The sequence below is a fragment of the Denitromonas ohlonensis genome (genome assembly GCF_007625205.1).
In the GTDB taxonomy this organism is placed as follows: domain Bacteria; phylum Pseudomonadota; class Gammaproteobacteria; order Burkholderiales; family Rhodocyclaceae; genus Nitrogeniibacter; species Nitrogeniibacter ohlonensis.
Genome location: NZ_VMNI01000008.1, coordinates 1 through 56,715, shown reverse-complemented (window position 1 = coordinate 56,715; position 56,715 = coordinate 1). Strand labels below are relative to the sequence as shown.

The window sequence follows — 56,715 nt, the reverse complement described above, 5'->3', positions numbered from 1 at the left end:
GTCCTTGAACTGGAACAGCGTGGTGCCGCCCGACTTGATGTCGCCGAACTTGTCGAAGGCGATCTGGCCGGTCACGCCTTCATACGAAATGCTCTGCAGCGCCGGCAGGTACTTGGCCGGTGCGGTCGAGCCGGCCACCTTCATGGCTTCGATCATCGCCATGGCGGCGTCGTAGCTGTAGGGCGCGTAGAGCTGCACGTCGGTGTTGAAGCGCTTCTTGAAGCGCGCCTTGAAGTCGGCGCCCTTGGGCATTTTCTCCATCGGGATGCCGGCTTGCGAGCAGAAGGTGTCTTCCTTCAGCGCTTCGCCGCCGAGCTTGAGCATTTCGCCGGTGCACACGCCGTCACCGCCGAGGAACTTGCCGGTGTAGCCGAGCTGGCGCATCTGGCGCAGCATCGGGGCCGCCTGGGCGTCCATGCCGCCGTAGAAGATCGCGTCCGGCTGCTGGCCCTTGATCTTGGTGAGGATGGCCATGAAGTCGGTGGCCTTGTCGTTGGTGAATTCGCGGCCCACCACTTGTACGCCGTAGCCTTTGAGCGCGTCAGAGAAGGCATCGGCCAGACCCTGGCCGTAAGCGGTGCGGTCGTCGATGATCGCGACTTTCTTGAGCTTGAGCGATTCGGCGGCGTACTGGGCCATCGCGGCGCCCTGCTGCAGGTCGTTGGCGATGACGCGGAAGGTGACCTTGTAGCCCTGGCGGGTCAGTTTGGGGTTCGTGGCCGAGGGCGTGATGACCGGAATGCCGGCCTGCTCATACACGCGCGAGGCGGGGATCGAGGCGCCGGAGGTGACGTGACCGACCACGCCGACGACTTCGGCATCGGCCAGACGCTGGGCGGCGGTGGTGGCCATGCGCGGGTCGGCCTGGTCGTCTTCGCCCATCAGCTCGAAGGTGACCTTCTTGCCGGCAATCATGACGCCGGCGGCGTTGGCGTCTTCAACCGCCAGACGGGCGCCGTTCTCGCCGTCCTTGCCAATGTGGGCGATCGGGCCGGTCAGCGGGCCGGCGTGGCCGATTTTGACGGCGTCAGCATGGGCAACACCGAGGCCGAGGCCGAACAGGGCCAGTGCGAGTACTGTTTTTTGCATTTTGCTAGCTCTCCTGGAAGCTATCGAGTGTCAAAATGGGACTAACGCTGGCCGGTGTGGTGCGAAACAAACTGCTCGCGCATCCCGCCGACATCGCGAAAACGCTGCGTCAAACCCCCGCCATTCTAGCGCCGGGGGCCGTGCGGCGCACGGATCCGCCCATTTTCGACGGAGGCCTCATGAAGAAGTTGCTGTCCCTGCTGTGTGGTGTGCTGAGCCTGTTCGGCCTCAGCGCGTGTGATCAGTTCGTCATCGACGACCTCAAGCCCGGCGTGTCGACCGGCTTCGAGGTGCGCGACAAGCTCGGCCCGCCGGGGATCGAGTGGCGCAACGAGGATGGGTCGGTGACCTGGGAGTACACCCAGCAGCCGCAGGGCACCACCTGCTATCTGATCACGGTCGATGGCCGCAATATCGTGCAGAAGGTCGAGCAGGTGCTGACCGAAGCGCAGTTCGCCCGCATCCAGCCCGGCTTGAATCAGGATCAGGTGCGCCGCCTGCTCGGCAAGCCGGCCAAGACGCAGTACTTTCAACTCAAGAACGAGACGGTCTGGGACTGGCTGATCGACAATAGCAACGGGGCCGAGCCGGTCTTCTTCAACGTTTATTTCAATCCCAAGGGCCAGGTCGTGCGCACGGGCCGAGACATCGAGTACAAGGGGCGCTGATCATGAAAATGTGGCTGGCGGTGTTGCTGGTGTTGGGTGTGTCGGCCTGCGCGACGCGGCCGCCGATCGCGCCGGGGCAGTCGGCGGTGCAGGTGCGCTCCGAGCATGGCGCGCCGACCCGGATCATCGTGCAGCCCGGTGGGGGTGAGTTGTGGCAATACGCCACCCAGCCCTTCGGCACCACGTTTGTGCAGGTGAAGTTCGATGCGACCGGTCAGGTGATCGAGACCTGGGATGGCCTCGCCGCCGACCGCCTGGCCCGCATCCGGCCGGGCATGACGGTGGTGCAGGTGATCGACCAACTCGGGCCGCAGCGCAGCGTCGAGCATTTTTCGCTGTCGGGTGAGACGGTGTATGACTGGAATATCAGCAATATCGGCAACCCCGGCACGGCCACCTATTTCAATGTGCATTTTCGCGACGAGGTGGTGCTGCGCACCTCGACCACTTACGAGTATCCGCGCGACGGCCGGTTTTTTGGCGGGTTCGGGATCGGCGGCGGAAGTGGCTCCGGGGTGGGCATCGGCATCAATATCGGGATCGGGACGCGCTAGAAGGCTGTCGGACTTGAGTGATCGTCGTGAGCCGCGTGGGAGAGTGAGGTCAGATTCGGTCGGTTTTGAGGCGCATGGTGGTGCTATACAACGAAAAATCGGCCGGATATGGACCGCTCTCCCACCGGCGCAGCAGATCAGCCTTAAGTCCGACAGGCTCCTAGGGTGTGTCGGGTGTTGATCGCAGTGCGTCGAGCGCCGTGACAGCCTCGGGGTAGTTGAAGCGGTTCACTTGCGAGACGAGGCCTTGGCCGGCCGGGCCAAAGCAGGCCTTGATCAGCGCCGCGTTGGATTGCAGCAAGGCGTTGGCGCGCATGTCGCTGGCTACCAGTAGCGGGCGCAGTTCGGCCAGCAGGCGCGCGGCCGCCTCGGGGTCGGCGGCGATCGCCGGTGGGTTCGCCGGTGCTGGCGGAGCCGTGTCGACATCGACCGGCAGCCAGCGGGCCAGCATTTCGTAAAGCTGGGCGGGTTCGACCGGTTTGGGGATGAAGTCATTCATGCCGGCGGCGCGGCAGGCCGCCTGATCCTGCGAAAACACGTTGGCGGTCATGGCCAGGATCGGGGTGGCGGCGTAGCCCGGCAGGGCGCGGATGGCGCGCGTGGCGTCGAGTCCGTCCATGACCGGCATCTGCACATCCATGAGGATCAATGCGTAGGGCTGGGCGCGGGCCATGCGCACCGCGACATCGCCATTCTCGGCGCTGTCGACATGCCAGCCCTGAGCGTCGAGCAGGGCGAGGGCGACTTCGCGATTGATCTCGCTGTCTTCGGCCAGCAGCAGGCGCAGGTTTTGCGGGCTGTCGTGGGTTACGGGCGCGGGCGGACTGGGCTGGGGCGCCGGGCGGCATCGCGCCTGGCCGCGCGGCAGGCGCACGGTGATCCAGAAGGTGCTGCCGAGGCCGGGGGTGCTGTCCACGCCGACGCGGCCATCCATCAATTCAGCCAGACGGCGGGTAATCGCCAGGCCGAGGCCGGAGCCCCCGTATTTGCGGGTGGTCGAGGCGTCGGCTTGCTCGAAGGCATTGAACAATTGCCGACGGGCCTCCGGCGTGATGCCGATGCCGGTGTCGCTGACTTCAAAGCGAAGGTTCAGGTGCGTGGGGGTCTCGCCCTCTAGCCGCGCGCGCAGTGTGATTACGCCCGCTTCGGTGAACTTGACGGCATTGCCGGCGTAGTTGAGCAAGGCCTGGCGCAAGCGGGTGGGGTCGCCGCGCACCCACAGGGGGTGACCGATACCGTCAACCTCGATGGCCAGCGACTTGTCCTGCGCCTGGGTCGCGATCAGGGAGTGGACCTGGTCGAGGACGGTGTCGATGGAGAAGTCGAGCTGCTCCAGCTGCAACTTGCCGGCCTCGATCTTGGAGAGGTCGAGAATGTCGTTGAGCAAGGTGAGCAGATGGCGGGCCGAGATTTCGACCTTGGCCAGTCGCTCGGCCTGTTTCGGGGTGGGGTGGTCGCGGCTGAGCAGGTGCGACAGGCCGACGATGGCGTTCATCGGTGTGCGGATTTCATGGCTCATGTTGGCCAGGAAGGCGCTCTTCGCTCGGTTGGCCGACTCGGCTTCGAGCTGCGCCTCGACCAGTTGGGCGGTGCGCGCTTCGACCAGCTCTTCGAGGTGGTGGCGATGGCGGGTCAGTTCGTCGGCGACGCGCTTCTTTTCGGTGATGTCTTCCTTGACCGCCAGATAGTGGGTGATGCGGCCGTCGGGTTGGCGGATCGGGCTGATGATGGCGAATTCGGTGTACTCGCTGCCATCCTTGCGCTTGTTGTATAGCTGGCCCCGCCAGACCTCGCCGCGGTCGAGCGTTGCCCACATCTCGCGATGCACCTCGGGCGGGGTTTTTCCGGAGTGCAGGATGCGCGGATTCTGGCCGAGCACTTCTTTGGCGGTGTAGCCGCTGATCTGGGTAAAGGCCTCGTTCACATACTCGATATTGGCCTCCAGATCGGTGATGACGATGCTCTCCGGACTTTGCGCGACCGCCAGCGACAGCTTGCGGATCTCGGATTCTTCGCGGTTGCGGGCAATGGCGATGGCCGCCACATGGGTGGCATGGTCGATCAGCTCAAGATGCCAGCGCGAGGGCGCGGTCGGCTGGGTGTAGTACACCGCAAAGGTGCCCAGGACGGTGTTGTCTGGCGCGAGAATCGGTGTTGACCAGCATGCGCCCAGCCCATACTGGGCCGCCAAGCCTGCGTAGTTGGCCCACAGGGGGTCGGTGGCGATGTCTTCGACAATGACTTGCGTGCCGCGAAAGGCCGCTGTGCCGCAGGAGCCGGCACTGTCGCCGATCGGGGCGCCGTCAGTGGCGGCGACGTAGTCGGGCGGCAGATTGGGCGAGGCACCATTGAACAGGCGGCCCTGCGCCGCGTCGAGGAGCAGGATGGATACCAGCATGCCGCTGCCCTGCGCTTCGATGGCGCGGGCGAGGGCGTCCAGGGTGTCGGCCAGGGGGGCGCCGGTGGCCACCAGTTCGAGTGTCTGATTCTGGGTGGCCAGGGTCTTTTCCGCGCGGTGCAGTGGCGTGATGTCACGCGAGACGCCAAACAGGCCAATGACCCGGCCGTCGGCGTCATGCAGGGGACCTTTGGTGGCCATGAACACCAGGTCGCCGTCGGTCGTGCCAAGGTGCTCCTCGAACGTGACGACGGCGTTGGACGCCATCACATGGCGGTCATTGGCCATGACCTGAGCCGCCGCTTCGGGGTCAAACACAGCGCAGTCGTTCTGGCCGATGATCGTCTCGGCCTCAGCGCCGGTGAGCCGCTCGGCTTCGCGGTTGAACAGCAGGTAGCGGCCGTCCAGGTCCTTGGCAAAAATGGCGTCTTTTGACCCCGTGACCACGGCGTCAAGCAGGCTCAGCGCCTGCAGACCTTCGGCTTGTGCGGCGTAGGCGGTCTGGGCGGATTGCGTGATCTGACGGATGAGCCGGCTGACGAGGGCGTACAGCAGCACGGTGGTGACGACGACAAAGGCGAGCCCCTTGAGGGTGTTCGCCATCGCCAGATGGGCGGGATCGCTCAGCAGATGTTCGACGATCCGGTCAGAAAAGACGATCCACAGGCCGGCGACCAGCGCGTAGATCAGCGCGATGCGCAGCACGCGCCCGCGTTGCTGTTCGGCGAGCGGCGGGGACGGTGTGTCATCCGCTGGCGGCAGGTCCAGTGCGGGCGCGGAGGGTTTATGGGGCGTCATTGTAGCGCTCGGCGATGTCGACGAAGGTGGTGTAGTTGGCCTCGAAGGCGTCCACCACGGCCGGGTCGAAGTGGCTGCCGCGGCCGGCCAGGATGATGTCGCGGGCGTCGTCGGTGGGCATGGCGGGTTTGTAGCTTCGGGCATGGACCAGCGCGTCGAAGACGTCGGCCAGTGCCATCAGTCGTGCCGAGACCGGAATCGCCTCGCCGGTCAGGCCGTCGGGGTAGCCGGAACCGTCCCAGTGCTCATGGTGGCTGCGCGCAATTTCCTTGGCCAGCGAGAGAAACGGCAGTGCTTCGCGCACATCTTGCTCGGCCTGTTCGATGGCGGCTGCGCCCAGGGCCGAGTGGGTTTTCATGACTTCCCATTCGGCCCCGTCGAGCTTGCCCGGCTTGAGCAGGATGTGGTCGGGAATGCCGACCTTGCCGATGTCGTGCAAAGGGGCCGAGCGGGCCAGCAGGTCGATGTATTGCGGGGTCAGTGTGGCGGTAAATCGCGGGTGAGTGCTCAGGCAGGTGGCCAGCCGGTGGACATAGGCCTGAGTGCGCAGCAGGTGGTTGCCGGTGTCGGTGTCGCGGATTTCGGCCAGGTGGGCGAGCGCCCGGATGCTGACCGCCTGGATGTGTTCGTTGTCGGCCATGCGCCGCGTAATCTCGGATTCGAGAAAGATGTTGTGATCGCGCAATACATCGCGCGCGCGCTTGGCTTCGAGTTGGGTGCGCACGCGGGCGAGCACCAGTGCCGGGCGGATCGGCTTGGCGATGTAGTCGACCGCGCCGAGGGCCAGTCCGTGTTCTTCGTCCTGCGTGTCGGTGAGGGCGGTGAGGAAGACGACCGGGATCTCGCGGGTGGCGGGGTTCTGGCGCAGTCGGCCGAGCACGGCATAGCCGTCCATGCCGGGCATCATGATGTCGAGCAGGATCAGGTCGGGTGCGGGCTGCGTGGCCGCAATGACCAGCGCGCGCTCGCCGCTGGTGGTGGCCTGCACGGTGTAGTCGGGCTGCAGCACGTCGCCGAGCACCGCGAGGTTCTCGGCGGTGTCGTCGACGATCAGGATGCGGGCACTGGTGTTTATCGGGGACATGCGCTCTCCACCACGCGTTACGGGTACATCGCTGTTGTGAGGGCAGTGTAGCCATCAATTGAGATAACGGCACGACCGCCTGCAGCTTGTGCGGTTTATCGCCCGCGGCTGGCGCGGCGTGTGCGGATATCCGCACGGTCAGCGCTCGGTCGGGCGATGAGTGAATTGCTAAGTGCATGATTTTTTAGAATGAATGTGGGTGTCTCAGGAACTGGCCCGACACTTGCAATAATGTGTCAGGTCGGGCGCGACCGGTGGTGAGTCTCCCTCCCTTTCTTGCCGCCGTGTCGTTTGCCCGCCGACATAACCATCCATGGAGGAGACCACCATGAAATTCATCCGTACCCTGGGGTTCGCAGCGGCAGCCCTGATCGTGTCGACCGGCGTGCAAGCCGAGCAGAAGTTCATCAACGTGCTGACCGGCGGCACCAGTGGCGTGTATTACCCGATGGGCGTGGCCCTGTCCAAGCTGTATGGCGAGGCGCTGCCGAATGCCAAGATCAGCGTGCAATCGACCAAGGCCAGCGCCGAAAACGTGAATCTGCTGCAAGCGGGCCGGGGTGAAGTGGCCTTTGCGCTGGGCGATACGGTGTCCAACGCTTACAAGGGTGTGGAAGAAGCCGGCTTCAAGAAGCCGCTGACCAAGCTGCGTGCCCTCGGCGCGATCTACCCCAACTACATCCAGATCGTGGCCTCCAAGGAATCGGGCATCAAGACGCTGGCTGACCTGAAGGGCAAGCGTATTTCCGTGGGCGCCCCCAAGTCGGGCACCGAACTCAATGCCCGCGCGCTGTTCAAGGCGGCTGGCATGAGCTACGAGGACTTCGCCAAGACCGAGTACCTGCCCTTTGGCGAGTCGGTTGAACTGATGAAGAACCGTCAGCTCGACGCAACCCTGCAGTCGGCCGGCCTGGGCGTGGCCTCGCTGCGCGACCTGTCTTCCGCGATCGAGATCGTGGTGGTGTCCATCCCGGCCGACGTGGTCGAGAAAGTCGGTGACCCGGCCTACGCCGCAGAAGCCATTCCGGCCAACACCTACACCGGCCAGACCGAAGACGTACCGACCGCTGCCGTGCGCAACATCCTCGTGACCCACGAAGATGTCGACGCTGACGCCGTGTATGCCATGACCAAGGCCATGTTCACCAATATGGACCAGATGGTGGCGGCGCATGCGTCAGCCAAGGGCATCACCCTGGAAGGCGCCGCCAAGGCCCTGCCGTTGCCGCTGCACCCGGGTGCCGAGCGTTACTACCGCGAAGCGGGCGTGCTGAAGTAAGACTGTGTGAGCGCGGCGCGCCACGGGTGCGCCGCGGCTGTCACTCAACCGGGGCGGTGCGTGTGCGCGGCCCCGGTTGCTCCCCGCTTCGCATCGCACGGGTCGGGGTTATCCAAACCAAAGGCATGCCGAGATGGCGTGTGAGGAGATCACCATGTCCGAAACTGCCGGACACACGGCGGTGCCCTACGGCTGGAGCGAGGGGGGCGTTGCCCGCACCCTGTTCCTGATCGGCGTCGCTTTTTCCGCATTCCAGATCATCACGGCCTCGCTGAGTCCGCTGTCGTCGCAGATCGTGCGCGCCCTGCATGTGGGCTTCCTGCTGCTGATGACTTTCGGTATTGCCGCCGCCGTTCGCCCGCGCCTCGACGCGCAGGGCGTGGTGTTGTGGCTGATTGGCATCATCGCCTTCGGCATGGCCTTTTATCACTGGGTCTATGAAGGCGACCTGATCCTGCGGGCGGGTGACCCGACCGATATGGATCTGATCATCGGCGCGATCACCGTGGTGATGGTCTTCGAAGCCGCCCGCCGGGTCATCGGTCTGGCGCTGCCGCTGATCTGCCTGAGTTTTCTCGCCTACGCCTTGTTCGGCCAATACCTGCCGGGCGACTGGGCCCACCGTGGCTATGCCTGGTCGCAGGTGATTGACCAGCTCGGCTTCGGCACCGAGGGCATCTACGGCATCCCGACCTATGTGTCGTCGAGCTATATCTTCCTGTTCATCCTGTTCGGCACCTTCCTCGAACAGGCCGGCATGATCCGTTTGTTCACCGACTTCGCGCTCGGCACGGTGGGTCACACCCACGGCGGTCCGGCCAAGGTGTCGGTGGTGTCCTCGGGCCTGATGGGCACCATCAGCGGCTCGGGCGTGGCCAACGTGGTCACCACCGGGCAATTCACCATTCCGCTGATGAAGCGCTTCGGTTACTCCAGCGAGTTTGCCGGCGGCGTCGAGGCGACCAGTTCCATGGGCGGGCAGATCATGCCGCCGGTGATGGGCGCGGTGGCCTTCATCATGGCCGAGACCATCGGCGTGCCCTATGTCGATATCTGCATCGCAGCGGCGATTCCGGCCGCGCTGTATTTCTTTACCGCCTTCCTGATGGTGCACCTCGAGGCCGGCCGCAAAGGCCTGGTCGGTCTGCCCAAGAGCGAATGCCCCAATGCGCTGACCGCGCTCAAGCGCGACTGGCATCTGCTGCTGCCGCTGGCGGTGCTGGTGTATCTGCTGTTTTCGGGCTTCACGCCGCTGTTCTCGGGCACGGTGGGCCTGGCGCTGACCGCGATCCTGATCTTCGGTGGCGCCATTGCGCTGCGGGTCAAGGGCACGGCGCTGCGGGTGGTGTTCTGGGTGGCGCTGGCGCTGGCCTGCTCGGCCTTCCTCAAAGTGGGTATCGAGGTCTTCTTCGGCATCATCGCCGTGCTGGTGGTCGGCTGTTTCATGGTGAAAGGCGGTCGCGACACCCTGCGCGTGGCGGTCAATGCGCTGGCCGAAGGCGCACGTCATGCGCTGCCGGTGGGCGTGGCCTGCGCATTGGTGGGCGTGATCATCGGCTGCCTGACGCTGACCGGCGCGGCCACCATGTTTGCCAACACCATCATCGACCTGGGTCGCGACAGCCTGATCCTGTCGCTGGTGCTGACCATGCTGGTGTGCCTGCTGCTGGGCATGGGCATCCCGACCATTCCCAACTACATCATCACCTCCAGCCTGGCCGCGCCGGCGCTGCTCGAACTGGGCGTGCCGCTGGTGGTCAGCCACATGTTCGTTTTCTACTTCGGCATCATGGCCGACCTGACCCCGCCGGTCGCGCTGGCCGCCTTTGCGGCCGCGCCCATTGCGCGAACATCGGGCATGAAGATTGGCATGCAGGCGCTGCGTATCGCGATCGCCGGTTTCGTCGTGCCTTACATGGCGGTGTACACCCCGGCGCTGATGCTGCAGGGTGACTGGACGGTGCTGTCGGTGCTCTACATCGTGGGCAAGGCGGTGGCGGCCATCATTCTGTGGGGCGCGGCGAGCATCGGCTATCTGGGCGCGCCGCTGGGCTGGCCGATTCGCGTGATCGCCGGTATCGGCGCCGTGTTGCTGGTCACCGCGCAACCGCTCACCGACGAGCTCGGTCTGGCCGTGGCGGCGGGCGTCATGGCCTTCGCCTGGTGGCGTCGCCGGACGGTGGTCGCCGCCTGAGTGGGTGCGCGTCATGTTGGCGGTCGGCGCGACACGCCGTAAGCTGGGGCGCTCCGACGCCGACATTGACGCCATGCCGCTGACCCGAACTGTCTATCGCTTCCTCCAGCCGCTGCTTGTGCTCGGCGCGCTGGCGGTGGTGCTCGGCGTGGGCAGTTATCACGCCTTTCTCAATCGCGAGGCGGCGCAGGTGGCCGAAGCCAGCCAGCTGCGCCTCGACTTCTACCGCCGCACGCTGGAGCAGACGCTAGAGGAATTCCGCCTGCTGCCCAACGTGCTCGGCCTCGACGGGCGGGTGCAAGATCTGCTCGCTGGCGGGCAGGGTGGCGAGCAAACCGCGGCCGTCAATCGCTATCTCGAAGCGGTCAGCCAGGACCCGGTCATCCATGTCATCTACCTGCTCGATGCGAGCGGCTCGGTGCTGGCGTCGAGCAACTGGCGCGAGCCGAACTCCTTCGTTGGCAACAACTACAGCTTCCGGCCGTATTTTCATGAAGCCATGTCAGGCGAGCCGGGGCGCTTCTTTGGCGTGGGCGTGACCACCCAGGAGGCCGGCTATTTTCTGTCGGCGCCGGTCTATGTGGATGGCACCCTCACCGGCGTGGCGGTGGTCAAGATCCGGCTCGATGCCCTCGAAGATGCCTGGCGCCGTTCGGGTGACTTGCTGCTGGTGGCCGACCGGCGGGGTGTGGTGGTGCTGGCCTCGTCACCGAGCTGGAAGTATCGCAGCCTGTTTCCGCTCTCTGGCACCGATCGCGAAGCGCTGGCGCGAACACGGCAGTATCTGAACGCCGACCTGGCACCGCTCAAGGCCACCGACGGTCAGCCCATGCTGACGCCCGATGGCCGGGGCAGACGCCTCAGCCTGGACAACGCCTCGCTGCCCTTTGTGGCCGCCGACGGTCAGGCGCAGGCGCTGCTGTCCGAGTCCATCGAACTGCCCGACTACGGCTGGCGGCTGCTCATCCTGGCCGACCTGACCGACGCCCGAAAACTCGCCACCGTGATGGCGGCCGCGCTGACCTTGGGCGTGTTGCTGCTGTTGATGGCCATCGGCCTGTGGCACATGCGTCGGCGCCGCACGCAGGAGCGCCACGCCGCGCGCGCCGCGCTCGAGCGCGTGCAGGCCGATCTCGAAGCGCGCATTGCCGAGCGCACCGGTGACTTGCTCACCGCCAACCGCACGCTGGAGGCGCGGGTTAGCTCGCTCAAGGACGCCGAGCAAATCCTGACCCGCACCCGGGACACCGCGGTGCAGGCCGGCAAGCTGGCGGTGCTCGGGCAAATGGCGGCAGGGGTGACCCACGAACTCAACCAGCCGCTGGCGGCGCTGACCACGCTGGCCGATAATGCGCGCCGCTTCATCGAGCGCGACAAGCCCGAGGCGGCCGCCGACAATCTTGAGCACATCTCGCGCGTGGCCCAGCGCATGGGCCGCATCGTCGCGCAGCTCAAAACCTTCTCGCGCAAGAGCGGCGATGCGCTCACCCCGGTGGACGTGGCCGACGCCATCGACAATGCGCTGCTGCTGGTCGAATCGAAACGCCAGAGCGCCGACGTGACGGTGTCGGTGCGCCACGGCGTGCCCGGCCTCACGGTCAAGGCCGACATCACCCGGCTGGAGCAGGTCATCGTCAATCTGGCGGTCAACGCGATTGATGCGATGGAGGGCGCGGCCGCCCGTGAGCTGTCGATTGATACCCGCATCGAGGCGGGCGAGGGCATCATCTGTCTGCGCGACACCGGCGGCGGCATCGACCCGCAAGTGTGGCCGCATCTGTTTGAGCCGTTTTTCACCACCAAGCCGATTGGCAAAGGCCTGGGCCTGGGGCTGGCGATCTCGCGGCTGATCGCCGAGAGCCTGCACGGCTCGCTCAGCGCCGCCAACGATGACGGTGGCGGGGCCTGTTTTGAACTGCGCCTGCCACTGGCGCGAGGGGAGTTGTAAGCGCATGGCCGAGCATCGACCGCATGTGATCGTGATCGAAGACGACCCGCAGGTGCGCCTTGGCATCGAGCAGGCGCTCGAGCTGGACGACCTGCCGGTGCGCGGCTTCGATGCCGCCGAGCCGGCGCTGGCGCGCATCGGGCCAGACTTTCCCGGCACCGTGGTGTGCGATGTGCGTCTGCCGGGCATGGACGGGCTCGCCCTGTTGCGCGCGGTGATGGCCATCGACCGCGAGATTCCGGTGGTGCTGATCACCGGCCACGGTGGCATCACCATGGCCGTCGCCGCCATGCGCGAAGGCGCCTACGATTTCATCGAAAAACCGTTTTCTTCCGACCGGCTGGTCGAAGTCGTGCGCCGCGCCCACGACCGCCGCGCGCTGGTCATCGAGAACCGCCGCCTCAAGGCCAGCCTGTCGGCCCGCGAAGCCGTGCCGCTGATCGGCGATGCGCCGCCCATGCAGCGGGTGCGCCACACCATCGCCGCCATCGGCCCGACCGAAGCCGACGTGCTCATCTACGGTGAAACCGGCACCGGCAAGGAAGTCGCCGCGCGCGCCATCCATGCCGCCAGCGGGCGAAGTGGCGAGTTTGTGGCGATCAACTGCGGGGCGCTGCCCGAGACGGTGTTCGAGTCCGAAATCTTCGGTCATGAGGCCGGCGCGTTTACCGGCGCGCTCAAGCGGCGCATCGGCAAGATCGAGCATGCCCGCGGCGGCACCTTGTTTCTCGACGAAATCGAAACCATGCCCGCCATCTTGCAGGTCAAGCTGCTGCGGGTGCTGCAGGAGCGAGTGGTTGAGCGCCTCGGCAGCAATGCCGCGATTCCTGTGGATTGCCGCCTCATCGCCGCCAGCAAGGCCGATCTGAAGGCCTTGTCCGACGCCGGGCAGTTCCGCAGCGATCTGTATTACCGCTTGAATGTGGTCGGCCTGGAGCTGCCGCCGCTACGCGAACGCAAGGCCGACATCCCCTTGCTGGCCGGCCACTTCCTGCGTGAAGCCGCCGCCCGCTACCGCTGCGACCCACCGATGTGGGGCGAGGACGACATGGCGGCGTGGATGGCGCAGGACTGGCCCGGCAATGTGCGCGAACTGCGCAACGCGGTCGACCGCTTCTGTCTCGGCGTGGCCGTGCGTCGACCGGCCGCCGACACCACCGGCGGTTCGCTGGCCCGGCAGGTCGAAGGCTTCGAGCGCCAGGTCATCGAATCCGCCCTGCGCCAGACCCACGGCAACGTCACCTCCGCCGCCGAGCTGCTCGACACCCCGCGCAAGACGCTCTACGACAAGCTCAACCGGCACCACCTGTTTCCCGAGGATTTTCGGGGGGAGTGAGGCCAGGATTTCGTAGGGCGGATAAGCGCAGCGCATCCGCCGATTCTCGGCGCAATCATGACCGATGGCGGATGCGCCTTCGGCTTATCCGCCCTACGAGAGGCGAGCGTGTCCGGTGGCCGTTGTGTGTCAGCGGCGTAGGGTGGGTGGCTTGCCACCCACCAAAACAGCGCCGTAGGTTGGGTTGAGCAACGCGAAGCCCAACATCCGATGTGGCAGGATGCACCAATGTTGTGTTGGGCTTCGCTACGCTCAACCCGACCTACGACAGGGTGACGGGCGGATAAGCAAAGCGCATCCGACCCGATGCCTCAGTGCCCCTTCAGCGCGTAAATCCCCGGCGCATTCCGCCAGTAGCCCTTGTAATCCATGCCGCAGCCAAACAGGAAGCGGTCGGCGATGTCCATGCCGGTGAAGTCGGCGCGCATGCCGGGGCTGGCTTTGCGGTCATGGTCTTTGTGCACCAGCACGGCGGTGTGCACGGCCACGGCGCCTTCGGCCTGCAGGTGCTCGACGATGGCGGTCAGGGTGTGGCCTTCGTCGAGGATGTCGTCGAGCACGAGCACGGTGCGGCCGCGCAGGTCCTGGGTGGGGCGGACGCGCCAGTCGAGCAGGTTGCCTTGCAGGGCGTGGCCGTAGCGGGTGGCGTGCAGGTAGGCGACTTCGAGCGGGAAGTTGAGTCGCGGCAGCAGGCGGCCGGCGAGGATCAGGCCGCCGTTCATGACCACGAAGACCAGCGGGTTGGTGTTGCGCAGCGGCTCGGTGATCTCGGCGGCCATGCGGTCCAGCGCGGTTTCGACGGCGGCGTTGTCGGCGAGGCAGTCGGCCTCTTCCATGGCGCGGCGGATTTCTTTCATATCAACAGACATGGCAATTCCAGATTCGGTGTTTAGTGGCCGGCGTAGTCGACCAGGGTAAAGAGTTCGAGGCCGGCGGCGCGCAGCAGGGCCGAGCCGCCCAGCTCGGGCAGATCGACGATGGCCGCGCCTTCGACGATGGTGGCGCCGAGGCGCTCAATGAGTTTCTTGGCGGCCATCATGGTGCCGCCGGTGGCGATCAGGTCGTCGATCAGCAGCACGCGATCGCCGGGTTTGACGGCGTCGGTATGCAGTTCGACGGTGGCCGAGCCGTATTCGAGTTCGTATTCTTCCGACACGGTCGTGAAGGGCAGTTTGCCTTTTTTGCGTACCGGCACGAAGCCGACGTTCAGCTCATGGGCGACCACCGCGCCGAGGATGAAGCCGCGCGCGTCGATGCCGGCGACCACGTCGATGTGCTGCGGCATGTAGCGCACCACCAGGGTCTGCACCATGAGCCGGAAGCTGACCGGGTCTTGCAGCACCGGGGTGATGTCGCGGAACTGAACGCCCGCCTGCGGCCAGTCGGAGACGGTGCGGATGCGCTGGCGGAGGATCTCGGCGGCGCTTTGCATGGTGTCGCTCACAGGAAGATGAACTTGACGAGGAACACGCCGGCGATGACGACCACCGCCATCGACAGATCACGCGCGCGGCCGGCCAGCAGCTTGATGACCACATAGCTGAGGAAGCCAAAGGCGATGCCGTGGGCGACCGAGAAGGTGAAGGGCATGGTGATGGCGGTGATGACCGCGGGGGCGGTTTCGGTCATGTCGTCCCAGTCGATCTCGGCCAGGCCGCGGGTCATGAGAATGGCGACATAGATGAGCGCCGGGGCGGTGGCGAAAGCGGGCACGCTGCCGGCCAGCGGGGCGAGCACCAGTGCGGCCAGAAAGCACAGCGCGACCACGACGGCGGTGAGGCCGGTGCGCCCGCCCACGGCGGTGCCGGCGGCGGATTCGATGTAGGCGGTGGTCGACGAGGTGCCCATCGCGGCGCCGGCGGCGATGGCGGTGGAGTCGGACAGCAGGGCGCGCGACAGGCGCGGCAGCTTGCCGTCCTTGTCGAGCAGGCCGGCGCGGTGCGCCACCCCAATCAGCGTGCCCGAGGCGTCGAAGAGCTCGACCAGGAAGAAGGTCATGATGACGGTGAGCAGGCCGGCATTGAGCGCGCCGGCGATGTCCATCTGCATCAGCGTGGGCATCAGCGAGGGCGGCGCGGCAAACACGCCGCCGAAGCTGCTCTGGCCGGTGAGGATGCCGGCGACGGTGACCACCAGGATGCCGATGATGATCGCGCCCGGCACCTTGCGGTGGGCCAGCGCGGCGATGATCACGAAGCCGATGGCGGCGAAGATCGGGCCTGGCGCATGCAGATCGCCGAGGGTGACCAGGGTGGCCGGGTGCCCGGTGATGATGCCGGCGTTCTTGAGGCCGATGATGGCCAGGAACAGGCCGATGCCGGCCGAGATCGACAGCTTGAGCGAGTGCGGGATGGCATTGACGATCCATTCGCGGATGCGGAACAGGCTGATGATGATGAACAGGCAGCCGGAGATGAACACCGCGCCCAGTGCGGCCTGCCAGGTGAAGCCCATGCCCTGCACGACGGCAAAGGCAAAGTAGGCATTCAGGCCCATGCCCGGCGCCAGCGCGATCGGGTAGTTGGCCCACAGGCCCATGATCAGCGAACCGAGTGCGGCGGCCAGACAGGTGGCGACAAACACCGCGTCTTTCGGCATGCCCGCGGCCGACAGGATGTCGGGGTTCACGAAGATGATGTAGGCCATGGTCAGAAAGATGGTCAGACCGGCCAGTACCTCGGTTCGCACGGTGGTGCCGTGGGCCCGGAGTTGGAAGAACTTATCGAGCATGGTGGGGGTAGCTTGCGCGAGAAAACACCGGATTCTATTGGAAGCACGACCGTTCGCCCACCGGGGGGATCAAGTCTGGGACGGACGGCGCTTGGCAGAGTAAACTAGCGCGATTTGCTGCGACGCACCCTGCGCCCGGTAGCTACTTCGATTTTGCCCGCCGCCATGTCCATTACCGAAATCTCCCATCCGCTCGTCAAGCACAAGATCGGCCTGATGCGCGAAGCCGATATCAGCACCAAGAAATTCCGCGAGCTGACCGCTGAAATTGCCCGGCTTCTGGCGTATGAGGCGTGCCAGGACTTTCCGCTCGAAACGGTGACCATCGCCGGCTGGGCCGGGCCGGTGGAGGTGGAGCAGATCAAGGGCAAGAAGGTGACGGTGGTGCCGATCCTGCGCGCCGGCCTCGGCATGCTCGATGGTGTGCTCGACATGATCCCCAGCGCCAAGGTGAGCGTGGCGGGCATCGCGCGCAACGAAGAAACCCTGCGCCCCGAGCCCTATTTCGAGAAGTTCGTCGGCCATCTGGCCGAGCGCATGGCGATCATCATCGACCCGATGCTGGCCACCGGCGGCTCGATGGCGGCGACGGTCGAGATGCTCAAGCGCAAGGGCTGCACCCATATCAAGGCGCTGGTGCTGGTCGCCGCGCCCGAGGGCATCGCGCTGATGGCCGAGCAGCATCCGGATGTGGACATCTACACCGCGAGCATCGACAGCCACCTCAACGAAGTCGGCTACATCATCCCCGGCCTCGGGGACGCTGGCGACAAGATTTTCGGGACCAAGCACGGGTAATCACCAGGCGATCCGGACGCCGTGGCGGGTGATCCCCGCAGGCGCTCCGCACACACCAGAACGCAAACAGGGGCACGACCCCGTTCAGGAGAAATGCAGCATGCGTGAGCTTCCCATCGAGGGTGCCGATCCGCTCTGGCGCCAGGCCATTGCCGGCGCACAGATTTTGTTCGTGGCCTTTGGCGCGCTGGTGCTGGTGCCGCTGCTCACCGGCCTCAACCCCAGCCTGGCGCTGCTGGGCGCGGGCGTGGGTACGCTGCTGTTTCAGGCGGTGACCGGCCGGCAGGTGCCGATTTTCCTGGGGTCCAGCTTCGCCTTCATCGCGCCGATCATCTACGCCACCCAAACCTGGGGCGTGTCGGCCACCATGGGCGCGCTGGCCTGCGTGAGCCTGGTTTACTTCGTGTTTGCCGCGCTGGTGCGCAAGCACGGTGCCGAGATCGTGCATCGCTTCATGCCGCCGGTGGTGATCGGGCCGATCATCATGATCATCGGTTTGTCGCTGGCCGCGGTGGCGGTGAACATGGCGATGGGCAAGAGCGGCGATGGCAAGATCGAGTTGGTGCCCTACGCGACGGCGATGGCGGTGGCGACGGCCTCGCTGCTGACCACGGTGGTGGTGTCGATTTTTGCGCGCGGCTTCCTGCGTCTGGTGCCGATTCTGGCGGGCGTGCTGGTCGGTTACGTGCTGAGCGTGATGCTCGGGCTGGTCGATCTGAGCAAGATCGCCGATGCGCCGTGGTTTGCCCTGCCGGCCTTTGTGACGCCGAGCTTCGAGTGGGCGGCGGTGCTGTTCATGCTCCCGGTGGCGCTGGCCCCGGCCATCGAGCATGTGGGCGACGTGGTCGCCATCGGCGGCATCACCGGCAAGGATTACACCGAGAAGCCGGGCCTGCATCGTACGCTCGCCGGCGATGGCCTGGCGGTGTTGTTTGCTGGTCTGATCGGCGGCCCGCCGGTGACCACCTATTCGGAAGTGACCGGCGCGGTCACGCTGACCCGCAACTTCAACCCGGCGGTGATGACCTGGGCCGCGGTGCTGGCCATCTTCATGGCCTTTTTTGGCAAATTCAACGCCATTTTGCAGTCGGTGCCGGTGCCGGTGATGGGTGGCATCATGATGCTGCTGTTCGGCTCGGTGGCCAGCATCGGCCTGAAGACGCTGATCGCGGCGCGGGTGAACATGGACGAGCCGCGCAATCTGGTGATCGTCTCCACCGTGCTGGTGTGCGGCATCGGCGGGCTGGCGGTGAACCTCGACGGCTTCAGCCTGCAAGGCGTGAGCCTGTGCGGTGTGGCGGCGATCGGCCTGCATCTGCTGCTGCCGGAGCGTCGCAGCGCTTGAATGAACGAGAGGGCAGCGATACTGTCATCTGTAAGCCAGGTCGCGACATGGCGCTCGCGACCCTCGACCGCTCCGGTGGCGAGACAACAAAAAAACGCCCCGCTAGGAGAGCATTGAATGACCCTTCGTTTTGTCGAAGCCTGCAAGCTGCCCAACCGTTTCGGCGTCTTTACGCTGCATGGCTTTGAGGATACCGACACCGGGATCGAGCATCTGGCCATCACCCATGGCGACATCGCCGACGGCACGCCGGTGCTGGCGCGCATCCACTCCGAGTGCCTGACCGGCGACAGCCTGTTCAGCGAGCGCTGCGACTGCGGCTATCAGCTTGAAGCGGCGATGCGCCAGATCGTGGCCGAGGGGCGGGGGGTGATTCTGTACCTGCGCCAGGAAGGCCGCGGCATTGGCCTGCTCAACAAGATTCGCGCCTACAAATTGCAGGACGAAGGCGCGGACACGGTCGAGGCCAACGAGCAACTCGGCTTCCCGGCCGACATGCGCGACTTCGGCATCTGTCAGCCGATGCTGGCGCACTTGGGCGTGAAGTCACTGCGCCTGATGACCAACAACCCGCGCAAGCTCGAGAGCATGCGTCAGCATGGCTTGATGGTGGTCGAGCGGGTGCCGCTGCAGGTTGGGCGCAATCCGCACAACACCGACTACCTCGATACCAAGGCCAACAAGCTGGGACATCTGATGAAGCCCGCCGTGGCCTACCGCGCGCCCCACCGTAAAGCAGATGGTGGGGCGTCGGCGCCCGAGCGGGAAACCGCCTGAGCGCTCAGGCGGTAGTGGAAATCAGTTCAGGCAGGGCAATTTTGTTGTCCTTGCTGAACTGGTAGTCCTTGAACACATGCTCGGCGGTGAGTAGCTGATAGCTGCCGTCGTCGTTCTGGCGCGTGGTGTCTTTCAGGCGATAGGTGTAGTGCCCGCAGGTCCAGCACTCGAAGTTGCGCATGTGGGTGCACAGACAGGTCTTGTCCATCACCTTGACGCGCTTGGCGCCGGGATGCAGCGCGACTTCGCGGTTGTAGGCTTCGATGTACTGGCAGTTGCCCTTGGCGTCGAGCAGGTAGCCGTAGGCTTCGCAGTTCGGGCGGATGCCGTCGCCGATCGCCGGGCTGCTCTTGAGCATGCGCATCGGATAGCCGGTGGGCGAGATCTGATTCACCTCGATACCGTCTTCTTCGGCCGTCAGGTAGTGCTGTTGCACGTCTTCAGGCAGGCCGCATTCATGCGTGACCGTAAAGCGTGTGGCCACCTGAACCGCGGCGGCGCCGGCTTCGAGGAAGTTCACTGCATCGGTGCCGGTGAAGATGCCGCCGGCCGGAATCACCGGGATCTCGAGCTGCTCGGTTTTCAGCCAGGCCTGGATCTCGTTGGTGATGGTGGCCAGGTCGTACTCGGCCCAGTCCATGCCAAAGCCGAGGTGACCGCCGGCCAGCGGGCCTTCGACCACCACGTAATCGGGCAGGCGACCGGTACGGGCGCTCTTCTTGAGAAACAACTGCAACGCGCGCAGCGACGACACGATGATGCCCAGATGCACATCGCGGAAGCGCGGGTGATCTTCGATCAGGGCGAAAGAGCCCAGGTGCAGACCGGCGGCCAGGGTGATGCCCTCGATGCCGGCATCCATGGCCGCTCGCAGACGAACGCGCAGGGTTTCCCTGGGCGCGTTCATGGTCAGCTTTTCCATGCAGTTGATGAAGATCAGCCCCGGGCCGCGTTTGGCCTCCATGGTGGCGCTGACGTGGCGAGCGGTCGCCTCGGCGAGCATGTCCATGTTGAACTGCACGACGGACTTGTCGGAGTTCGCGACGTTGAATTTGTACTGCTGGAGTTTGTCCTTGACGTACTTGGTCTTGAAGCGGCGGTCAGACACCGTCGGCACCATGGCATCGGAAATATGCCCGACACCGCCCAGGCGCGCGGCTTCAAGGGATAGTTCGGCGGCGGAAATATCCACCCCCATGCCACCTACCATAATGGGCACGAGCTCGTGCTTGCCCAGTCGCAGGCGGAAATCATCTACGCATTTCATTCGGTCAGTGCCCCCCATGGCTGAACCACCATTATCGCGCACTCGCCTGATTTACGCAGGTTTTTGCCGGATGAACTGAAAATGTCCGAGTGAAAATGACGTTGTCACTTGCCGGACGGCCGTGATGACCGGCCTTTCGGCGCTTGCCGGTCACAGGCTGATGTCGTAATCGACGGTCAGTGGCGCGTGGTCGCTGAAACGTTCGTCCTTGTAGACCGACGTGGCCCTGGCGGTGAGCGCGGTGCCCGGCGTGGCGATCTGGTAGTCCAGTCGCCAGCCCACGTTCTTGGCCCAGGCCTGACCGCGGTTGGACCACCACGTATAGCACGCGTCGGTCGCGTCCGGATGCAGGGTGCGATATACATCGACCCAGCCCACTTCGTCAAACAGGCGGGTCAGCCAGGCGCGCTCTTCGGGCAGGAAGCCGGAATTCTTCTTGTTGGACTTCCAGTTGGTGAGGTCGGCCTCGCGGTGGGCGATGTTCCAGTCACCGCAGATGATCACCTCGCGGCCGCTGGCGATCAGCTCGGCCATGTGCGGCATAAAGATGTCCATGAAGCGGTACTTGGCGGCCTGCCGTTCTTCCGAGCTGGAGCCAGAGGGCAGGTAGAGGGAGACCACCGACAGCGTGCCGAAGTCGGCCTGAAGGTAGCGGCCTTCGGCATCGAATTCGGCGTTGCCCAGGCCTTCGATCACCCGGTCGGGTGCGCGTCGGCTGTAGATCCCGACGCCGCTGTAGCCGCGTTTGTCGGCGCAGTGGAAAAATCCGTGGTAACCCGGCGGGGCGAGCATCTCCTCGGAGAGGTCTGGGCGCTGGGCCTTGAGCTCTTGCAGGCAGACGATGTCGGCGCTCTGATTCGACATCCAGGCAAAAAAGCCCTTACGTTCTGCCGATCGGATGCCGTTGAGGTTGATAGTGATGACGCGTAACATTCGGTGTCTTGAGAATCATTCTGATTGAGGCCAACGTGGATTTTAGCCGGGATTTCATTGCACTGGCCTGTGACAAGGGCGTGCTGCGCTTTGGCGAGTTTATGACCAAGGCGGGGCGCAAGTCGCCCTATTTCTTCAACGCCGGGTTGTTCAACGACGGCGCGTCCTTCGGCGCGCTGTGCAGTTTTTATGCGCGGGCCATACTCGCCTCAGGGCTTGACGCGACCATGCTGTTTGGCCCGGCCTACAAGGGCATCCCCCTGGTGGCCGGCACCGCCATGCGGCTGGCCGAGCAGGGCGTGAACCTGCCCTACTGCTTCAACCGCAAGGAAGCCAAGGACCATGGCGAGGGCGGCACGCTGGTGGGCGCGCCGCTGGCCGGCCGGGTGTTGATTCTTGATGACGTGATCTCCGCCGGGACTTCCGTGCGCGAGTCGGTCGAGATCATCCGCGCGCATGGCGCCACGCCTGCGGGCGTGGTGATCGCGCTCGATCGCATGGAACGCGGGCAGGGCGCTTTGTCGGCGGTGCAGGAAGTGCAGGCGCAATTCGACATGCCAGTGATCGCCGTGGCGACGCTGACCGATCTGATCGGCTATCTGGGCGACAGCCCCGATCTGGCCGCCAACCTGTCGGCCGTGCAGGCCTATCGCGACGCCTATGGCGTTGCACCGCAAGGGTAATGCTCATGATGATCCGCTGCCTGGCTGCGATCGGCCTGATGTTCGCCAGTGTGCTGAGTACGCCGGTGAGCGCGGCCGGCGCGATTTTGTGTTGTGAAAGCGCCGAAGGGCGTCGGGTGTGCGGCGATGTGCTGCCGCAGGCCTGCTACGGCCGGGCTTACCGGCGCGTGGCATCGGACGGCACCGTCATCGAGCGGATCGCCGCGCCAATGAGCGAGGCCGAGCGGATTGCGGCCGAGCGTGAATCGCGCCTGCGCGAACTCGAAGACGCGCGCCGCCGTAGCCAGCGCTTGCAGGACCGGGCACTGCTCGACACCTACCGCAGTGCCGCCGATATCGATCAGCGCGAGAGCCGCGCCATAGGTGAAATCGAACACGATCTGGCCAAGGCCAAAGAGCGCCAGGTGCAGTTGCAGCAAAGTCATGAGCGCTTGCAGGAAGAGGCCAAGCTGCACCCGACCGGTGCCGTGCCGGCCGATCTGACCCAGGCCATTCGCGACAATCAGTCAGAACTGGCTGCGCAGGAAACCGTCATCGACGCCAAGCTCAAGAACATCGAAGCCGTGCGTGCCCGTTACTCGCGCGACCGCGAACGCTACCGGTCGCTGACCAGCCCCGCCGCGCGCTGAGCGGCGCCAACACCCTTCGGGAGGCCTGATGGCATCCGAATCCCGCATCGTCCGCGCCGCCTGTCCGCATGATTGCCCCGACACCTGCGCCATGCACATCACCGTCGAAGATGGTCGCGCGGTCAAGGTGCGCGGTGCAGAAGACCATCCCTTCACTCATGGCGCCTTGTGTACCAAGGTGGCGCACTATCTCGACCGCGTCTATTCGCCCGACCGCCTGACCCACCCGATGAAGCGCGTCGGCAAAAAGGGCGAAGGCCGTTTTGAGCGCATCAGCTGGGACGAAGCCCTCGACACCATCGCCACCCGTTTTGCCGAGATCGCCGCCGACGACCCGCGCGGCATCCTGCCCTACAGCTACGCCGGCACCATGGGCCTAGTGCAGTCCTCGGGCATGGACCGTCGCTTTTTCCATCGCCTCGGCGCCTCGCTGCTCGATCGCACCATCTGCGCCTCGGCCGGCAGCGCCGGCTGGAAATCCGTCATCGGCGCCTCGGTCGGTACCGACCCCGAGTCCGTCGTCGATGCCAGGCTCATCATTATCTGGGGTGCCAACCCGGTGGTGTCCAACCTGCACGGCTGGCGCTTCATGCAGCAGGCCAAGCGCAATGGCGCCCGGCTGGTGTGCATCGACCCGTGGCGCACGCAGACGGCCGAGAAGTGCGACCTGCACCTCGCCCCGTTGCCCGGCACCGACGGCGCCATCGCGCTGGCGATGATGCAGGTGCTGATCGCTGACGACCTCATCGACCGCGACTACATCGCCCAGCACACCCTCGGCTTCGAGGCATTGGCCGAGCGGGTGCGAACCTGCACGCCCGAATGGGCTGCGCCGCTCACCGGACTGCCGGCCGAGGCGATCCGCCAGCTCGCCCGCGACTACGGCAGCATCCGGCCGAGCGTGATCCGCCTCAACTACGGCCTCAATCGCTGTGCCGGCGGTGGCACGGCGGTGCGCAACATCGCCTGCCTGCCCGCGCTGGTCGGCGCCTGGCGCGACGCGGCCGGTGGCGCGGTGTTGTCCACCTCGGGCAACTTCCCCATCGACACCGCGGCGCTCGAGCGCCCCGACCTCTACCCGAATGCCGAGCGCTTCCCGCCGCGCACCATCAACATGTCGCCGATCGGCGAGGCGCTGCTCACCGCCAGCGATCCGCCGATCCGCGCCCTTTACGTTTACAACAGCAACCCGGTCGCCGTCGCGCCCGACAGCAACCGGGTGCGCGCCGGCTTTGCCCGCGAAGACCTGTTCTGCGTGGTGCATGAGCTGTTTCAGACCGACACCGCCGACTACGCTGACATCCTCCTGCCGGCCACCAGCCAGCTCGAACATGTCGATGTGCACAAGGCCTATGGTCACCTGTACGCCGTGGCCAACACGCCGGCCATTGACCCGGTCGGTGAGTCGCTGCCCAACAGCGAAGTCTTCCGCCGCCTTGCCCTGCGTCTCGGGTTCGACGATCCGGCCTTGTTCGAAGACGACGCCACCATCGCCGCCGCGGCCTTCGTCCAGCGCGACGCGCGCAGCCTCGGGCTGAGCGAGGGCCTGGCGACGCAGGGCTGGGCCCGCCTCAACCTGCCGCGTCCCTTTGCGCCTTTTGCCAAAGGTGGTTTCCCGACGCCGTCCGGCCGTTGCGAATTCTTTTCGCAGACCTTGGCTGACCAAGGCTTCGATCCCTTGCCCGGCTGGGTGCCGCCCATCGAATCGCCGGTCAGCAACCCGACGCAGGCCGCACGCTTCCCGCTGGCCATGATCTCGCCGCCGGCGCGCAACTTTCTCAATTCCAGCTTCGCGAACCTGCCGCGCTGGCGCGATAAGGAAGGCGCGCCAACATTGGAAATCCACCCCGACGACGCCGCCACGCGCGGCATCGCCGATGGCGTGCGCTTGCGCATCTTCAATGATCGCGGCGCGTTTCACGCGCTGGCGGTGATCACCGACCGGGTGCGCCCCGGCGTCGTCGCCGCGCCCTCGGTGTGGTGGCAGAAGTTCTCCGGCGACGGCGAAAACGCCAACGCGGTCACCTCGTCGGCGCTCACCGACATCGGTGGCGGGCCGGTGTTTTACGACTGCCTGGTCGAGGTTGCGCCAGCCTGAGCGTCCTTTAACCTGCCGCTTCGCGTCAGGCCCCCCGAGGGGGGTCAAGGCCGCTTGGGGCGGCCCGGCGCGTCCTCACGTGCGCCCCCAGACCTGCCGCTTCGCGTCAGGCCCCCCGAGGGGGTCAAGGATGCTTGGGACGGCCCGGCGCGTCCTTGAGCGCGGCCGGGTTCATACACAGCGCCAGCCAGGCGGTGAGTAGCAGCATCAGCGTCATGCGTGGCATGTCGAGCAGGCTGTCGAATACGCCCACCGCCACAAAGCCCGCGAGCCCGGCCAGCACCGGCGCGGCGAACGGATGTGCACGCGCGCGGCCAAGGCCGACCCGGCCGGCCGCCGCGAGCAGCATCAGGCCAAGCATCACTAGCCCGAGCGCGCCTTGCTCGACCCACACGTGCAGGAACAGACTCTTGGCATGCCAGGGCAGGTGGTGACGGTCGGAGCTGAAGAACCAGCGATCCACGCCGGCCTGAAAATCGCCATTGGCGACCAGCGAGCGACCGGCGTTGTCGATGACCTCAATGTCGTCCACATCCACCGGGGCTCGCCCGTCCGTGGCCAGCGACAGCACGCTGGGCCGGTAGTGTTGTCCGGCGCCGGCGGTGAGGCTGCCTGCTTCCATTGTGCCCTGTACCTCGGTCCAGGTCGGGTTGTTAGCCTTGACGATGGCAATCGCGCAGGTCTGGGTGTACAGCAGGTGTTTGCGGCAGATTTCGAGATGCAGGCTGGAGCGCGCTGGTGCGCGCAGCTTCATGCGGTAGTGGAAGGGGCCGGTGGTGTCCGCGGCCACCCGCTGTGACACCCGGAACAACTCCCCGAAACCCAGCACATAGCGTGCGGCGCCGAGGCGGCTGAAGCGCTGACCGTCTTCATCGGGCAGCTCCCACGAGCCGGCATTGGCGGCCAGCGGGCCGGACCAGAAGTAAGCGTCCGGATAGCGCCCGAGGCCGAGGCCCAGCCAATGATCGGCGGGGCTGCGCAGCAAGGCGGCGCCTTCTTGCCAGTGCGCGACGCGGCCCTCCAGATCCTGGCTGACCGTCGAGAAGCGCTCGCCCATGTAATAGCTGGTGGTGCCGGTGGCCAGCGCGCCGGCCACGCCGAGGACCAATAGCGCGTGCGCCAGACCGTCGCCTGCCTGATGCCACAAGGGGCGCGGCAGCATGAGTTGCACGGCGAGGAGGAGCAGGCCGACGCCGGCGGCGGCAACAATGCCGGCTTCGCCCGCGCCTTCGCCCCAGTAGCGACCGACCACCGCCGCCGACACGGCGCAGGCACTCGTCAGCGCGAGTCCGGCGAACGCCGGAGCGGTGGACTCGGGGCGACGCAGACTGATCGCCGCAGCCGCCAGGGCCGACAGGCACAGCACGCCGAAGGCGAGATACGGGCCTTTGTCGAGCATTGGGCTGAGCAGCGTGACGGCGCCGAGCAGCACACCCGCGCCGAGCGCCAGCAGGCGTTGGCCGGGCTTGAGACGGCGGGCGACATCCCCAAACAGATAGGCCGCCAGCGCGAAGCCGATCAAGGCCGCTAGGCCGCGATAGCCGCCGCCGGCGAAGGCCGGCATGGCCGCGCCGATCAGCACTGCCGCCGCCAGCCACGCGCCGCCGGGCAAGGGGCGTGGACCGTCAGGGGCGCCGGGGGCCGCAGTCGGGCTGGCCCGTCCGGCCAGCAAGAGCAACACCAGGCTGACCCCGACCGCGGCATACAGCCCGCGCGAGAAGGTGGTCAGGATCGCGTAGCCGCCAACGGCCAGCACCGCCAGAAAAAGCAGGCGTTGCGTCAGGTCGCGACTGCGCAGAAAGCCGGCCAGCGCAAAGGGGAAGCTCAAGGCCAGCCAGGCATCGAGGGCTGCGCCGCCGACATGCATCTCCCAGAACAAGCCAGTGGTGCGGTAGTCCGCCGAGAAGTTGGTGAGGCCGGGGAAGGCGTCGCGCTCCCACACCGCCACCAGCGAGGCGGTCAGCAGGCCGAGCGTCATGCCGAGCGTGAGTCGGTCAAACGCGGCCGCACCGCGCGCGCGGCCGGCGGCGTGCAGGCAGGGCAGCAGCATCAGCAGCAGGATCGGCGCCTTGAGCAGGCGCAGGCCGTTGAGCGGGGTCTTGTAGCCGGCGAACAGGCTGGCATCGAAGGGCGGCAGCGGAATCGGCGTGCGCCAGGCCGACACGCCGTAGCTCACCAACCACAGCACGGCGATCAGCAGCGCGATCGGCGAGAGCCGGAAGGCCGGCGCGCCGCGCACCGGCACGGGCGGCGCCAGGGCTTCGCGCAGACCGACGCCGGCGACCACCGCCAGCACCAGGGCGTCGCTTTCAGTGAAGTGGATCCAGCCGGTCAGCGGGGCGAGGTCGATGATTGGCCACAGTGCCGGCAGGACGATCAGCCAGGCGGAGGGGCGCGCCAGACAGGCCATGACGGCGAGTGCTGCAATCGCGGTGGCGGCCACCCGATCAAGCGGATGATGCCAGGCCCACAGGCCGAGCGCGGCTAGGGCGACCACGGCGCTGACGGCGAACCACAGACGTGCCAGCGGTCCGGTGCGGTGCGCCTGCAGGGAGGGCATGGGTGCGTGCATGGAGGGGCATCGAGTCGGCAACGACAACATCCTAACCGAACGCCATCGCGTCGTCTGCCTCGCGCGGGGCGGCGCGCATAAAAGCCGTTATCATCGCCGCCATGTCTGCCACCACGCCGCCCCGCGCCTGGATCGCCCTGCATGCGGCGGTGTTCCTGTTTGGCAGCGCCGGCCTGTTCGCCAAAGGCTTGCCGCTGTCGGCGGAGGCACTGGTGTTCGGGCGCACCGCCATTGCGGCGGCGGCCCTGTGGCTGTGGCTGCGCTGGCGGCCGGAGGCGGGGCGCTTTCGCGGCTTGAGTCTGCTCGCCGGGCCGCTGCTGGCGGTGCACTGGCTGAGTTTTTTTGTGGCGATTCAGGTGTCGTCGGTGGCCATCGGCTTGATGGGTTACGCCAGTTATCCGCTGTTTGCGGCCCTGCTGGCGGCGCTGGGGGGCGAGCGGCCGAAGCGGGCGGACTGGGTGTGTGCCGGCGCCGTGACGCTGGGGCTGGTGGTGCTGGTGCCGCACTGGCGCTTCGGCGACAGCACGCTCATCGGTCTGGCCTGGGGCGTGCTCTCGGGCTTCAGCTTTGCGTTGCTCGCCAGTATCAACCGGCGCATCAGCCGCAGCAGCGGGCCGGTGCGTCTGGCCATGGCGCAGAACGCCATCGCAGCCTTCTGCCTGATGCCGTTTGTGGACGGCGTGATGCCCAGCGGTGCGACGCAGTGGCTGTGGCTGATCGCGCTCGGCGTGGTGTGGACGGCGCTGGCGCACACCTTGTTCATCGCCTGCCTGCGCCATGTGCCGCCGCAGACCGCGGCCGTGGTGGCCTCGCTTGAGCCGGTGTACGGCATTTCGCTGGCGGCCTTGTTGTTTGCCGAGGTGCCGGGCGTGCGCGAATGGATTGGCGGCGCCTTGATCATTGGCGTGACGGCATGGACCACGCTGCGGCGCCCTTCAGGGGCGTGACAGTTAGCCTGTGGACCGCAGGCTAACTGTGAATACGCCCTAGTGACCGGCGTATGATGACGCATCTCATTTGCGCGTCCCGCCGGTCATGTCCGACTCCGATACCCTCGCCGCCGTCACCGAATTGCTCCGTCAGGCCAAGCGCATTCTGTTCATCACGGGCGCCGGGCTGTCTGCCGATTCCGGCCTGCCGACCTACCGGGGCATTGGCGGCCTGTATGACGACAAGCTGACCGGCCATGGCATCCCGATCGAGAAGGCACTCTCCGGCCAGATGATGGCCAACCGGCCGGAGGTGAGCTGGACCTACCTCGCGCAGATCGAAGCCAACTGCCGTGGCGCCCAGCCCAACGCGGCCCACCACGCCATTGCGCGGCTGGTGGCCGATCGGCCTGGCTCGATGGTGTTTACGCAGAATGTGGATGGTTTTCACCGCGACGTGGGCACGGCCAATCTGGTCGAGATCCATGGCAATTTGCACCAGCTTGAGTGCACCGAATGCGGCCGTGGCCGCCGCGTGCCCGACTACGCCGGCCTGCAGATGCCGCCCGGCTGCCCCACCTGCGGCGGCGTGATGCGCCCCGACGTCGTGTTGTTTGGCGAAGACCTGCCGCGTGACGGCATCTTGCGACTCGAACACATGTTGGTCGAAGGCGTCGATCTGGTCATGAGCATCGGCACCTCCAGCGCCTTCCCCTACATCGCCGGCCCGGTGATGTGGGCCGCCGACGCCGGCGTGCCAACGGTCGAGATCAACCCCGGCGAGACGCGGGTGAGCGCGCAGGTGACGCACCGCCTGCAGATGGGCGCGGCGCATGCTTTGGGCGAAATTCTGACGCGCCTCGGCGTGGCGGCATGAGCGTCTTTCGGCCCGACGCCACACCAACCCCGCCCGCCGACAGCCGGGGCACCCGCGCGGCGCTGATTTTTGCGCTCACCGCCGAGCGCCTGTCGCTGTGGTACGAGCACGGCCAGTGGCCCACCGAAGCCCAGGGCGCCACCCTGCTCGCCGACTGGCTGTCGCGCACCCGACGCAAATTGCCGCTGGCCGAACGTCGGCATTTGTCGGACCTGAGCGATCAACTCGCCCGCCACCTGGCCGCCACGCTGTCGCGCGAGGCCGGACTCTTTACCACGCACGAGATGATGGAAGCGCTCGATCCGAACTACGAATCCGAACACGCGCGGGCGCTGATGGCCGAGTGCGAGCGCCTGCTCGATGGCGAGGCGGACGCGCGGTGACGCGGCCTGCGTGCACGCCTCGGGCGAGACGCGCCTGATCGATGCATTGCACCGCGCCGTCTATGAGGACTGCTTCAGGAGCGCCAGACGGATCTGCTCGATCGCGTGTGAGGGGCTGAGGCCTTTCGGACAGACTTCGGTGCAGTTCATGATCGTCCGGCATCGGTAGAGGCGGTAGACGTCGTCGAGATAGTCGAGGCGTTCGGCGGTGGCTGTGTCACGGCTGTCGGCGATGAAGCGATAGGCCTGCAGCAATCCGGCGGGGCCGATGAACTTGTCGGGGTTCCACCAGAACGACGGGCAAAAGGCGCTGCAGCAAGCGCACAGGATGCATTCGTAGAGGCCATTGAGCCGTTCGCGTTGCTCGGGCGTTTGCAGGCGTTCGCGTTCCGGGGGTGACTCGGGGTTGATCAGGTAGGGCTTGATGGAATGGTAGTGGGCAAAGAACAAGGTCATGTCCACGATCAGGTCGCGAATGACCGGGAAGCCCGGCAGTGGCCGTAGCACGACGGGTTGCTTCAGCTCATCGAGCGATTGCAGGCAGGCCAGACCGTTGCGCCCGTTGATGTTCATTGCATCCGAACCGCAGATCCCTTCCCGGCATGAACGCCGGAAGGACAGGGAGTCGTCGACGCTCTTGAGGCGGATCAGCACATCGAGCAGCTTCTTGTCGCCGGCCTCCGGCGTGATGTCGTAGTCCTGCATGCGCGGTTGCGCATCGGTGTCGGGATTGAATCGATAGATGCGCAGCTGCATGGTGGTCTCCTACGTGGCGCCGTGGGTCGCGAGGACGAGGACCACGCGGATCAGCGTCGCGGCGAGGACCAGAAGGATCGCGCCCAGCAGAGCCAGGCGCAGCCCGCGGGGCTGAACGTAGTCGAGCACGATGTCGCGCGCGCCAACCCAGCCGTGAACCGCGAGCATGACGAAGATCAGCACGGTCAGTACGGCACCAACAGGCGTGGTCAGCAGGGCGTACCAGCGGGTGTAGTCGAGTGGCTCGCCGAGCAGCAGCCACATGAGGCCGGCGAGCACGGCGGCCAGCAGCATCACGGCAGTGAAACGTTGTGCGACCCAGGCGCGCTGGCCGGAGAAGAGCCTCACCATAGCCCCCTGACAAGGATATAGAGCGCGATGATTGGTGCCGCAATGAGTGCCGCCCGTGCGCTACGGCGCGCCTGTGCCAGGCCGCTGCCGATGCCGACATCCATGAGCAGGTGGCGAATGCCGGCCAGCACGTGGTGGGCGAGCGCCCACGTGGCCAGTGCCAGAATCAGTGTGCCCGATGCTGACGTGGCGGCGGCCCGCAGGGCGTCGAACTCGGCCGGGCTTTGCAGCGAGCGCGCCAGCACGCTGGCGAGCAACGGCAGCGCGATGAGCAACAGCACGCCGGAGACGCGGTGCGCGATCGACGCAATGGCGCCGATCGGAAAGCGTATCTGCCACAGATTGAGGAACTTCACCGGAGCGCTCGATGGCGTGCGCATGATCATTGCTCCTGCTCAGGATATTGGTCCGGCGCGAGTTCGCAGCCGCAGTGGGCTTCGGCGGCGATGGCCGCATGCAGTTGTCTGAAACGGCTGTCCATGAGTGCACCAAACAGCGGGTCCTGGGTTGTCTCGCTGGCGGCGTCAATGTGCTGCCAGTCGGCATCTTCAAGGACGCGCAGCGCGGTCGGGAAGAGGATCAACTCTTCAACCGCCATGTTGTGGCGGAGGCGTTCGGCATACAGCCGGAGGTTGGGTGAGACGATCTCCCACGACAGCGTTTCGCCGCGCGCTGCTGACTCGAGATCGCGCATCAGGGCGTCGCCCTGATGGGCCAGCGTAACGTGCTGTGCCTCGATCTCGTCGGCGATTCCGGCCGGCAATACCTGACGCCTGCGCAGTTGCTCGACGATGCGATCTTCCAGTGGGTGGTGTGATACGTCGGGGAAGTGCGTGAGGTAGTACAAGGTGTCGACAAGCACGGCGAGATCGCCAAAGGGCGGCGTTGCCGTTACCGAGGCGTGGTCGTCAAGGAGCCGTACCAGCAGCGTCAGATTGGCGTGTTCGGCGTGCAGTCGGGCGAGCGTCGGGGTCATGGCCTGCGCCGGCTCAGCGTTGCGCCTTGTCCATGGTGTCGATGGCGAGGGCCGAATGCGCATAAGCGGCCCCGGCGCGCATCTCTGACGCTACCCAGATGGCCTCCATGATTTCTTCTTCGCTCGCGCCGTGCTTCAGCGCCGAAGCGGTGTGGCCATGGATGCAATAGGGGCATTGCGTGATGTGCGCGGCAGCGACTGCAATCAGTTCCTTGGTTTTCCGATCCAGCGCTCCGGGGGCGAACACTTGTTCGCTGAAGGCCTTGAAGGCTTCGAGCGGCCCGGGGGCCAATGCCTTACGTTTGCGGGCGATGGCGCCGCTGGACGGTGGATAGAGCGATTCGGTCACGGTCATCTCCGGGTTGGCAGAATCATCCTCAACCGACAGGCGTTGCGCCAACAGAATCGAAACGCCTGTCGAGCCGGCGTGCGAACAGTGCTGCATTTGAAATCGCTTTTAAACATAGCATCAAATGACATGTAATTCGTGGAAAGCGAATCCTTGGGCGATGGCCGGCGTGACACTGAGGGCCGGATCGACGTGCCGCTTCTCTGATGCGGTGCGCACCGGGGCAGGTTCGGGACGTTGAGTGATGTATTTTGATGCATCGAGGCCGGGTCGCCGCGACGCACGCTGCGTGTCTGTCGGTTGGCGGACGCCGCGTCGTGCTGCAGCATGCCCCGGCGTGCCCGTCGCGAAAGCCACGCTTCAAATCCCCCCGCCATCCTCCGACACCAACACCCGCCGCACCGGTGTGTCCGTCGCCCGTACGACCGTGTTTCGGCCGCGGTTCTTGGCCTGATACAGCGCCCGGTCGGCGCGGTTGATGAGGGCGTGGGCGTTTTCGTGGTGGTTCCAGGTGGCGACGCCGAAGCTGGCGCTGACGGTGCCGACAACCTCGAAGGGCACGTCGGCGATCTTGGCGCGCAAGGCTTCGGCCACGGCCATGGCGGCGTCGATGGGCGTTTCGCGTAGCAAGATCATGAACTCCTCGCCGCCGAAGCGGGCGGCGCAATCGGAGCTGCGCAGCAACTCGCGCACACGCACGGCGGTGTGCTTGAGCACGTGGTCGCCGCTGTCGTGGCCGAAGGTGTCGTTGATGCGCTTGAAGAAGTCGAGGTCGAACATCACCACCGACAGGCTGGTGTTGTGCACGCGGGCCTCGGCCATTTCGGAGGCCAGCCGTTCGAAGAAGCGGCGGCGGTTGACCAGATCGGTGAGAAAGTCGGTGGTGGCGAGTTCTTCGAGCCGACGGTTGAGCCGCGCCATGGGTTCGATGACCATGGTCGACAGCGCCAGGTTGAGGCCGAGAAACATCAGTCCGAAGATGACGACCAGCGACACCATGAAGCTGTTGAAGGTGGTGCGCGCTTTTTCGAGCGGGTAGAGCATGGGCACCTGCACGATCTGCATGCCAATGGTCTGCCCCAGCTTCCATCCGTAACCGCCTTCCTTGCCGTAGACCTTGACCATGCTCTCGGGTGCCAGCGCGGGGTTGCCGTGGCAGCTCAGGCAGCTCGGGTCGGTGAGGGTGATGGGGCGGGCGACGTAGAGCGTTCGGGCAATGCCGCTGCCGTGGACGCCGGACAGCTCGACCGCATCGCGGGGCGACTTCTTGTGCGCCGCGGCGAGTTGTTCGATCAGGTCGGCTTCCCAGGCGTTGGCGCGGTCGCGCGGGTTGGTGGCGTCGAGCGCGGCTTCGCGGTATTCATAGCCGGGGTAGCGGTTGGACAGGCGGCGCAGGGTTTCGACCGCCGCGAAGGCGGGCACCGTTTGCGGCAAAAACTGGTCGGCGTTGAGCGGGTCGAGGTGTGGCTTGATATGGTCGGTGGTGTAAGCGCGGATGGCCAGCGCGGTCTCCATCATCACCTGCGAGTCGTAGTGCACCTCGTCGAAGGCGCTTTGCTCGAGGAAGCGATAGTAATAAACGCCCGCGCCGACGAGGCTGATCACAAAAATGGCGATCAGGACAAGGTTGAACTTGAGCCGCAGCAGCGCGCTGCGGGCGGTGTGGGGGTGTGGCATGTGGGGTCTCTCTGTCTGACGCACCGTCTGTGCGGTGTCTGTCAGCCGGGGGGTGCCCGGTAAAAAAGTGTGTCGCATTGTCGCACGCGACATGGCCAACGCCAACGTCGTAAGTGTTTTGCATGGCACGGGTTCGCGGCGCTGGTGCGGACAGATTGTCGAGCATTGGATTCGCTGCGTCTCTGGGCGCCGGGGTGCATCGTCCGTCATCATGGCGGCATCGGTCTTTTCGAGCCTGTCCATGTCACGCACCACCACCGCGCCCAACGCCGACGAAGAAAACGCCATCGCCCGGCGCAATGCGATGCTGTACGCCGCCTGCCAGGCCTTTGGCGGCTCGGCGGGGCCGATCAACATCGCGCTGGGCGGCCTCGCCGGCAGCTTTCTGCTCGGCCCCGACAAATCACTCGCCACCGCCCCGGTCACCGCCTACACCCTCGGCGTGGCGCTCGGCGCCTTGCCGGCGGCGATGCTGATGCGCGCCGTCGGGCGCAAACGCGGTTTCATGGCCGGCGCGCTGATTGGCATGGCCGGCTTGGGCTTTGCGGCGTGGGCGCTGGTGGCACACTCGTTCTGGCTGTTTTGCCTCGCGCTGCTGATCAACGGCCTGTCCGGCGCCTTCGTGCAGCAATATCGTTTCGCCGCGGCCGACCGCGGCATGGCCGACTTCAAGGCCAAAGCGATTTCCTGGGTGCTGGTCGGCGGCATCGCGGCGGCCGTGCTCGGCCCGCAAGCGGTCATCCTGACCAAGGACTGGCTGCTGCCCGTGCCCTTCGCCGGCGCCTTCCTGAGCGGCATCGCGCTGTTGGGCGCGTCGCTGCTGGTGATGCTGTTTCTGGCGCCTTCGGTGCCGGTGCCGCCCGTGGCCGGCGTGGCGGCCGACACCGGGCGGCCGCTCGGCGAGATCATCCGCCAGCCGCGCTTCGGCGTCGCCGTGCTGTGCGGCACGGCCGCCTACGCGCTGATGAGCCTGGTCATGACCGCCGCGCCGCTGGCGATGATCGGCTGCGGCTTCACCGCCGACGAATCGACCCTCGGCATCCAGTGGCATGTGCTGGCCATGTTCGGCCCCAGCTTCTTCACCGGCAGCCTGATCGCCCGCTTCGGCAAACCGCGCATCGTCGCCACCGGCTTGCTCATCCTCATCGCCTGCGCCGTGGTCGCCCTGATGGGTGTCGAACTCGCGCACTTCTGGGGCGCACTGATTCTGCTCGGTATCGGCTGGAACTTCGGTTTCATCGGCGCCACCGCCATGGTCACTGAAACCTACCGGCCCGAAGAAAAGGGCAAAGCCCAGGGCGCCAACGACTTCATCCTCTTCGGCACCGTCGCCTTCGCCTCCTTCGCCTCCGGGCAACTGCTCAACGCCTGGGGTTGGGGCACGGTGAACGCGATCGTCTTTCCGGTGGTGCTGATCAGCCTTGGGGCGCTGGTGTGGTTGGCGCGGCTTGAGCGGATGAACGCGATGGCGGGTGAGGTCGTCGGTCGGTGAGTCGGGTGCTTGGCGGAGCTACATCACTGGCGCGTCGTGAAGCAGGCCGAGCCCGCCGTTCTCATTGAAGTCCATCCTGATGCGCCGGTCGGCCATGGCGGCGCGGCCGTCGGAGCCGCGGGTGGCTCTATCCGATTCGAGTTTGGTTGGCTGGGGTGTATTCAGTGGGGATCTGGGATGTGCTCCGACGCCAGTGGGCAGCGAGATATTCACCCTATGGCACAGCCGGAGCAGCCGGCGGCGCGGCGCAACAGGTGTTGGCTGTCTCTTGGCTGGAGCCGACATCCATGGCTCGGTTCTACGGCGTTTTCGTGGCAGTGTTGCTTACCCGATATCAATGCGCCAGAAATTCTTTCTTGATACTCTTGCGCACCATTTGAATATCAGGAAAGGATTCACTAGATCATGCGCTTTCTACAACTCAACGGGCTCGGCGCAATCGTTCTCGTCGCCGGTCTGCTGCAAGGGTGTGCAACCCAGCTTCCGATCACATTTGCCGTTGACGTGGATACGCCAGAGCCGTCGCAGCACGCGTACGTCTCTGCTGACCAGGACCAGCCCAGGTCGCTTGCGTTCAGCCACCAGATTCCGGCCGGGCAGGTGCAGGCCAACGGGCCCGTTCTGGCCTACAAGTTCCAGCAGGAAAAGAAAGACATCGACACACCGAAGTTCTTTACGGATGCGCTGAGCCGTGAGCTCAAGGCCCGCGAGTTGCCGGTCGACCTTAACGGAACGGCCGATGATCAGATTCAATTGCTGAGCTATGAATCGATATCTCACCGAAACAACGGGTTCTCCCCCCTGGTGATGATCGCCATGGTCAAGCTCAACCTGATCGAAAACGGAACGAATCACCGCATCGCCGCGATGATCAAGCGTGCGAAGGTACCCGTCTGGACGGTGGTCGAGTCCCGTTTGGTCGAGGCGACAATCAACCAGCCGCAGGAGCTGCTCGTCAAGGAAGTGGCTGCGAAGGTCAATCTGGCGCTATTCAAGAACCGTCTTGCCGACGAGCAGGTGGATGCGCTGATCGATAGCGTGCGCGGCAATGCGGGCAATGCGGGCGACGAGGATCTGGCATACCAGCAGGTCTACGAGTTGGGCTTCTCCAACAACCCCAGGGCCCTGGCCGCGTTGCGCGAGTTCAGCGCGTCAGAGGCTGAATACATTCGTTTGGCAGCGATTTCCGGCATGGGCATGCTCGGTGGCGAGGTTGTGCTGGATGAGCTGAAGGCACTGTATCAGTCCGGCAAACTGTGGCAGGACAGGGCCGTCGCCCTGAAGGCCATTGGCGACATCAACTCACCGGACGCACTGGTATTCCTCAAGCAGGAACAGCAAAAGTGGCAGGGCCAGACCAGCCAGGAGGCTGTCTGGAACAGCAAGCTGATCGCACTGTATCTGGACTGACGGTTCTGGATGCCTCGAAGCGAGGGGGCATCCCCTCGCCATGTGAATCCCGAACCACTGACACGACCGGGGACGGGGGTTTCTCACCTTACCGTCCCTGGCACCAGGGTGCCGCCTGATGGCTGTTGCCACCATCTGGTCTTGACGGCACATCGCAGATTTCCCGCCTACCTCATTCCGCGCTAAGGCGCTGCGGTGTGGTGTCCCGCACCAGTCGGAAGCCGATCAACACATGCTTCATTCCCGCCGGCCGGTGTGGCGGTCCATGCGTAGCGCGGGCCGGCGGCTTTTTCCGATTCGAGTTCGGTCGGCAGCGCGGCAGTGGGGCCTTGGGATGCGCTCCGAAGCTGATGGGCTGCGGGCTGGCCACCCTACGGCAGGATGGCCCAAAGACACGCCACGTAGGGTGGCTTGCCGCCCACCATCGCCCGCTGACCGTTCACTCCGCAGGAGCGATCCGCAGCCATCCGGGGGTGATCGGCCCAACGACGAGGGCGACCGTGTCGGTGCGGCCGGCGGTGTTGAGTTCGGCGATGAGGGCGGCGTGGAGTGCGTTGCCGGCGGCTTCGTCGGTGGCGGCGACGGTGAGTGTCCAGTCGGTCGGCGGCAGGGCTGTCAGGCGTGCGGCGAGCGCCGTGGGGGTGATGTCGAGCGGCGCGTCGATCGGCTCGACGGCGGCGTCGGCCGCGATGGCTTCGTCAGCTTCGGCACGCATGGGGGCGCCAATGGCGGGGGCGCTGCGCAGGGCTTTGGCCATCATTGGCGGTGCGCCGGCCGGGGGTGGCGGGGCGAGCGCCGGCGAGGGCGGGGCGGCTTCTTGGATAGGTTCAGCGCGGGGCGGCGAACTGGCAGCCGGTGCGGCTTCCATGGCGCGGGCGCGGGGTGCGGCTTTCATGGCCATGGCAGGCGGCGCGGACGCGGCCGGTGCGGCGTCGGCCATCATCGCTGCGGGGGCGGCGGGCCGGGGGGCGGTGCGTTTGGCTTCGCGTTCCAGCGTGTCTTTTTGGCGGGCACGGGCGATCCTGGCGGGGGCGGCTTCGGCCTTGCCGAGGCGCTCGGCGAGCTGCGGTTTGGGCGCGAAGGCGAGGCTGTCGTTGGCGGCGCCGGTGGCGCTGGCCATGGGTTCGGCGGCCAGCTCGGCCGATGCCTCGGCGCGTGATTCGACGGGTGCGGGGGCGTGTATCTGCGCCGGCATCGGCGGCGGCGCGGCGGGCTCTTGCACCATGCGCAGGGCGACGCTGACGGCGAGCGCGGCGGTGAGGGCGGTGCTGATGCCGGCGAGCCAGGGCCAGCGTCGGCGGTGCGTGCGTGGCGCGGCGACCGGCGTGGGGTGTTGCCGGGCGAGCCAGGCGGCGGTGGCGGGGCTGACTTCGGCGCCGAGGGCGTCACTCGCCTTTTTGCCGGCGGCGAGTTCGGCGAGCAGGGCGTCGCGGCGGGGGGCCTGGGCGGTATCGATGCGCTCGGCTTCGGCCATGATGGCGTCGAACAGCGCGGCGGGTGGCTCGAAGCCGGCCTGGGCGGGCGGCGCGTCCAGCGCGGCGAGGATGTGCTCGAGCAGGCGCGGTGGCGCTTCGAACACGGGCTGCGCGCGGATCAGCGCGGCGAGCGGGCCGTCGCCGGCGATGAAGCGGTCTTCGGCGCGGCTCATGGGGCGCGCTCCAGCTCGGTGCGCAGATGGCGGAAGGCGTAGCGCAGGCGGCTCTTGATGGTCTCGAAACCGACGCCGACGGTGGCGGCGATGTCGTCCACGCTCATGTCGGCAAAAAAGCGCAGGGCGACGGCTTCGCGTTGCTGGGCGGGCAGGGTGAGCAGGGCGGTGTGCACCCGCTGGCTGTCTTGCTGCAGGGCGAGGACGGTGTCGGGCGAGAGGTCGCCGTCGTCGCTGGCTTCGGGGGCGGCGTCTTCGGGTGCGCTGTGGCGCTGCCAGGCGCTGCCGCGCGCGTCGAGCCAGAGGTTGCGGGCGATCTGGAACAGAAAGGTGCGAAAGGCCGCCGTCGGGGTGTAGTCGCCACAGCGCGAAAGCACCCGGATCCAGGTGCTTTGCGCGATGTCTTCGGCTTCGCCAAGATTGCCTTGTGCCAGCCAGGCGAGGTAGTTGAACAAGGCGCGGTTGTGGCGGTTGAACAACTCCGCCGCCGGCTCGCGCACGATGCCGCGGGCGACCAATAGCATCAGGTCTTCATCGGGCAAGGTGGCGAGCGGCGGCGTGTCGGTCATTCGAGCGGGGCGGTGGCTTGGGGCGGCTGAGGGCTGAGCGCGGCGGCCAGGTCCATCAGCCGCAGCGCTTCGCCACGATACCCGAATTGATCGGTGCCGAGGGCGCCCGCCGCGAGGGCGCGGGCATCGGCGATGGACCACTGGCCGGTGTAGCTGCCGCCACGCAGGATCTGGCCAAAGCCGGCGATGGCGCTGGCGAAGCGGAAGTTGTCGCTGGTGGTGGCGATGGGGCGGGCGGCTTCGCGGCGCACCGGGTGCTCGATGAGCTGGCTGGTGCTGGCGTGGGGTTGCTTGTAGCGCAGGCGCACATGGGCGAGTTCGGCGCTGCGGGCGACGGTGGCGGTGGCCGGGCGCGGGTCGCTGCCATAGCGCAGCGGGTCGATCAGGCCGCGCTGGCCGACCGGGGTGAGTTCATACAGCGCGGTCACCGAGTGGCCGGCGCCGATCTCGCCGGCGTCGATCTTATCGTTGTTGAAGTCTTCGCGGCGGAGCATGCGGTTTTCGTAGCCGATCAGGCGGTATTCGCTGACCGCCGCCGGGTTGAACTCGACCTGGATTTTCACGTCCTTGGCGATGGTGGCGAGCGTGCTGCTCATCTCGTTGACCAGCACCTTGTGGCCTTCCATCAGCGTGTCGATATAGGCGTAGGCGCCGTTGCCGGCGTCGGCCATCTGCTCCATGAGTTGCTCGTTGTAGTTGCCGGTGCCGAAGCCGAGCGTGGTGAGTTGTACGCCAGTGGCGCGCAGTTGCTCGACGCGCGCCTTGAGCTGTTCGAAGTTGGTCTGGCCGACGTTGAAGTCGCCATCGGTGGCGAGCAGGATGCGGTTGATGCCGCCTGGCACGAAGCCAGCCTGCGCGGTCTGGTAGGCCAGCTCGATGCCGCTGGCACCGGCCGTGCTGCCGCCGGCATTGAGCGCATCGATGGCGGCGAGGATGGTGGCCTTGTCACTGCCCGACGTGGCCGGCAGGGCGAGGCCCGAGGCGCCGGCGTAGGTCACCAGCGAGATGCGGTCCTGCGGGCGCAACTGCTGCACCAGCAGCTTGAGCGAGCTCTTGAGCAGCGGCAGCTTGTTGGCCGAGCGCATCGAGCCGGAGACGTCGACGAGGAAGACGAGGTTGGCTGGCGGCAGGGTCTGCTTGGCGACATCCTGCCCCTTGAGGGCGACGCGCATCAGCAGGCGCTCGGGGTTCCATGGCGATTGGGCCAGCTCGGTATGCACGGCGAAGGGCGTGTTGCCGGTGGGCGGGGCGTCGTCGTAGGGAAAGTAGTTGATGCACTCCTCGACGCGCACGGCGTCGCTCGGCGGCAGGCGGCCTTCGTTGAGAAAACGGCGCAGGTTCGACCAGCTGCCGGTGTCCACATCGATGCTGAAGGTCGACACCGGGGCGGTCGCCACCTGATGCACGGGGTTGGTGGCTATGTCTTGATAGCGCTCGCGGTCGACCGGCTGCGGCGGGGCGATGCTCGGCAGGGGGTGGGGCATGGCGTGCATCCGCTTGGCCTCGCCTTTCATGGCCAGCGATTCCATGGCGCGCTCGCGCGGGGCGGCGGCCACAGCGGGGGCACTGACCATGGGGGCGTCGTGTTCGGGGTGAAGCTCATTGATGGCATCGACGCTGCGGCCGACTTTGGCGGGGGCCTCGGGGGCGGCTGGCGGCACGGCCTGGCCGGTGGCGTCGGCCATGGGCGCGCGGCCATTGGGGGCGCAGGCGCTCAGGATGAGGCAGAGGATGAGGGGGGTGGCAGTGCGTTGCATGGTCGGTGTCCTGTTGGGCGGGGTGATGTCCATGAAACGAAGCCGTCGGCGTTTTGGGGTTAAACCGGGTGGTAAGCAAATGTGTCGGCAAGACCCGGCGGAACTTGGCGGCGCCGATGGCCTCTGAGTGAGTGTGCCGCGCGATGTCTGGCGCGACCTTGGGAGGACACGATGATCCGATGCGACACCGCAAGGTTCTGGATGGCCCTGCGCCACATGTTGATGATGCTGGCGCTGTTTGGCGTGATGTCGGCGCAGGCCGCGACGGTGCGCGTGCTGCAGGTCGACGGCGTGATCGGCCCGGCCTCGGCGGACTTCATCCTGCAAGGTCTGGCGGATGTGGGCGAGGTGGAGGCGGTGGTCATCGCCCTCGACACCCCCGGCGGGCTGGACACCTCGATGCGCCAGATCATCAAGGCGATTCTCGCCTCGCCGGTGCCTGTCATCACCTATGTGAGCCCCGAGGGCGCGCGCGCCGCCAGTGCCGGCACCTTCATTCTCTACGCCAGCCATCTCGCCGCGATGACGCCCGCCACCAACCTGGGCGCCGCCTCGCCGGTGGCGGTGGGCATGCCGGGGGGCACCAAACCGACGCCCAAACCCGGCGACGCCGCCACCGATCCGGCCGAGCCGGCGGGCAAAGCCGACGGCCTCACCCCCTCGCTGGGCGCTGACACCCTGGCCCGCAAGGCCACCAACGACGCCACCGCCTACATCCGCAGCCTGGCCGAGTTGCGTGGGCGCAATGTGGAGTTCGCCGAAAAGGCGGTGCGCGAGGCGGCCAGCCTGTCGGCCGAGGCGGCGCTGCGCGAGGGGGTGATCGATGTGATCGCTGCCGATGTGCCCGATCTGCTCAAACAGATCGACGGCCGCGAGGTGACGCTGCCGAGCGGCAAGCGCGCGCTGCAAACCGCTGGCGCCGCCATCGACACCCAAGTGCCGGACTGGCGCCACCAGGCGCTGGCCGTGCTGGCCAACCCGCAGCTCGCGCTGGTGCTGATGATGATCGGCTTCTACGGTTTGTTTGTGGAATTCACCAGCCCCGGCTTTGGCGTGCCCGGCGTGGCCGGCGCGATCTGCCTGCTGCTGGCCATGTATGCCTTCCAGATGCTGCCCATCAACTGGGCGGGCGTCGGGCTGGTGGCCTTGGGACTGGTGTTGATGACGGCGGAAGTGTTTCTGCCCAGCTTTGGCGTGCTCGGCATTGGCGGCATTGCGGCGATGGTGCTCGGTGGGCTGTTCCTGATCGACAAGGAAGCGCCGGGCTTTGCCGTGTCGCTGCCCTTTATTGTGGGCACGGCAGTGGCTGCTGCCGGGCTGATCTTTCTGGCCGGCACGCTGTTTCTCAAGAGCCGCGGCCGGCCGCTCGCCAGCGGTGCCGGGCAGTTGCTTGGCCGGGTCGGTGAAGTCACGGCCATCGACGGCGCCGAGGCCTGGGCGCATGTCGATGGCGAGCAGTGGCAGGTCCGCAGCGGCCAGCCCCTGAGCGCCGGTCAGCGCATTCGTATTACCGCCATTGACGGGCTGGTGCTGTCCGTCGAACCTATCGATTCAGGGAGTCCCTCATGAGCTTCGATACCTTCACCGGCATCGCGCCGGTCCTCATCCTGCTCGTCGCCCTGCTGGCGGCGTCGATCAAGATCCTGCGCGAGTACGAGCGCGGCGTGGTGTTCACGCTCGGGCGCTTCACCAGTGTGAAAGGGCCGGGCCTGATCATCCTGATCCCCGGCATCCAGCAAATGGTGCGGGTGGACCTGCGAGTGGTGACCATGGATGTGCCCAGCCAGGACGTGATCTCGCGTGACAACGTGTCGGTCAAGGTCAACGCGGTGGTCTATTTCCGGGTGGTCGATCCGCAAAAGGCGATCATCGCGGTCGAGAATTTCCTGATGGCCACCGGCCAGCTGGCGCAGACGACCTTGCGCGCGGTGCTCGGCAAGCATGAGCTCGACGAGATGCTCACCGAGCGCGACCGCCTCAACCTCGATGTGCAGAAGATTCTCGATGCGCAGACCGACGCCTGGGGCATCAAGGTGGCCAACGTCGAGATCAAGCATGTGGACATCGATGAATCAATGATCCGCGCCATCGCCCGCCAGGCCGAAGCCGAGCGCGAACGCCGCGCCAAGGTGATCCATGCCGAAGGCGAAAAGCAGGCCGCGGTCGCTTTGCTCGAAGCCGCCCAGATGCTCGCTATCGAACCGGCCGCCATGCAGCTACGCTACCTGCAGACGCTCACCCAGGTGGCCGGGGATCGCACCTCGACGGTGATCTTCCCGGTGCCGGGCGATCTGCTCAACGGGCTGTTCAAGCAGGCCATGGCCAAGCCGCCCACCCCGTAGGGCGGATAAGCGAAGCGCATCCGCCGACCAACGCCCCGAAGCGGCACCGATGGCGGATGCGCCTGTGGCTTATCCGCCCTACCGGGCGGCAGTTCCGTCGGAGGGTGGGCAGCTCGCTGCCCACCATAGGTGTCGGACGCGGCAACAAACGGGCAAGCGGGCGTAGGTTGGGTTGAGCAACGCGAAGCCCAACGCAACAACGCGGCGCCTTGGGGCCTTACCTGTTGGGCTTCGCTACGCTCAACCCAACCTACTCGACTGCCCACCGTCGGTGCCGGACACGTCGGCAGACGGGCACGAAGGTATCGGCCGGATTTGGTGGGCGGCAAGCCGCCCACCCTACGGGAATCAGCCTCAATCGCCGACCGGGGTGTCCCGCTGACGTGCTACGCCGCGCCCGCGATGACGCGAGATACGGCTGTTCTCATCCGGGCTGGCATGTCGGCCAAGGCGGCGTCCTGCGTGGTTCGGGCTGTAGGGTGGGCAGCGAGCTGCTCACCATCGGTGCCGGATGCGGCAACAAACGGGCAAGCGGGCGTAGGTTGGGTTGAGCAACGCGAAGCCCAACGCAACAACGCGGCGCCCTGGGGCCTTACCTGTTGGGCTCGCTACGCTCAACCCAACCTACTCGACTGCCCACCGTCGGTGCCGGACACGTCGGCAGACGGGCACGAAGGTGTCGGCCGGATCGGGTGGGCGGCAAGCCGCCCACCCTACGGGAATCAGCCTCAATCGCCGGCCGGGGTGTCCCGCTGACGTGCTACGCCGCGCCCGCGATGACGCGAGATACGGCTGTTCTCGTCCGGGCTGGCATGTCGGCGGGCGGCCATGTCGGCCAGGGCGGCGGCGACTTTGTAGTTGATGCTGTTGCGCGGCATGGCGCCTTTGCTGTCGGGGGCGCCGGCGGCCAGGCCGGTGAGGATCTGCATGGCCTGGTCGACGGTGGTCACCGCGTGCACATGGAAGCGCCCTTCGCGGGCGGCGGCCACCACGTCTTCGCGCAGCATCAGGTGGCGCACGTTGGGTGCGGGGATCACCACGCCTTGATCGCCGGTCAGGCCCTGCGCGAGGCACAGGTCAAAATAGCCTTCGATCTTTTCGTTCACCCCGCCAATCGCCTGCACCTCGCCAAACTGGTTCACCGAGCCGGTGACCGCGAGATTCTGCCGGATGGGCACCTGCGCCAGCGCCGACAGCAGCGCGCAAAGTTCGCCCAGCGAGGCCGAGTCGCCCTCCACCGGGGCGTAGGACTGCTCGAACACCAGGCTGGCGGTGAGTGACAGCGGCTGGTGGCGAGCGTAGCGCGCGGCCAGAAAGGCGGTGAGGATCAGCACGCCCTTGGAGTGGATCGCGCCGCCCAGATCGGTTTCGCGTTCGATGTCGACCACGTCGCCTTCGCCGACGCGGGCGGTGGCGGTGATGCGCACCGGATGGCCGAAGTGCTGGCCGGCCAGCGATACCACCACCAGGCCATTGACCTGGCCGGCGCGCTCGCCGGAGGTGGAGATCAGCGTGGTGCCCTCGATGATCGACTGGCGCACCTGCTCGGGGTAGCGCGCCATGCGTCGGGCGCTGGCGGCGAGTGCGGTGTCGATGTGCGCCCTGCCAATCGCCGGCGCCGTCTCGCCGCGGGCAAAGTGGTCGGCCTCGCGCATGATGTCGGAGATCAGGCGGGTGTGCAGGGTCAGGCGGTCGGCGGCTTCGGCCAGCCGGGCACCTTCCTCCACCAGCCGTGCCATGGCGCCGCGGTCCAGCGGTAGCAGCTGGGCGTTGCGTGCCAGGGTGGTGAGCAGGCGGGCGTAGCGTTGTTCGTTGTCGGGCGTGCGCGGCAGGTCGTCGTCAAAATCGGCGGCCACCTTGAACAGCTCGCCAAACTCGGGGTCGTGGTCGGTGAGCAGGTAGAAGGTGTCGCGGTCGCCGATCATCACCACCTTGAGCGCACAGGGCGCGGGCTCGGGCTCCAGGCTCAGCGTGCCCGACCAGCTCTGCGCCTCGGCGGGCGGCTCGATGCGGATCTCGCCGCTGCGTAGCGCGCGCTTGAGGCCTTCCCAGGCATAGGGCTGGGCGAACATGCGGTCGGCGTCGAGGATCAGATAACCGCCGCTGGCGCGGTGCAGGGCACCGGCGCGGATCAGGTTGTAATGGGTGACCACGTTGCCCATCTGGGTCACATGCTCGATGCGGCCGATGAGGTTGCCGAAGCCGGCGTTGGTTTCGTGCACCACCGGCGCGCCTTCGGTGGCGGTGTGGTCGACCAGCAATTTGATCTGGTAGCGGTGGAAGCGGCTGCCGTCTTCGGCGGGGGTGTCTTCTTCTTCCTCGCCGGGGCTGATCCAGTTGGCGCCGGAGTCGAGCAGGTCCTTGCGGATGGCGTCGAAGAAGGCCAGCACCTGCGGCAGGTCGGCGTATTTCTCGCGCAGCGGGCGCAGCAGCAGCGCCACGGCGGGGCCGAGCACTTCGCGTTCGGCGCGGTCGATGGCGTCGCGCAGCTCCTGACGCCAGCTGGGGAAGTCGTCGAGCAGGTCGGCCAGGCGGTCGCTCCAGTCGCCGACCTTCTTTTCGACGGCGGCCTGTGCGTCCTTGGGTTGGGCTTCGAATATCTCCGGCGTCATCGGTTCGCCATCGACCGTCGGTGCAAACACGAAGCCCTCGGCGGTGCGCAAAAAAGCCAGCCCGTCGGCATGGCATTGCTCGCCCAGTTCGCGTAGCGCGCCTTCCTCGCGCGCCTTGTGCGCTTCTTGCAGGGCCGACACGCGGCCTTCATGCGTCTCGCTGTCGAGCGCGTCGTCAATCGCCGGGCCGAGTTCGCGGATCAGGGTCTGCATGTCGGTGCGCAGCTGCGCGCCGCGTCCGGCCGGCAGGCTGAGTAGCTGCGGGCGCTGCGGATCGTCGAAGTTGTGCAGGTAGCACAGGTCGGGCGGCACGGCGCGGGTGGCGGCGTGCTCCTTGAGCAGGCGGTTGACGATGGCGTGGCGGCCGCTGCCGTGCGCGCCGAGCACAAACACGTGGTAGCCGGGCTGGTGCATGGCCAGCGCAAAGCGCAGCGCCTCTTCGGCCCGGCCCTGGCCGAGCGACACGGTGGCGTCGGGCAGGCCGGTGAGTTGCTCGGTGGTGTCGAAAGGAAAGCTGGCGGGGTCGCAGAGGGTGCGCAGGCGGTGGTCGGGCAGGGCGGGCGAACCGGCCATGGGAGCGTGCTCCGGAGAAGAGGGGATGCGCAATGTTAACCGAAGCCGGACCGGGCGGGTCGATGCTGCCAATGCGGAAGACGACGATGGCATCACGTACTTCACGAGCCCGGCGGCAGGTGCCATCAATGGCGCGCAGCGTGCCGAGGTGAGTGCGGTCGAACAGGGCCGGCGCGGTGTCGTTGATGGCGCGGATCTGGCCGCTCAGTGGCCGTGATGAAACGCCCGCTGCGCCAGACGCAGCTTGGCGGCGCGTTCCAGCTGGTCAACAAAGTCCGGAAAATCGAGCTGACAGCGGTCCTGCCATTGCAGCGCCAGTTTGCGCAGCCGGCGCCAGTCGGGGCGAAAGGCCCGATCGTTGAACGCGAACAGCAGGTGGTTGCCGTCGTCGCGAATCGGAAGAAGGATCACGCGGTCATCGAAGACGTCGAGCGCCGTGCCGATCAGCCCACCGTAGAGCGATGGCTCGCCGGCCAGGTTGATGACCAGCATGCCGCGCGCCGAGAGCTTCTCCGCCGCGTTTTCAAAGAACACCCGGTTGCCTAGCGTGGGCGCGTAGCCCGTGGCGTTGAAGGCATCGACCAGCAGCACGTCGATGCCTGCCTCGGCATGTGCCAGGTAGTCGGCGCCGTCGGTCTGAAGGATCTGCAGATGCGCATCGTCTGGCGGCACCCGGAAGGTGTCGCGCAGGGCGATCACGTCGGGGTCGAGCTCGATGGCGGTGAAGTGCGTCGTGGGCAGGTGCTGGCGGCAGAACTTGACGATCGAGCCGCCGCCCAGGCCAATCAGCGCCATGCGTTGCGGCCGCGGCATGAACACCATGAACAGCATCATCTGCTGGGTGTAACGCAGGGCCAGGGCGTTGGGCGAGCGCGTACGCATCGCGCTCTGGATCAGGCGCAGCGTGAAATACAGGGTGAGGTGCTCGCCGTCATCGACGACGAAGGGCCGGGGGTAGCGGTCGTCGAGCAGCTGGGCGCTGAGCGCGACGGGATCGGCAGTCGGGGGTTCGAGCAGCAGCACACGGCCCGGCTCGGTCATGAAGGGGCTGGGGATCTCGAACAGCGACGGCTTGGGCGGCATCAGCGCGAAAACAGCAGAAACGGGAGGCGTCGATTCTAGCGTGTTGCCGGCATGGGCTGGGCGTCGCCTGAGCTAAAGTCGCGGCGCGACGAGGACGTTGTCACTACAGGTGTCACGGAAACCGCCGTGTGTTTGAGGTAGCTTGTTTCCCATGGTCCTGGCAAAACTGAGTCTTCGAGTGCTGTTGTGCGCGGTGTTGGCCGTGGTGCTGATGCCGATCGCGGCGCGCGCCGAGGGGGGCAGCCTTTTCCCCGAGGAGGCGCCGGTTGTTGCTCGCCTGCTGGACGACGGCATTGCCGCCGAAGCGGTTGGCTTCGCCGCCGGTGCCGAAGCCCGCTATTGCTGGGCGGCGCGGCTCGGCAGCGTCGAGGGGCAATATCGCCTCGGCCGCTTCTATCAGACCCATCCGCGGCCAGGGGTGGGCCCCACGGTAGCGACCACCTTGCTCTCGTTTGCCGCGCAGCGCGGCCATCTGGCGGCGCAAAAGCGGCTGGCCGGGCGCGCGCCCGGTCGCATCGACACCCCGGCCTGCTTCGAGCAAGTGCTCGATCTCGCGGTCATCAAGACGCTCGGCCGTGTCATTTCGCGTCAGGAAGTCCAGCGCTATGTCGCCGCGCTGCCGGTCGGTCGGCGTTCGCATGCGCAGATGGTGCAGCGCCTCGCGCCGCGCTTTGGTGTCGATCCGCGTTTTGCGCTCGCCATCGTGCGCAACGAGTCCGGCTTTGATCCCAAGGCGCACTCGCCCAAGAACGCCATGGGCCTGATGCAGCTCATTCCCGAAACCGCCAGACGCTTCGATGTCGCCGATGCCTTCAACCCGGAACAGAACGTGCGCGGTGGGCTGGCCTACCTGCGCTGGTTGCTCGACAAATTCGACGGCGATATCGCCCGCACCGCGGCCGCTTACAACGCGGGCGAAGGCGCGGTGGTGCGCTACGACGGTGTGCCGCCCTACCCGGAAACCCGTGAGTATGTGGCGCGGGTGCTGGGTTTCTATCGCGCCAGTCAGCATGTGGCGCCGGGCTGAGGGGCCGGGGGCGCCGGCTTCAGCGTGTGTTGGAATGCAAGGTCTGACCCGATGTCGACTTGTGGTGGCGCCGTGGCACACCTTGGTGGGTGGCGCATGGTCGGCCTCGTCTTCCTGACGTGTCACAATGTCGTGCTGCGCCATCCCGGCGCAATGGATAAATCTAGCGAATAACAGGCGACGGTATGACCGATCAGGCGATGGACAGCGTGCGCACGGAGATCGCCCAGATCATCGATGCGCTCGAGACGGGCAAGTACAAGCGGGTGCGCAAGCGCCTGCGGCACATGCATCCGGCCAAGATCGCCAGCCTGATCGAAACCCTGGATGACGCGCTGCGGTTGTCAGTATGGCAGCAGGTCGACGCCGCGCATGAGGGGCGGATTCTCGCGCACCTGACGCCAGAGCTGGCGCGCCAACTGCATAGCGAATCCGGCGAGTCGATATCCACCGAAGAGGAAGCGGCTGCAGCCAGCGAAGCGCATCACGCCAGCACCCAGATGCGCGAAGTGCGTGAAGCGCTGGCACTGGGCAAGCTCAAGCGGGTCGGCAAGATCCTGCACGCCATGCACCCGGCCAAGGTCGCCGGGCTGCTTGAATCCTTGCCGCCCAAAGAGCGGGTGGACGCCTGGAGCATGGTCGAGACCGACCGCGCCGGGAAGGTGCTGAGCTATCTGCACGACGAGAGCTGCGCGGCGCTGGCGATGGAGATGGACCCCGAGGATCTGGTCGTCGCGGTGCGCCGGCTCGATCTCGATGACCTGGTCGACTTGATCCAGGCGCTGCCCGAAGAGGTCGGCCACCAGTTGCTGCAGGCCACCGACGAGCGCCACCGCGAAAAACTCGTGTCGATGCTCTCCTACCCGGAGGACTCTGCCGGCGGCTTGATGAACACCGACCACATCTCCGTGCGCCCCGACGTCAAGGTGCAAACGGTGCTTGGCTATCTGCGCCTGCTCAAGACCCTGCCGGTGCAGACTGACAAACTGATGGTGGCCGACCGCAAAGGCGTCTATCAGGGCGCGCTGCGCCTCAGCACCTTGGTGACGGTGCAGCCCGAGCGGCGGGTGGCCGATATCATGGACACCGAGATCCCGGCCATTCCGGTCGACATGCCCGACGACGAAGTCGCCCGCCTGTTCCAGGATCTCGACCTGCTCTCCGCCCCGGTGGTGGACGAACACAACAATCTGATCGGCCGGATCACCGTCGATGACGTGGTCGACCAGATCCGCGAAAGCTCCGAGCGCGCGATGATGAACATGGCCGGTCTCGACCAAGAAGCCGACATCTTCGCCCCCGTGCTCACCAGTTCGCGGCGCCGTGCCGTGTGGCTGGGCATCAACCTCGTCACCGCCTTTCTCGCCGCCTGGGTGATCGGTCTGTTTCAGACCACGCTGGAGCGCGTTGTTGCGCTCGCTGTGCTCATGCCCATCGTTGCCAGCATGGGCGGCATCGCCGGCAGCCAGACGCTCACCCTGGTGATCCGTGGCATGGCGCTCGGCCAGGTGGCCGGCGGCAATGCGCGCGCCTTGTTGAGCAAGGAGATGGGCATCGCTGCGCTCAATGGTGTGGTGTGGGCGGTGGTGGTCGCCGGGCTGGCGGTGGTGTGGTTTGGCGACTGGCAGATTGGCGGCGTCATCGGCGCCGCCATCCTCATCAACCTGCTGTTCGCCGCCCTGGCCGGTCTCATCGTGCCCCTGGTGCTCGACCGCATGGGCATCGACCCCGCGCTGGCCGGCGGGGTGATTCTCACCACCGTCACCGATGTGATCGGTTTCTTTGCCTTTCTCGGGCTGGCGACGGTGGTGCTGTAGGCGCGCGCGATCTGGCCGGATGAATCCGGCCCTACGACCGCGCGCGTGTCGATGGCCTTTGTAGGGCCGGATTCATCCGGCCTGGGCCGCGCCCCGCCTCACGCCATCTCCCCGCACAGCGGCCGGCCGATTTGCGCGCGCACGGCCGCCGCGTCGCCGCCCTCGGCGAGCAGCACATGCAGCTTGGCAAAGGCGGCCTCGGGCGTCATGTCGCCGCCCGGCACCACGCCGATGCGGTTGAGCACCGCGCCGGTGGCGTAGGCGCCCTGGGCTACCGGGCCGACCGGGCACTGGCTGGTGTTGAGCACCACCACGCCGCGGTCCACGGCGCGCGCCAGCGTGTCGATCAGCGCGGCGTCGCCGTCGGGCACGTTGCCCACGCCGTAGCTGGCGAGGATCAGGCCGCGCACGGCGGGGGGTTGGAGCAGGGCGTCGACCACCCGCGCCGGCAGCCCCGGCCAGATCGGCAGCACCGCCACCGCCTCGGGATCGAAGTCCGGCAGCGTGAAGCGCCTTTCGGTCGGCGCCAGCAGGCGCTCGGGGTGGACGGTGATGTCGATGCCGATGTCCGCCAGCGGCAGACAGTTGGGTGAGTCGAAGGCGTCGAAGGCGACGCTTTTCAGCTTGCGGCTGCGGTTGCCGCGCAGCAGGCGCTGGCCGAACAGCAGGCCGACTTCGCGCACCGTGCCGCCGGCGGCGATCTCCAGCGCGGCGCGCAGGTTGCCGTCGGCGTCGCTGCGCGGCAGCAGCAGCGGGATCTGCGCGCCGGTGAAGATCACCGGCTTGTCGGTGCCGCGCAGCAGGAAGGACAGCGCCGAGGCGCTCCAGGCCATGGTGTCGGTGCCGTGCAGCACCACGAAGCCGGCGTAGTCCGCCCAGCGGCTGACCAGCGCCTCGGCAATGCGGCGCCAGTGCGCCGGTTGCAGATTGGCGCTGTCGATCAGCGGGGCCAGCTCGATGATGTCGCAGGCCGGCGCGCTCGCCGCCTGCAACCGTGCGCCGAGCGCCTCGCCGAAGCCGGCCATCGGCCGCAGGCCGTCGGGCGAGCCGGTCATGCCGATGGTGCCGCCGGTGTGGAGGACCAGCACGCGGGCGTTCATCAGGCGGCGCGCTGCGGCGCGAGCATCGATTGCGGGCTGAGCAGCAGGTCGAGCTGCGCGGCGCTGAGCAGACCTTCGCCGATCACCAGCTCGCGCACCGTGGCACCGCTGTGGAGCGCCTGCGCGGCGATGCGCGAGGCGTTGGCGTAGCCGATGTGCGGCACCAGCGCGGTGATCACGCCGATGCTGCGGTCCACATGCGCCTGGCACTGTTCGCGGTCGGCGCGGATGCCGCGGATGCAGCGCGTTTCGAACATGTGGCAGGCCGCGCCGAGCATCTTGAGCGAGTTGAGCAGGTTGTAGACGATCAGCGGCTCCATGGCGTTGAGCTGCAGCTGGCCGGCTTCGGCCGCCATGGTGACGGCCAGATCGTTGCCGATGACCTGGTAGGCCACCTGGTTGACCGCCTCCGGGATCACTGGATTGACCTTGCCCGGCATGATCGACGAGCCCGGCTGCATCGGTGGCAGATGGATCTCGCCAAAACCGGTGCGCGGGCCGCTGGAGAGCAGGCGCAGGTCGTTGGCAATCTTGGAGAGCTTGACCGCCAGGCGCTTGAGCACGCCCGAGAACAGCACGAAGGCGCCCATGTCGGAGGTGGCCTCGACCAGATTCGCCGCCGGCACGATCGGTTTGCCGGAGATCTCGGCCAGGTAGCGCACCGCCAGCGCGGCATAGTCGGGGTGGGTGTTGATGCCGGTGCCGATGGCCGTGCCGCCGAGGTTCACCTCGCACAGCAGGCGGCACACATCGTTGAGCCGCTCGATGTCTTCGCCGAGCGTGACCGCAAAGGCGTCGAACTCCTGGCCGAGCGTCATCGGCACAGCGTCCTGCAACTGCGTGCGGCCCATCTTCAGTACGTCGGCAAACTCGCGGCCTTTGGCTTCCAGCGCGGCCTTGAGGCTGGCGATGGCGGCGATCAGCGGCTCGGTGGCCAGTTGCAGGCCCACACACACCGCGGTCGGGTAGGCGTCGTTGGTCGACTGCGACTTGTTCACATCGTCGTTGGGGTGCAGGTACTCGTAGGCGCCCTTGGGGTGGCCGAGCTGTTCCAGCGCCAGGTTGGCGATGACTTCGTTGGCGTTCATGTTGGTCGAGGTGCCGGCGCCGCCCTGGATCAGGTCGACCACAAAAGCGGCGTGCAGCCGGCCGTCGGTGATCTCTTCGCAGGCCGAGAGGATGGCCGCCGCCTTGTGCGGGGCGAGCAGGCCGAGGTCGCGATTGGCGCTGGCCGCGGCGGCCTTGACCATCGCCAGCGCGTTGATGAAGTGCGGAAAGTGGCTGATCGGCACGCCGGTGAGGGCGAAGTTGTCGACCGCGCGCTGGGTCTGCACGCCATACCAAGTGTCGGCCGGCAGGCTCATGTCGCCGAGCAGGTCGTGTTCGATGCGGGTTGTCATGGGGTTCGATCCGTGAAGTCGGAGAAGGCCCGGGGCCGCTGCGGCCCCGGGGTGTCAGGGGTGAAGCTCAGGCCGGTTGCAGGCGGGCCTTGGCGTTGCGCGCGAGGTCTTCGGGCTCGATCACCCAGGCCTCGGGGTCGATGTCCAGATCGGCGAAGCGCTTGGCGTCGAACACCGGTTCTTCGATACCCGCGGCAATCTGCTCGTCGTAGTCGCGCATGATGCGCAGCCCCGGCTTGAACAGCATTGCCAGCGCCAGCAGGTTGGCCAGGGCGAGGAAGCCCATGGTCACGTCGGCAAAGGCAAACACCGTGCCCAGGTCAGTGGTGGCGCCCCAGCCGCACAGTCCGATCGCCACCACGCGATACGCCGTGGTCAGCGGGCGGTTCTGATCGCTAAAGTAGCTCAGACTGTTCTCGCCCAGGTAGCAGTTGTAGATGATGGTGGTGAAACCGAACAGCATCAGCGCGATACTCACGAAGACGCGCCCCCACTCGCCCACATGGCTGGCCAGCGAGGCCTGCGTCAGCGCCACGCCGCCGATGTCGGTGGCCGCGCCCGGCTCATACACCGTGCCCAGCAGGATGATGAAGGCGGTGCAGGAGCACAGGATCAGCGTGTCGATAAACACCGAAAACGCCTGCACGATGCCCTGGTTGGCCGGGTGCGGCACATAGGCCACGGCCGCCACGTTGGGCGCGCTGCCCAGGCCGGCCTCGTTGGAGAACAGGCCGCGCTTCACGCCCATCAAAATGGCCGCGCCGATGCCGCCGCCGATCGCCGGCTCCAGGCCGAAGGCGCTCTTTACGATGAGCGCGATCACGCCCGGGATCTGCTCCAGGTTGAGCACGATCACCCCCACCGCGATCAGCAGGTAGCCGATCGCCATCACCGGCACCAGCACCTCGGCCACCTTGGCAATGCGCTTGACGCCGCCGAACAGGATCACCCCGATCACCACCGCCAGCACCGCGCCGGTGGCCAGCACCGGAATGCCGAAGGCGTCTTCAAACGACGTGGCCACCGCATACGACTGCAACGCCGTGAAGCCAAAACCGAAGGTCATCAGCAGCAGCACCGAATACAGCGCTGCCAGCCAGCCCCACTTGGCGCCCATGCCGCGGGCGATGTAGTGCGCCGGGCCGCCGCGGTAGGTGCCGTCGGGCTCGGCCTTCTTGTAGGCCTGCGCCAGCGTGCATTCAAAGTAGCTGGTGGCCATGCCGATCAGGCCCACCACCCACATCCAGAAGATCGCGCCCGGCCCGCCGAGCGTGATCGCCACCGCCACGCCGGCAATGTTGCCGCCGCCCACGCGGCCGGCCACCGACAGCATCAGCGCCTGGAACGAACTCAGATGGCCGTGCTGGTCTTTCGAAAAAGCCTGGTTCGCGCCGAGGATGCGGAACATGCGGCCGAAATAGCGAAACTGCACGAAGCGCGAACCGATGGTGAACCACAGGCCGAGGCCGATCAGCACCACGATCAGCACTTTGCCCCACAGGAGGTCGTTGAGCAGATCAAGCATGACGCGGCCCTCCGCAAACGGTCAGTCGGCGGGCGGTCGTGAAGGGCAAAGAAACTAGGGTTGTGTGCATGGCAGGTCTCCATCTGCGGCTGCAGCCGCTGTTGTGTTTTTCATGCCGGACGGCAAACCCATTTCAACAAGCGATGGGCCACACGACAATTTGACGGAGTGGGTCAAAACGTAGCGCATTGGCGCGCAAACTGCGCCATACTGCGCCAGACGCAGTCAATGACGGGCACGTATCTACCCCGGGAGCCCCCCATGCACGATGATTTCGCGCGCAACCTGCGCCTGCTGTGCAGCTACTACAAATCCATTGCCGAAGTGTGCCGGCGGCTCAATGTGAACCGCCCCCAGTTCAACCGCTACCTCAGCGGTCGCTACCGCCCCTCGGCCAACACCCTGCGGCGCTTCTGCGAATTCTTCGGCGTCGAAGAACACGAGATCCTGCTGCCCAGCGCCCAGTTCGAACGCTTGGTGCAAGTGCGCCCGCGCCACACCCCCGCGCCCGAACCCACCGCACCCGAAGCCCCACACCTCGCCCACCTCAAGGCCATCGGCACCGCCGGGCTCGACAAATACCTCGGCTACTACTTCGAGACCTACCGCTCGATGGCCTGCCCCGGCAAGATCCTGCGCACCCTGGTATGCCTGGAACAACGCGACGGCCGCGTCTACTACCAGCGCACCGAACGCCTCGTCGAACACCCGCACGAAAAGGCCTACCACGGCATCTACCTCGGCATGGCCCACTTCCTCACCGACCGCATCTTCCTCGCCGACTACGAATCGCTCACCGGCCTGGAAATGACGCAGACGATCCTCTTCCCCTCCTTCAAGAACCGCGTCACCCGCCTCACCGGCCTCAAGCTCGGCGTCTCCGGCAGCGGCGAACGCATGCCCTGCTGCGCGCGGGTGGTGTACGAGTTTCTGGGTCAGACGATTGATGTGCGGCGTGCGCTACGGTTGTGTGGCTTGTATGATCCGGATGATGCAAGGGTAGATGCCGCGACGCGGGCGGCGGTGGTGAATGATGTGATGCCGGGGGAGTGGCATTTTCGAGGGCGGTTTTGAGAGGATGCTCAAGCGCAACTCGTGTTCATGGGTGCGGTGTTGAAATACGATATTCACGCGCAGTCGTTGGCAGGTGGCTGGTGCGCGGCGCTGTCGTTGGCCGCGTATGGATGCGACTGGATGCAGGGCGCGGCGCAGGCTTAAATTCGCCCTGGTGCAATGGTGACGCTACTGGGCCGGCCGGTGGTTGCCGGCTTCCGCGTGCGTTTGACCCGAAGCTTGTGTTGCACTCCCAACACAAGAACTGCGCTTGCGAGCAGCAGTAACGTTGCCGGTTCTGGGACCGAGACCATGTAATGCATGCCAATCATCATCCGGTCAGTCGCGGAAAGTGGTCGAATACCTTCCATGACATCGAAGCCGGTTTCGGTCAGCACGCCGTCGTCGCCCATGTTGTGGTCGAGGCCGAGTGCGTGCAGAAACTCATGAGCCGCAACATTGGCGATGTAGTCGCCGTTCGGGATATCCAGCGTGTTGGCGTAGAGGTCGATAAAACCTCGTTCGATCTCGCCATGGGCCTCGCCTTCGATGAAAATTGCGCCGTCGGGTGAGACGCCGCCGTTACCACCGACCTTGGTCCCCGGAGGCGGAATAATGCTCACGTCGATAATGCCGCTTGTGACATCGGCGGGAGGCTCACCATCCACATACATGACTTGGATCTTGGGTATTCTGATCAGAATCTGATCAATGCCGTTCTCGAAATTTTCTCGATCCGAGTCATTAAGTGCTGCCGGGATGTAGATCTTGATCGTGCTGGGTTCCTTCCAGCTGGCAGTGCCCAAGTTTCCTAGCTTGATAAATCCGGCGTTTGCCTCGCCGACGAAGAGTGCGGCAATGAGCACGACCAGGAAGTAGGAACTCAGTCTAACCAAGCGGGCTATCGGACGTGCCAACGAAAGCCTATCTATCGCATGTTTGAGGCCAATAGCTTGCCGTCGTGTACGTATTCTCCCACTCCAAACCAATCCACCAAATCCAATGCCGAGCAGAAACAAGCTGGTCGGCTCTGAAACAAACTGCACACGCCCGGCAATTTGTCCGCCAAGCTGGTCGAATGTGCCCGCCAAGAAAATTTGGTCCTGAGTCAAGGACACTGTCACCGTTGCCAGCCCGGTTCCATCACTTGGACCGATGCTGTCATCGGTCTGATCAACGACGTCCCCAAACGTGATGCCAAACAGCGTCTTTCTATACTGACCCTGCGAAATTGTGTGCCGAGTGATTCCGTCGTCAAAAGTATGTTCGATTTTCGGTGCAATTGTGTGCCGATCTGTAATCCAGTCCACGATGCCATCGATGAACGCGACCGAGTCGAAATTGAGTCCGTCAATAGCCGCAGCCAGATCGACATAACTCCATGAGCCCGTGCCGTCCCAAATGTCCCCACCAACATTACCGACGCTGGTATAGCCTCCTGTGTTTGTCGTGAGATCGAACACCCCGGTGAATGTCATCGAGACTGCTTGTCCGGCATACGTTCCGGTCAGATCGAACATCCAGCCGTTCGCCGAAAAATCGCTTGAGTTGAAGCTCATGACATCGCTGGACAAGCCATAGACGTCTTGCATCATTGACACCGTCATGGCCACCGTCTCGCCAACGACAAAAGCGTTCTTTTCGACCGCCGTCAACAACCCAGCCCGAACCGGATTTGCGAGGGGGCCGCATAACGACTAAGGTTAGATCGTGATCGCGAAGCGAGCCACGATCTGAACCGTTTGTTGGACGAGCCCGGCCCTCGGGCAATTTAGCTCGACTCTTCCCCTGCAAATATCTCTCGATGATCCGCCCCGAACGGGGCGGTT

47 protein-coding genes (1 of these 47 only partly in view) are annotated in these 56,715 nt (G+C 66.1%); 23 read left to right on the top strand and 24 right to left on the bottom strand.

What is annotated here, in order from left to right; genetic code table 11:
* Positions 1 to 1,089 carry the 5' portion of a branched-chain amino acid ABC transporter substrate-binding protein gene (locus FHP89_RS10065; RefSeq protein WP_144175724.1) on the bottom strand. 24 nt of this gene lie to the left of the window's left edge, so only the first 1,089 of its 1,113 coding nucleotides appear in the window; the start codon lies at positions 1,087 to 1,089; its stop codon lies off the left edge, out of view.
* A gap of 179 nt (positions 1,090 to 1,268) precedes the next feature.
* On the opposite strand from FHP89_RS10065, the gene bamE reads away from it, so the two are divergent.
* Both bamE and FHP89_RS10055 read left to right on the top strand, forming a co-directional pair.
* Positions 1,269 to 1,757 (top strand): outer membrane protein assembly factor BamE domain-containing protein, encoded by a 489-nt coding sequence (gene bamE, locus FHP89_RS10060; protein WP_144175716.1) that lies wholly within the window; start codon positions 1,269 to 1,271, stop codon positions 1,755 to 1,757.
* Between the two features lie 2 nt (positions 1,758 to 1,759).
* Positions 1,760 to 2,311: a hypothetical protein gene (locus FHP89_RS10055; protein ID WP_144175708.1), complete on the top strand. Its 552-nt coding sequence runs from the start codon at positions 1,760 to 1,762 to the stop codon at positions 2,309 to 2,311.
* 160 nt (positions 2,312 to 2,471) lie between these two features.
* Here FHP89_RS10055 and FHP89_RS10050 read toward each other — a convergent pair whose 3' ends face one another.
* Positions 2,472 to 5,507 carry a PAS domain S-box protein gene (locus tag FHP89_RS10050; RefSeq protein WP_144175706.1) on the bottom strand — a complete coding sequence of 1,012 codons (3,036 nt, stop codon included), beginning with the start codon at positions 5,505 to 5,507 and terminating at the stop codon, positions 2,472 to 2,474.
* Positions 5,494 to 6,591, bottom strand: a complete 1,098-nt coding sequence (locus tag FHP89_RS10045; protein ID WP_144175704.1) for a response regulator — start codon at positions 6,589 to 6,591, stop codon at positions 5,494 to 5,496. Before FHP89_RS10045 ends, FHP89_RS10050 begins: the two co-directional genes overlap by 14 nt.
* Before the next feature lie 328 nt (positions 6,592 to 6,919).
* Here FHP89_RS10045 and FHP89_RS10040 point away from each other — a divergent pair, with 328 nt between their 5' ends.
* From FHP89_RS10040 to FHP89_RS10025, 4 genes are all read left to right on the top strand, one after another.
* Entirely contained in the window at positions 6,920 to 7,870 is a 951-nt protein-coding gene (locus FHP89_RS10040; RefSeq protein WP_144175703.1) for a TAXI family TRAP transporter solute-binding subunit, read from the top strand.
* A 154-nt stretch (positions 7,871 to 8,024) separates the two neighbouring features.
* Entirely contained in the window at positions 8,025 to 10,064 is a 2,040-nt protein-coding gene (locus tag FHP89_RS10035) for a TRAP transporter permease (RefSeq protein WP_144175702.1), read from the top strand.
* 13 nt (positions 10,065 to 10,077) lie between these two features.
* Positions 10,078 to 12,012: a sensor histidine kinase gene (locus FHP89_RS10030; protein WP_144175701.1), complete on the top strand. Its 1,935-nt coding sequence runs from the start codon at positions 10,078 to 10,080 to the stop codon at positions 12,010 to 12,012.
* Positions 12,013 to 12,016: 4 nt separating this feature from the next.
* A complete protein-coding gene (locus tag FHP89_RS10025) occupies positions 12,017 to 13,348 on the top strand; it encodes a sigma-54-dependent transcriptional regulator (RefSeq protein WP_144175700.1) in 1,332 nt (443 codons plus the stop codon).
* 311 nt (positions 13,349 to 13,659) lie between these two features.
* Here the strand turns inward: FHP89_RS10025 and FHP89_RS10020 are convergent, their stop codons facing one another.
* The 3 genes from FHP89_RS10020 to FHP89_RS10010 are packed head-to-tail and all read right to left on the bottom strand — an operon-like array spanning position 13,660 to position 16,078.
* Positions 13,660 to 14,217 (bottom strand): hypoxanthine-guanine phosphoribosyltransferase, encoded by a 558-nt coding sequence (locus FHP89_RS10020; RefSeq protein WP_144175697.1) that lies wholly within the window; start codon positions 14,215 to 14,217, stop codon positions 13,660 to 13,662.
* A gap of 20 nt (positions 14,218 to 14,237) precedes the next feature.
* Positions 14,238 to 14,780 (bottom strand): adenine phosphoribosyltransferase, encoded by a 543-nt coding sequence (locus tag FHP89_RS10015; protein WP_144175689.1) that lies wholly within the window; start codon positions 14,778 to 14,780, stop codon positions 14,238 to 14,240.
* 8 nt (positions 14,781 to 14,788) lie between these two features.
* Entirely contained in the window at positions 14,789 to 16,078 is a 1,290-nt protein-coding gene (locus FHP89_RS10010) for an NCS2 family permease (protein ID WP_144175680.1), read from the bottom strand.
* A gap of 165 nt (positions 16,079 to 16,243) precedes the next feature.
* On the opposite strand from FHP89_RS10010, the gene upp reads away from it, so the two are divergent.
* The 3 genes from upp (at position 16,244) to ribA (ending at position 18,998) form a co-directional block, all read left to right on the top strand.
* Complete coding sequence (gene upp / locus FHP89_RS10005) at positions 16,244 to 16,876, top strand: uracil phosphoribosyltransferase (RefSeq protein ID WP_144175671.1); 633 nt, start codon at positions 16,244 to 16,246, stop codon at positions 16,874 to 16,876.
* A 100-nt stretch (positions 16,877 to 16,976) separates the two neighbouring features.
* A complete protein-coding gene (locus FHP89_RS10000) occupies positions 16,977 to 18,221 on the top strand; it encodes a uracil-xanthine permease family protein (protein WP_144175669.1) in 1,245 nt (414 codons plus the stop codon).
* Between the two features lie 117 nt (positions 18,222 to 18,338).
* Positions 18,339 to 18,998: a GTP cyclohydrolase II gene (gene ribA, locus FHP89_RS09995; RefSeq protein ID WP_144175667.1), complete on the top strand. Its 660-nt coding sequence runs from the start codon at positions 18,339 to 18,341 to the stop codon at positions 18,996 to 18,998.
* A gap of 4 nt (positions 18,999 to 19,002) precedes the next feature.
* Here ribA and FHP89_RS09990 read toward each other — a convergent pair whose 3' ends face one another.
* The gene (locus FHP89_RS09990; RefSeq protein ID WP_144175665.1) at positions 19,003 to 20,265 is read right to left on the bottom strand and encodes a nitronate monooxygenase; all 1,263 of its coding nucleotides are present in this window, start codon (positions 20,263 to 20,265) and stop codon (positions 19,003 to 19,005) included.
* Between the two features lie 150 nt (positions 20,266 to 20,415).
* Entirely contained in the window at positions 20,416 to 21,198 is a 783-nt protein-coding gene (locus FHP89_RS09985; protein ID WP_144175664.1) for an exodeoxyribonuclease III, read from the bottom strand.
* 35 nt (positions 21,199 to 21,233) lie between these two features.
* Between FHP89_RS09985 and pyrE the strand changes: the two genes are divergently transcribed.
* Genes pyrE through FHP89_RS09970 form a run of 3 tightly spaced genes read left to right on the top strand, consistent with a single transcriptional unit; the run spans position 21,234 to position 24,608 of the window.
* Positions 21,234 to 21,881: an orotate phosphoribosyltransferase gene (gene pyrE, locus FHP89_RS09980; protein ID WP_144175662.1), complete on the top strand. Its 648-nt coding sequence runs from the start codon at positions 21,234 to 21,236 to the stop codon at positions 21,879 to 21,881.
* 5 nt (positions 21,882 to 21,886) lie between these two features.
* On the top strand, positions 21,887 to 22,510 hold the full coding sequence (locus FHP89_RS09975; RefSeq protein ID WP_144175660.1) for a hypothetical protein: 624 nt from the start codon (positions 21,887 to 21,889) through the stop codon (positions 22,508 to 22,510).
* Between the two features lie 28 nt (positions 22,511 to 22,538).
* Positions 22,539 to 24,608, top strand: coding sequence for a molybdopterin-containing oxidoreductase family protein (locus FHP89_RS09970; RefSeq protein WP_144175658.1), 2,070 nt, complete (start codon positions 22,539 to 22,541; stop codon positions 24,606 to 24,608).
* Positions 24,609 to 24,732: 124 nt separating this feature from the next.
* Here FHP89_RS09970 and FHP89_RS09965 read toward each other — a convergent pair whose 3' ends face one another.
* The gene (locus FHP89_RS09965; RefSeq protein ID WP_144175656.1) at positions 24,733 to 27,180 is read right to left on the bottom strand and encodes a hypothetical protein; all 2,448 of its coding nucleotides are present in this window, start codon (positions 27,178 to 27,180) and stop codon (positions 24,733 to 24,735) included.
* Positions 27,181 to 27,281: 101 nt separating this feature from the next.
* Here FHP89_RS09965 and FHP89_RS09960 point away from each other — a divergent pair, with 101 nt between their 5' ends.
* The 3 genes from FHP89_RS09960 (at position 27,282) to FHP89_RS09950 (ending at position 29,369) form a co-directional block, all read left to right on the top strand.
* On the top strand, positions 27,282 to 28,127 hold the full coding sequence (locus FHP89_RS09960) for a DMT family transporter (RefSeq protein WP_144175654.1): 846 nt from the start codon (positions 27,282 to 27,284) through the stop codon (positions 28,125 to 28,127).
* A gap of 88 nt (positions 28,128 to 28,215) precedes the next feature.
* Entirely contained in the window at positions 28,216 to 28,986 is a 771-nt protein-coding gene (locus FHP89_RS09955) for an SIR2 family NAD-dependent protein deacylase (protein WP_144175652.1), read from the top strand.
* Positions 28,983 to 29,369: a hypothetical protein gene (locus FHP89_RS09950; RefSeq protein ID WP_144175650.1), complete on the top strand. Its 387-nt coding sequence runs from the start codon at positions 28,983 to 28,985 to the stop codon at positions 29,367 to 29,369. Before FHP89_RS09955 ends, FHP89_RS09950 begins: the two co-directional genes overlap by 4 nt.
* A gap of 60 nt (positions 29,370 to 29,429) precedes the next feature.
* Here FHP89_RS09950 and FHP89_RS09945 read toward each other — a convergent pair whose 3' ends face one another.
* The 6 genes from FHP89_RS09945 to FHP89_RS09920 form a co-directional block, all read right to left on the bottom strand.
* Positions 29,430 to 30,125 carry a succinate dehydrogenase iron-sulfur subunit gene (locus FHP89_RS09945; RefSeq protein ID WP_144175648.1) on the bottom strand — a complete coding sequence of 232 codons (696 nt, stop codon included), beginning with the start codon at positions 30,123 to 30,125 and terminating at the stop codon, positions 29,430 to 29,432.
* 9 nt (positions 30,126 to 30,134) lie between these two features.
* Positions 30,135 to 30,476, bottom strand: coding sequence for a succinate dehydrogenase, hydrophobic membrane anchor protein (sdhD, locus tag FHP89_RS09940; protein ID WP_313795053.1), 342 nt, complete (start codon positions 30,474 to 30,476; stop codon positions 30,135 to 30,137).
* On the bottom strand, positions 30,470 to 30,862 hold the full coding sequence (gene sdhC / locus FHP89_RS09935) for a succinate dehydrogenase, cytochrome b556 subunit (protein WP_391525585.1): 393 nt from the start codon (positions 30,860 to 30,862) through the stop codon (positions 30,470 to 30,472). Before sdhC ends, sdhD begins: the two co-directional genes overlap by 7 nt.
* Entirely contained in the window at positions 30,859 to 31,452 is a 594-nt protein-coding gene (locus FHP89_RS09930; protein ID WP_144175644.1) for a hemerythrin domain-containing protein, read from the bottom strand. The genes sdhC and FHP89_RS09930 overlap by 4 nt, the downstream gene beginning before the upstream one ends.
* Positions 31,453 to 31,465: 13 nt before the next feature.
* A complete protein-coding gene (locus FHP89_RS09925) occupies positions 31,466 to 31,801 on the bottom strand; it encodes a carboxymuconolactone decarboxylase family protein (protein ID WP_144175642.1) in 336 nt (111 codons plus the stop codon).
* 360 nt (positions 31,802 to 32,161) lie between these two features.
* Positions 32,162 to 33,478 carry a sensor domain-containing diguanylate cyclase gene (locus FHP89_RS09920; protein WP_144175640.1) on the bottom strand — a complete coding sequence of 439 codons (1,317 nt, stop codon included), beginning with the start codon at positions 33,476 to 33,478 and terminating at the stop codon, positions 32,162 to 32,164.
* 241 nt (positions 33,479 to 33,719) lie between these two features.
* Between FHP89_RS09920 and FHP89_RS09915 the strand changes: the two genes are divergently transcribed.
* Together FHP89_RS09915 and FHP89_RS09910 are read left to right on the top strand one after the other, a co-directional pair.
* Entirely contained in the window at positions 33,720 to 34,970 is a 1,251-nt protein-coding gene (locus FHP89_RS09915; RefSeq protein ID WP_144175638.1) for an MFS transporter, read from the top strand.
* A 405-nt stretch (positions 34,971 to 35,375) separates the two neighbouring features.
* Positions 35,376 to 36,380 (top strand): HEAT repeat domain-containing protein, encoded by a 1,005-nt coding sequence (locus FHP89_RS09910; RefSeq protein WP_144175636.1) that lies wholly within the window; start codon positions 35,376 to 35,378, stop codon positions 36,378 to 36,380.
* A 439-nt stretch (positions 36,381 to 36,819) separates the two neighbouring features.
* Here the strand turns inward: FHP89_RS09910 and FHP89_RS09905 are convergent, their stop codons facing one another.
* Genes FHP89_RS09905 through FHP89_RS09895 form a run of 3 tightly spaced genes read right to left on the bottom strand, consistent with a single transcriptional unit; the run spans position 36,820 to position 40,354 of the window.
* Positions 36,820 to 38,028, bottom strand: a complete 1,209-nt coding sequence (locus FHP89_RS09905; protein ID WP_144175634.1) for a hypothetical protein — start codon at positions 38,026 to 38,028, stop codon at positions 36,820 to 36,822.
* Positions 38,025 to 38,597, bottom strand: a complete 573-nt coding sequence (locus FHP89_RS09900) for a sigma-70 family RNA polymerase sigma factor (RefSeq protein ID WP_144175632.1) — start codon at positions 38,595 to 38,597, stop codon at positions 38,025 to 38,027. The genes FHP89_RS09905 and FHP89_RS09900 overlap by 4 nt, the downstream gene beginning before the upstream one ends.
* Complete coding sequence (locus tag FHP89_RS09895) at positions 38,594 to 40,354, bottom strand: vWA domain-containing protein (RefSeq protein WP_144175630.1); 1,761 nt, start codon at positions 40,352 to 40,354, stop codon at positions 38,594 to 38,596. Before FHP89_RS09895 ends, FHP89_RS09900 begins: the two co-directional genes overlap by 4 nt.
* A 171-nt stretch (positions 40,355 to 40,525) precedes the next feature.
* Here FHP89_RS09895 and FHP89_RS09890 point away from each other — a divergent pair, with 171 nt between their 5' ends.
* Together FHP89_RS09890 and FHP89_RS09885 are read left to right on the top strand one after the other, a co-directional pair.
* Positions 40,526 to 41,923: an NfeD family protein gene (locus tag FHP89_RS09890; RefSeq protein WP_144175628.1), complete on the top strand. Its 1,398-nt coding sequence runs from the start codon at positions 40,526 to 40,528 to the stop codon at positions 41,921 to 41,923.
* On the top strand, positions 41,920 to 42,696 hold the full coding sequence (locus FHP89_RS09885) for a slipin family protein (protein ID WP_144175626.1): 777 nt from the start codon (positions 41,920 to 41,922) through the stop codon (positions 42,694 to 42,696). Before FHP89_RS09890 ends, FHP89_RS09885 begins: the two co-directional genes overlap by 4 nt.
* A gap of 728 nt (positions 42,697 to 43,424) precedes the next feature.
* Here FHP89_RS09885 and FHP89_RS09880 read toward each other — a convergent pair.
* Complete coding sequence (locus tag FHP89_RS09880; RefSeq protein ID WP_144175624.1) at positions 43,425 to 45,881, bottom strand: Lon protease family protein; 2,457 nt, start codon at positions 45,879 to 45,881, stop codon at positions 43,425 to 43,427.
* A gap of 25 nt (positions 45,882 to 45,906) precedes the next feature.
* Here FHP89_RS09880 and FHP89_RS09875 point away from each other — a divergent pair, with 25 nt between their 5' ends.
* A complete protein-coding gene (locus tag FHP89_RS09875) occupies positions 45,907 to 46,098 on the top strand; it encodes a hypothetical protein (RefSeq protein ID WP_144175622.1) in 192 nt (63 codons plus the stop codon).
* Here FHP89_RS09875 and FHP89_RS09870 read toward each other — a convergent pair.
* A complete protein-coding gene (locus FHP89_RS09870) occupies positions 46,086 to 46,964 on the bottom strand; it encodes a spermine/spermidine synthase domain-containing protein (protein ID WP_144175620.1) in 879 nt (292 codons plus the stop codon). The two genes, FHP89_RS09875 and FHP89_RS09870, sit on opposite strands and share 13 nt — an antisense overlap.
* A 151-nt stretch (positions 46,965 to 47,115) precedes the next feature.
* Between FHP89_RS09870 and FHP89_RS09865 the strand changes: the two genes are divergently transcribed.
* Both FHP89_RS09865 and mgtE read left to right on the top strand, forming a co-directional pair.
* Positions 47,116 to 47,991 (top strand): lytic transglycosylase domain-containing protein, encoded by an 876-nt coding sequence (locus tag FHP89_RS09865; protein WP_260851551.1) that lies wholly within the window; start codon positions 47,116 to 47,118, stop codon positions 47,989 to 47,991.
* A 185-nt stretch (positions 47,992 to 48,176) separates the two neighbouring features.
* A complete protein-coding gene (gene mgtE / locus FHP89_RS09860) occupies positions 48,177 to 49,808 on the top strand; it encodes a magnesium transporter (RefSeq protein ID WP_186300233.1) in 1,632 nt (543 codons plus the stop codon).
* A gap of 98 nt (positions 49,809 to 49,906) precedes the next feature.
* Here mgtE and FHP89_RS09855 read toward each other — a convergent pair whose 3' ends face one another.
* The 3 genes from FHP89_RS09855 to FHP89_RS09845 form a co-directional block, all read right to left on the bottom strand.
* Complete coding sequence (locus tag FHP89_RS09855; RefSeq protein ID WP_144175618.1) at positions 49,907 to 50,908, bottom strand: asparaginase; 1,002 nt, start codon at positions 50,906 to 50,908, stop codon at positions 49,907 to 49,909.
* Positions 50,908 to 52,308, bottom strand: coding sequence for an aspartate ammonia-lyase (locus FHP89_RS09850; protein WP_144175616.1), 1,401 nt, complete (start codon positions 52,306 to 52,308; stop codon positions 50,908 to 50,910). Before FHP89_RS09850 ends, FHP89_RS09855 begins: the two co-directional genes overlap by 1 nt.
* A gap of 67 nt (positions 52,309 to 52,375) precedes the next feature.
* Positions 52,376 to 53,833 carry an alanine/glycine:cation symporter family protein gene (locus tag FHP89_RS09845; RefSeq protein ID WP_144175614.1) on the bottom strand — a complete coding sequence of 486 codons (1,458 nt, stop codon included), beginning with the start codon at positions 53,831 to 53,833 and terminating at the stop codon, positions 52,376 to 52,378.
* A 261-nt stretch (positions 53,834 to 54,094) separates the two neighbouring features.
* Here FHP89_RS09845 and FHP89_RS09840 point away from each other — a divergent pair, with 261 nt between their 5' ends.
* Positions 54,095 to 54,907: a helix-turn-helix domain-containing protein gene (locus FHP89_RS09840; RefSeq protein WP_144175612.1), complete on the top strand. Its 813-nt coding sequence runs from the start codon at positions 54,095 to 54,097 to the stop codon at positions 54,905 to 54,907.
* A gap of 140 nt (positions 54,908 to 55,047) precedes the next feature.
* Here FHP89_RS09840 and FHP89_RS09835 read toward each other — a convergent pair whose 3' ends face one another.
* A complete protein-coding gene (locus tag FHP89_RS09835) occupies positions 55,048 to 56,541 on the bottom strand; it encodes a PEP-CTERM sorting domain-containing protein (protein ID WP_144175610.1) in 1,494 nt (497 codons plus the stop codon).
* Positions 56,542 to 56,715: the final 174 nt, after the last annotated feature.

Bases quoted from the DNA above. Each gene is read 5' to 3' on its own strand.
- bamE (WP_144175716.1), top strand. From the start codon at position 1,269: ATGAAGAAGTTGCTGTCCCTGCTGTGTGGTGTGCTGAGCCTGTTCGGC.
- FHP89_RS10055 (WP_144175708.1), top strand. From the start codon at position 1,760: ATGAAAATGTGGCTGGCGGTGTTGCTGGTGTTGGGTGTGTCGGCCTGC.
- FHP89_RS10050 (WP_144175706.1), bottom strand. From the start codon at position 5,507: ATGACGCCCCATAAACCCTCCGCGCCCGCACTGGACCTGCCGCCAGCG.
- FHP89_RS10045 (WP_144175704.1), bottom strand. From the start codon at position 6,591: ATGTCCCCGATAAACACCAGTGCCCGCATCCTGATCGTCGACGACACC.
- FHP89_RS10040 (WP_144175703.1), top strand. From the start codon at position 6,920: ATGAAATTCATCCGTACCCTGGGGTTCGCAGCGGCAGCCCTGATCGTG.
- FHP89_RS10035 (WP_144175702.1), top strand. From the start codon at position 8,025: ATGTCCGAAACTGCCGGACACACGGCGGTGCCCTACGGCTGGAGCGAG.
- FHP89_RS10030 (WP_144175701.1), top strand. From the start codon at position 10,078: ATGTTGGCGGTCGGCGCGACACGCCGTAAGCTGGGGCGCTCCGACGCC.
- FHP89_RS10025 (WP_144175700.1), top strand. From the start codon at position 12,017: ATGGCCGAGCATCGACCGCATGTGATCGTGATCGAAGACGACCCGCAG.
- FHP89_RS10020 (WP_144175697.1), bottom strand. From the start codon at position 14,217: ATGTCTGTTGATATGAAAGAAATCCGCCGCGCCATGGAAGAGGCCGAC.
- FHP89_RS10015 (WP_144175689.1), bottom strand. From the start codon at position 14,780: ATGCAAAGCGCCGCCGAGATCCTCCGCCAGCGCATCCGCACCGTCTCC.
- FHP89_RS10010 (WP_144175680.1), bottom strand. From the start codon at position 16,078: ATGCTCGATAAGTTCTTCCAACTCCGGGCCCACGGCACCACCGTGCGA.
- upp (WP_144175671.1), top strand. From the start codon at position 16,244: ATGTCCATTACCGAAATCTCCCATCCGCTCGTCAAGCACAAGATCGGC.
- FHP89_RS10000 (WP_144175669.1), top strand. From the start codon at position 16,977: ATGCGTGAGCTTCCCATCGAGGGTGCCGATCCGCTCTGGCGCCAGGCC.
- ribA (WP_144175667.1), top strand. From the start codon at position 18,339: ATGACCCTTCGTTTTGTCGAAGCCTGCAAGCTGCCCAACCGTTTCGGC.
- FHP89_RS09990 (WP_144175665.1), bottom strand. From the start codon at position 20,265: ATGAAATGCGTAGATGATTTCCGCCTGCGACTGGGCAAGCACGAGCTC.
- FHP89_RS09985 (WP_144175664.1), bottom strand. From the start codon at position 21,198: ATGTTACGCGTCATCACTATCAACCTCAACGGCATCCGATCGGCAGAA.
- FHP89_RS09975 (WP_144175660.1), top strand. From the start codon at position 21,887: ATGATGATCCGCTGCCTGGCTGCGATCGGCCTGATGTTCGCCAGTGTG.
- FHP89_RS09970 (WP_144175658.1), top strand. From the start codon at position 22,539: ATGGCATCCGAATCCCGCATCGTCCGCGCCGCCTGTCCGCATGATTGC.
- FHP89_RS09965 (WP_144175656.1), bottom strand. From the start codon at position 27,180: ATGCACGCACCCATGCCCTCCCTGCAGGCGCACCGCACCGGACCGCTG.
- FHP89_RS09960 (WP_144175654.1), top strand. From the start codon at position 27,282: ATGTCTGCCACCACGCCGCCCCGCGCCTGGATCGCCCTGCATGCGGCG.
- FHP89_RS09955 (WP_144175652.1), top strand. From the start codon at position 28,216: ATGTCCGACTCCGATACCCTCGCCGCCGTCACCGAATTGCTCCGTCAG.
- FHP89_RS09950 (WP_144175650.1), top strand. From the start codon at position 28,983: ATGAGCGTCTTTCGGCCCGACGCCACACCAACCCCGCCCGCCGACAGC.
- FHP89_RS09945 (WP_144175648.1), bottom strand. From the start codon at position 30,125: ATGCAGCTGCGCATCTATCGATTCAATCCCGACACCGATGCGCAACCG.
- sdhD (WP_313795053.1), bottom strand. From the start codon at position 30,476: ATGGTGAGGCTCTTCTCCGGCCAGCGCGCCTGGGTCGCACAACGTTTC.
- sdhC (WP_391525585.1), bottom strand. From the start codon at position 30,862: ATGATCATGCGCACGCCATCGAGCGCTCCGGTGAAGTTCCTCAATCTG.
- FHP89_RS09930 (WP_144175644.1), bottom strand. From the start codon at position 31,452: ATGACCCCGACGCTCGCCCGACTGCACGCCGAACACGCCAATCTGACG.
- FHP89_RS09920 (WP_144175640.1), bottom strand. From the start codon at position 33,478: ATGCCACACCCCCACACCGCCCGCAGCGCGCTGCTGCGGCTCAAGTTC.
- FHP89_RS09915 (WP_144175638.1), top strand. From the start codon at position 33,720: ATGTCACGCACCACCACCGCGCCCAACGCCGACGAAGAAAACGCCATC.
- FHP89_RS09910 (WP_144175636.1), top strand. From the start codon at position 35,376: ATGCGCTTTCTACAACTCAACGGGCTCGGCGCAATCGTTCTCGTCGCC.
- FHP89_RS09905 (WP_144175634.1), bottom strand. From the start codon at position 38,028: ATGAGCCGCGCCGAAGACCGCTTCATCGCCGGCGACGGCCCGCTCGCC.
- FHP89_RS09900 (WP_144175632.1), bottom strand. From the start codon at position 38,597: ATGACCGACACGCCGCCGCTCGCCACCTTGCCCGATGAAGACCTGATG.
- FHP89_RS09895 (WP_144175630.1), bottom strand. From the start codon at position 40,354: ATGCAACGCACTGCCACCCCCCTCATCCTCTGCCTCATCCTGAGCGCC.
- FHP89_RS09890 (WP_144175628.1), top strand. From the start codon at position 40,526: ATGATCCGATGCGACACCGCAAGGTTCTGGATGGCCCTGCGCCACATG.
- FHP89_RS09885 (WP_144175626.1), top strand. From the start codon at position 41,920: ATGAGCTTCGATACCTTCACCGGCATCGCGCCGGTCCTCATCCTGCTC.
- FHP89_RS09880 (WP_144175624.1), bottom strand. From the start codon at position 45,881: ATGGCCGGTTCGCCCGCCCTGCCCGACCACCGCCTGCGCACCCTCTGC.
- FHP89_RS09875 (WP_144175622.1), top strand. From the start codon at position 45,907: ATGCGCAATGTTAACCGAAGCCGGACCGGGCGGGTCGATGCTGCCAAT.
- FHP89_RS09870 (WP_144175620.1), bottom strand. From the start codon at position 46,964: ATGCCGCCCAAGCCGTCGCTGTTCGAGATCCCCAGCCCCTTCATGACC.
- FHP89_RS09865 (WP_260851551.1), top strand. From the start codon at position 47,116: ATGGTCCTGGCAAAACTGAGTCTTCGAGTGCTGTTGTGCGCGGTGTTG.
- mgtE (WP_186300233.1), top strand. From the start codon at position 48,177: ATGACCGATCAGGCGATGGACAGCGTGCGCACGGAGATCGCCCAGATC.
- FHP89_RS09855 (WP_144175618.1), bottom strand. From the start codon at position 50,908: ATGAACGCCCGCGTGCTGGTCCTCCACACCGGCGGCACCATCGGCATG.
- FHP89_RS09850 (WP_144175616.1), bottom strand. From the start codon at position 52,308: ATGACAACCCGCATCGAACACGACCTGCTCGGCGACATGAGCCTGCCG.
- FHP89_RS09845 (WP_144175614.1), bottom strand. From the start codon at position 53,833: ATGCTTGATCTGCTCAACGACCTCCTGTGGGGCAAAGTGCTGATCGTG.
- FHP89_RS09840 (WP_144175612.1), top strand. From the start codon at position 54,095: ATGCACGATGATTTCGCGCGCAACCTGCGCCTGCTGTGCAGCTACTAC.